General features: G+C 62.4%; 46 protein-coding genes and 1 riboswitch. Of the genes, 18 read left to right on the forward strand and 28 right to left on the reverse strand.

Annotation, left to right across the window (positions count from 1 at the left end; translation table 11 throughout):
* Positions 1-282 precede the first annotated feature (282 nt).
* Both DRF71_RS19125 and DRF71_RS19130 read right to left on the reverse strand, forming a co-directional pair.
* On the reverse strand, positions 283-3,363 hold the full coding sequence (locus DRF71_RS19125; protein WP_112312177.1) for an AAA family ATPase: 3,081 nt from the start codon (positions 3,361-3,363) through the stop codon (positions 283-285).
* Positions 3,360-4,493, reverse strand: a complete 1,134-nt coding sequence (locus tag DRF71_RS19130; RefSeq protein WP_112312178.1) for an exonuclease SbcCD subunit D — start codon at positions 4,491-4,493, stop codon at positions 3,360-3,362. Before DRF71_RS19130 ends, DRF71_RS19125 begins: the two co-directional genes overlap by 4 nt.
* A 71-nt stretch (positions 4,494-4,564) precedes the next feature.
* Between DRF71_RS19130 and DRF71_RS19135 the strand changes: the two genes are divergently transcribed.
* A complete protein-coding gene (locus DRF71_RS19135; protein ID WP_112312179.1) occupies positions 4,565-5,356 on the forward strand; it encodes a WYL domain-containing protein in 792 nt (263 codons plus the stop codon).
* Between the two features lie 151 nt (positions 5,357-5,507).
* Here DRF71_RS19135 and DRF71_RS19140 read toward each other — a convergent pair whose 3' ends face one another.
* From DRF71_RS19140 to DRF71_RS19150, 4 genes are all read right to left on the reverse strand, one after another.
* Positions 5,508-6,647 carry a UvrD-helicase domain-containing protein gene (locus DRF71_RS19140; RefSeq protein WP_112312180.1) on the reverse strand — a complete coding sequence of 380 codons (1,140 nt, stop codon included), beginning with the start codon at positions 6,645-6,647 and terminating at the stop codon, positions 5,508-5,510.
* Positions 6,647-8,275, reverse strand: coding sequence for an ATP-dependent nuclease (locus tag DRF71_RS19145; protein WP_112312181.1), 1,629 nt, complete (start codon positions 8,273-8,275; stop codon positions 6,647-6,649). The genes DRF71_RS19140 and DRF71_RS19145 overlap by 1 nt, the downstream gene beginning before the upstream one ends.
* A 423-nt stretch (positions 8,276-8,698) precedes the next feature.
* Positions 8,699-9,355 carry a hypothetical protein gene (locus DRF71_RS27550; protein WP_157971172.1) on the reverse strand — a complete coding sequence of 219 codons (657 nt, stop codon included), beginning with the start codon at positions 9,353-9,355 and terminating at the stop codon, positions 8,699-8,701.
* A 595-nt stretch (positions 9,356-9,950) separates the two neighbouring features.
* Positions 9,951-10,883, reverse strand: a complete 933-nt coding sequence (locus tag DRF71_RS19150) for a LysR family transcriptional regulator (RefSeq protein WP_112312182.1) — start codon at positions 10,881-10,883, stop codon at positions 9,951-9,953.
* 80 nt (positions 10,884-10,963) lie between these two features.
* On the opposite strand from DRF71_RS19150, the gene DRF71_RS19155 reads away from it, so the two are divergent.
* Entirely contained in the window at positions 10,964-11,941 is a 978-nt protein-coding gene (locus tag DRF71_RS19155) for an alpha/beta hydrolase (protein ID WP_112312183.1), read from the forward strand.
* A gap of 528 nt (positions 11,942-12,469) precedes the next feature.
* Here DRF71_RS19155 and DRF71_RS19160 read toward each other — a convergent pair.
* Entirely contained in the window at positions 12,470-12,685 is a 216-nt protein-coding gene (locus DRF71_RS19160) for a hypothetical protein (RefSeq protein ID WP_232831591.1), read from the reverse strand.
* A 116-nt stretch (positions 12,686-12,801) separates the two neighbouring features.
* Between DRF71_RS19160 and DRF71_RS19165 the strand changes: the two genes are divergently transcribed.
* Positions 12,802-13,092, forward strand: a complete 291-nt coding sequence (locus DRF71_RS19165; protein ID WP_112312185.1) for a hypothetical protein — start codon at positions 12,802-12,804, stop codon at positions 13,090-13,092.
* A gap of 28 nt (positions 13,093-13,120) precedes the next feature.
* Here DRF71_RS19165 and DRF71_RS19170 read toward each other — a convergent pair whose 3' ends face one another.
* From DRF71_RS19170 to DRF71_RS19185, 4 genes are all read right to left on the reverse strand, one after another.
* The gene (locus tag DRF71_RS19170) at positions 13,121-13,756 is read right to left on the reverse strand and encodes a class I SAM-dependent methyltransferase (protein WP_112312186.1); all 636 of its coding nucleotides are present in this window, start codon (positions 13,754-13,756) and stop codon (positions 13,121-13,123) included.
* Positions 13,757-13,796: 40 nt separating this feature from the next.
* Complete coding sequence (locus tag DRF71_RS19175; protein ID WP_112312187.1) at positions 13,797-14,684, reverse strand: NAD(P)/FAD-dependent oxidoreductase; 888 nt, start codon at positions 14,682-14,684, stop codon at positions 13,797-13,799.
* A gap of 5 nt (positions 14,685-14,689) precedes the next feature.
* Positions 14,690-15,145 (reverse strand): RrF2 family transcriptional regulator, encoded by a 456-nt coding sequence (locus DRF71_RS19180; RefSeq protein ID WP_456300090.1) that lies wholly within the window; start codon positions 15,143-15,145, stop codon positions 14,690-14,692.
* 123 nt (positions 15,146-15,268) lie between these two features.
* Complete coding sequence (locus DRF71_RS19185) at positions 15,269-16,189, reverse strand: NmrA/HSCARG family protein (protein WP_112312189.1); 921 nt, start codon at positions 16,187-16,189, stop codon at positions 15,269-15,271.
* A gap of 98 nt (positions 16,190-16,287) precedes the next feature.
* Between DRF71_RS19185 and DRF71_RS19190 the strand changes: the two genes are divergently transcribed.
* A complete protein-coding gene (locus DRF71_RS19190) occupies positions 16,288-16,692 on the forward strand; it encodes a winged helix-turn-helix transcriptional regulator (RefSeq protein ID WP_232831592.1) in 405 nt (134 codons plus the stop codon).
* A gap of 135 nt (positions 16,693-16,827) precedes the next feature.
* On the opposite strand, the gene DRF71_RS19195 is transcribed toward DRF71_RS19190, so the two are convergent.
* Positions 16,828-17,754 (reverse strand): helix-turn-helix transcriptional regulator, encoded by a 927-nt coding sequence (locus DRF71_RS19195; protein ID WP_112312191.1) that lies wholly within the window; start codon positions 17,752-17,754, stop codon positions 16,828-16,830.
* 105 nt (positions 17,755-17,859) lie between these two features.
* Here DRF71_RS19195 and DRF71_RS19200 point away from each other — a divergent pair, with 105 nt between their 5' ends.
* Entirely contained in the window at positions 17,860-18,612 is a 753-nt protein-coding gene (locus DRF71_RS19200; protein ID WP_112312192.1) for an SDR family oxidoreductase, read from the forward strand.
* 24 nt (positions 18,613-18,636) lie between these two features.
* Here the strand turns inward: DRF71_RS19200 and DRF71_RS19205 are convergent, their stop codons facing one another.
* Both DRF71_RS19205 and DRF71_RS19210 read right to left on the reverse strand, forming a co-directional pair.
* A complete protein-coding gene (locus DRF71_RS19205) occupies positions 18,637-19,017 on the reverse strand; it encodes a hypothetical protein (RefSeq protein WP_232831593.1) in 381 nt (126 codons plus the stop codon).
* Positions 19,018-19,234: 217 nt separating this feature from the next.
* Positions 19,235-19,780, reverse strand: coding sequence for an organic hydroperoxide resistance protein (locus DRF71_RS19210; RefSeq protein WP_456300091.1), 546 nt, complete (start codon positions 19,778-19,780; stop codon positions 19,235-19,237).
* Here DRF71_RS19210 and DRF71_RS19215 point away from each other — a divergent pair.
* The 4 genes from DRF71_RS19215 (at position 19,779) to DRF71_RS19235 (ending at position 26,185) form a co-directional block, all read left to right on the forward strand.
* Positions 19,779-20,222 (forward strand): MarR family winged helix-turn-helix transcriptional regulator, encoded by a 444-nt coding sequence (locus DRF71_RS19215; protein WP_112312195.1) that lies wholly within the window; start codon positions 19,779-19,781, stop codon positions 20,220-20,222. The genes DRF71_RS19210 and DRF71_RS19215 overlap by 2 nt on opposite strands.
* A 668-nt stretch (positions 20,223-20,890) precedes the next feature.
* Positions 20,891-21,670 (forward strand): hypothetical protein, encoded by a 780-nt coding sequence (locus tag DRF71_RS19225; RefSeq protein ID WP_112312197.1) that lies wholly within the window; start codon positions 20,891-20,893, stop codon positions 21,668-21,670.
* Positions 21,671-21,961: 291 nt separating this feature from the next.
* Positions 21,962-23,074 carry an efflux RND transporter periplasmic adaptor subunit gene (locus DRF71_RS19230; protein ID WP_157971173.1) on the forward strand — a complete coding sequence of 371 codons (1,113 nt, stop codon included), beginning with the start codon at positions 21,962-21,964 and terminating at the stop codon, positions 23,072-23,074.
* A 3-nt stretch (positions 23,075-23,077) separates the two neighbouring features.
* On the forward strand, positions 23,078-26,185 hold the full coding sequence (locus DRF71_RS19235) for an efflux RND transporter permease subunit (protein WP_112312199.1): 3,108 nt from the start codon (positions 23,078-23,080) through the stop codon (positions 26,183-26,185).
* A 265-nt stretch (positions 26,186-26,450) separates the two neighbouring features.
* Here DRF71_RS19235 and DRF71_RS29505 read toward each other — a convergent pair whose 3' ends face one another.
* Positions 26,451-26,723, reverse strand: a complete 273-nt coding sequence (locus tag DRF71_RS29505; protein ID WP_269814388.1) for a transposase — start codon at positions 26,721-26,723, stop codon at positions 26,451-26,453.
* Between the two features lie 86 nt (positions 26,724-26,809).
* On the opposite strand from DRF71_RS29505, the gene DRF71_RS19245 reads away from it, so the two are divergent.
* Positions 26,810-27,433 carry an ATP-binding protein gene (locus DRF71_RS19245; RefSeq protein WP_269814389.1) on the forward strand — a complete coding sequence of 208 codons (624 nt, stop codon included), beginning with the start codon at positions 26,810-26,812 and terminating at the stop codon, positions 27,431-27,433.
* Positions 27,434-27,896: 463 nt separating this feature from the next.
* On the opposite strand, the gene rpmG is transcribed toward DRF71_RS19245, so the two are convergent.
* The 7 genes from rpmG to DRF71_RS19280 form a co-directional block, all read right to left on the reverse strand.
* The gene (gene rpmG / locus DRF71_RS19250) at positions 27,897-28,064 is read right to left on the reverse strand and encodes a 50S ribosomal protein L33 (protein WP_023666545.1); all 168 of its coding nucleotides are present in this window, start codon (positions 28,062-28,064) and stop codon (positions 27,897-27,899) included.
* Between the two features lie 246 nt (positions 28,065-28,310).
* Positions 28,311-29,000: an adenosylcobinamide amidohydrolase gene (locus DRF71_RS19255; protein ID WP_112312200.1), complete on the reverse strand. Its 690-nt coding sequence runs from the start codon at positions 28,998-29,000 to the stop codon at positions 28,311-28,313.
* On the reverse strand, positions 28,997-29,740 hold the full coding sequence (locus DRF71_RS19260) for an ABC transporter ATP-binding protein (protein WP_112312201.1): 744 nt from the start codon (positions 29,738-29,740) through the stop codon (positions 28,997-28,999). Before DRF71_RS19260 ends, DRF71_RS19255 begins: the two co-directional genes overlap by 4 nt.
* The gene (locus tag DRF71_RS19265) at positions 29,737-30,720 is read right to left on the reverse strand and encodes a FecCD family ABC transporter permease (protein ID WP_112312202.1); all 984 of its coding nucleotides are present in this window, start codon (positions 30,718-30,720) and stop codon (positions 29,737-29,739) included. The genes DRF71_RS19260 and DRF71_RS19265 overlap by 4 nt, the downstream gene beginning before the upstream one ends.
* Positions 30,717-31,598 (reverse strand): ABC transporter substrate-binding protein, encoded by an 882-nt coding sequence (locus DRF71_RS19270; protein ID WP_112312203.1) that lies wholly within the window; start codon positions 31,596-31,598, stop codon positions 30,717-30,719. The genes DRF71_RS19265 and DRF71_RS19270 overlap by 4 nt, the downstream gene beginning before the upstream one ends.
* The gene (locus tag DRF71_RS19275; RefSeq protein WP_232831633.1) at positions 31,598-32,899 is read right to left on the reverse strand and encodes a TonB-dependent receptor plug domain-containing protein; all 1,302 of its coding nucleotides are present in this window, start codon (positions 32,897-32,899) and stop codon (positions 31,598-31,600) included. The genes DRF71_RS19270 and DRF71_RS19275 overlap by 1 nt, the downstream gene beginning before the upstream one ends.
* The gene (locus tag DRF71_RS19280) at positions 32,817-33,485 is read right to left on the reverse strand and encodes a TonB-dependent receptor (RefSeq protein WP_112312205.1); all 669 of its coding nucleotides are present in this window, start codon (positions 33,483-33,485) and stop codon (positions 32,817-32,819) included. The genes DRF71_RS19275 and DRF71_RS19280 overlap by 83 nt, the downstream gene beginning before the upstream one ends.
* A 143-nt stretch (positions 33,486-33,628) precedes the next feature.
* Positions 33,629-33,858: riboswitch (cobalamin riboswitch) on the reverse strand.
* A 169-nt stretch (positions 33,859-34,027) separates the two neighbouring features.
* On the opposite strand from DRF71_RS19280, the gene DRF71_RS19285 reads away from it, so the two are divergent.
* From DRF71_RS19285 to DRF71_RS19300, 4 genes are all read left to right on the forward strand, one after another.
* Positions 34,028-35,473, forward strand: a complete 1,446-nt coding sequence (locus DRF71_RS19285) for an amidase (protein ID WP_112312687.1) — start codon at positions 34,028-34,030, stop codon at positions 35,471-35,473.
* 140 nt (positions 35,474-35,613) lie between these two features.
* Positions 35,614-36,555 (forward strand): Gfo/Idh/MocA family protein, encoded by a 942-nt coding sequence (locus tag DRF71_RS19290; protein WP_112312206.1) that lies wholly within the window; start codon positions 35,614-35,616, stop codon positions 36,553-36,555.
* The gene (locus DRF71_RS19295; RefSeq protein WP_112312207.1) at positions 36,552-37,262 is read left to right on the forward strand and encodes an acylneuraminate cytidylyltransferase family protein; all 711 of its coding nucleotides are present in this window, start codon (positions 36,552-36,554) and stop codon (positions 37,260-37,262) included. The genes DRF71_RS19290 and DRF71_RS19295 overlap by 4 nt, the downstream gene beginning before the upstream one ends.
* Positions 37,255-38,046, forward strand: coding sequence for an SDR family NAD(P)-dependent oxidoreductase (locus DRF71_RS19300; RefSeq protein WP_112312208.1), 792 nt, complete (start codon positions 37,255-37,257; stop codon positions 38,044-38,046). The genes DRF71_RS19295 and DRF71_RS19300 overlap by 8 nt, the downstream gene beginning before the upstream one ends.
* A 7-nt stretch (positions 38,047-38,053) precedes the next feature.
* On the opposite strand, the gene neuC is transcribed toward DRF71_RS19300, so the two are convergent.
* The 3 genes from neuC to thpR all read right to left on the reverse strand — a co-directional run bounded on the left by neuC (position 38,054) and on the right by thpR (position 40,879).
* Positions 38,054-39,178: a UDP-N-acetylglucosamine 2-epimerase gene (gene neuC / locus DRF71_RS19305; protein WP_232831595.1), complete on the reverse strand. Its 1,125-nt coding sequence runs from the start codon at positions 39,176-39,178 to the stop codon at positions 38,054-38,056.
* Positions 39,175-40,227: an N-acetylneuraminate synthase family protein gene (locus DRF71_RS19310; protein WP_198672285.1), complete on the reverse strand. Its 1,053-nt coding sequence runs from the start codon at positions 40,225-40,227 to the stop codon at positions 39,175-39,177. The genes neuC and DRF71_RS19310 overlap by 4 nt, the downstream gene beginning before the upstream one ends.
* Positions 40,228-40,300: 73 nt before the next feature.
* Positions 40,301-40,879 (reverse strand): RNA 2',3'-cyclic phosphodiesterase, encoded by a 579-nt coding sequence (thpR, locus tag DRF71_RS19315; protein ID WP_232831596.1) that lies wholly within the window; start codon positions 40,877-40,879, stop codon positions 40,301-40,303.
* Positions 40,880-41,137: 258 nt separating this feature from the next.
* On the opposite strand from thpR, the gene DRF71_RS19320 reads away from it, so the two are divergent.
* Both DRF71_RS19320 and DRF71_RS19325 read left to right on the forward strand, forming a co-directional pair.
* Positions 41,138-41,590, forward strand: a complete 453-nt coding sequence (locus DRF71_RS19320; protein ID WP_232831597.1) for an NUDIX hydrolase — start codon at positions 41,138-41,140, stop codon at positions 41,588-41,590.
* Positions 41,591-41,734: 144 nt separating this feature from the next.
* Positions 41,735-42,226: a DUF1178 family protein gene (locus tag DRF71_RS19325; protein ID WP_112312212.1), complete on the forward strand. Its 492-nt coding sequence runs from the start codon at positions 41,735-41,737 to the stop codon at positions 42,224-42,226.
* 1,733 nt (positions 42,227-43,959) lie between these two features.
* Here DRF71_RS19325 and DRF71_RS19330 read toward each other — a convergent pair.
* The 3 genes from DRF71_RS19330 to DRF71_RS19340 all read right to left on the reverse strand — a co-directional run bounded on the left by DRF71_RS19330 (position 43,960) and on the right by DRF71_RS19340 (position 45,276).
* On the reverse strand, positions 43,960-44,457 hold the full coding sequence (locus tag DRF71_RS19330) for a MarR family winged helix-turn-helix transcriptional regulator (RefSeq protein ID WP_112312213.1): 498 nt from the start codon (positions 44,455-44,457) through the stop codon (positions 43,960-43,962).
* A gap of 87 nt (positions 44,458-44,544) precedes the next feature.
* Entirely contained in the window at positions 44,545-44,850 is a 306-nt protein-coding gene (locus tag DRF71_RS19335; protein ID WP_232831598.1) for an FAD assembly factor SdhE, read from the reverse strand.
* 3 nt (positions 44,851-44,853) lie between these two features.
* Positions 44,854-45,276: a helix-turn-helix domain-containing protein gene (locus tag DRF71_RS19340; RefSeq protein ID WP_112312214.1), complete on the reverse strand. Its 423-nt coding sequence runs from the start codon at positions 45,274-45,276 to the stop codon at positions 44,854-44,856.
* Positions 45,277-45,372: 96 nt separating this feature from the next.
* Here DRF71_RS19340 and DRF71_RS19345 point away from each other — a divergent pair, with 96 nt between their 5' ends.
* Complete coding sequence (locus DRF71_RS19345; protein WP_112312215.1) at positions 45,373-46,575, forward strand: pyridoxal phosphate-dependent aminotransferase; 1,203 nt, start codon at positions 45,373-45,375, stop codon at positions 46,573-46,575.
* Positions 46,576-46,595: 20 nt separating this feature from the next.
* A complete protein-coding gene (locus DRF71_RS19350) occupies positions 46,596-46,961 on the forward strand; it encodes a bleomycin resistance protein (RefSeq protein WP_112312690.1) in 366 nt (121 codons plus the stop codon).
* The last annotated feature ends 511 nt before the right edge of the window (positions 46,962-47,472 follow it).

Raw genomic sequence — 47,472 nt, forward strand, 5'->3', positions numbered from 1 at the left:
GGGCTGGTGTGGTCTCATCTCGCCGACCACTAAGACCTTCGCCGACATGCAGGCATGGGTGCTTAATTCGTGTGAGACCTTTGACCCCCTCAAAGTGAACCCAGCCTCCTCTCGGCATCCCAACGCTTACGATCGGCGCGCCGCAAATTGGGCAGGCCCGCCTAAAGAAGGAGTTCTTGCTGCGTGCCTGATCGCCTCGAACAGCCCAACTGCCACGCACAGAGATCGTCAGTCCCGTCCGCAATCGGCGGGCGTGAGCTTTCCGATAATACCACCGATCTGTCATCCAAGCCCCCTTCGTTCCTCCACCCGACTGCCACTCGGCGTCGAACGCACGTAGAATCCCTGAGGAATCGCCTCTTGCACCAAACCGACGTGGGAGATCAGACCCACCGACCGGCTGCCTACGGTCAGTTCTGCAAGAACCTGAAGCACCTGATCGAGTGTCCCGGCGCCATTCTCGGTATCGAGACTGCCGAATCCTTCATCGATGAAAATAGTGTCCATCCGCACCTTGCCCGACAGGCTTTCGACCACATCGGCAAGCCCGAGCGCCAGAGCCAGCGCCGAGATGAAGGTCTCGCCCCCCGACAGGGTGGCCGTTGGGCGCGCCTTGCCGGTATTGATATCGAACACATCGATCCCAAGCCCGCGCTTGCCCCGCCCGCCCGCGCCTTCGGCCGCGCGCTCCAGCCGATAGCGGCCGCGCGTCATCGGATCGAGCCGCATATTCGCCGCCTCCAGCACCTGATCGAACATGGCCGCAATGGCAAAGGTCTCCAGCGTCATGTTGAAATCATTCTTGCCATTGGCCAGATCGGCCAATCCCCGCAGCGGGCCGGTCCCTGCCTCCAGCGCCTCGGTTGCGGCAAGCGCATCGGCCAGCGAGCCCTTGAAATCCGTCAAGCCCTCGACCGCCGTCTCCGCCTCGGCCAATGCGGTCATCGCCGCCCTTACCCGCTCCGCCGCCGCCGCTTGCACCTGCATCAACTGCCCAAGATCGGGGCGGTCACAGCCCTCGCAATCGGCCTTGGCATTCTGCAGGGTCGTGCGCGCCGCGATCAGCCCCTCCTCATGGTCACGCACCGCCTTGCGGTCATCGCCAAGCGTCGGGAAATGCAGCTTGCAGGCAGCATAGCCCGCCTCATACAGCCCAACATCATGCAGGCGGGCGGTGAAATCAGCCTGCGCCCGCGCCGCCCGCCCGGTTTGGGCCTCTTGCATCCGCTGTGCCGCCGCAAGCTGCTCCTGCGCCCGGGTCAGCGCCTCGGCAGCGGCGCGATCCCGCTCTGCCGCCCGAACCAGAGCCTCGGCAAGCCGGGTTTCTTCCCCCTGCAAAGCCGCCCGCCGGCCTGCCACGGCCTCGGGCGTGCGCAGCCCCTCGGGCAGTGCATCCACCACCGTATCGCGCCGCGCCGCCGCCCCGGCCAAGGCCTGCGCCGCCGTGTTGGCGCCGGTCCGGGCCGTGGTCGTGGCCGTCTCGGCCTGCGTAAGCTTTTGTTTCAGATCGGCAAGCCGCGCCGCCATCGCCCCAAGATCGAGCGCCGCGCCGATCGCCGTCAGCGCCGCGTCCAGCCGCGCCTTGTCAGCCTCAAGCTCTGCCAAGGGCCGCGCCGGCCGGTCCAACTCGGCCAGCGCCTGCCGCTTTTCCTCACAAGAGCGCCGGCAATTCGCCAGCTCGGTCTCGGCGCGCACCTTGGCTTCGGCGGCTGATCGAGCCGCCGTCTGCGCCTTGCGAAAGGCCTCGGTCAGACCGGATTGTTCCGGGCTGCCCTGCGCCGGTGCGGGGTGATCCGTGCCGCCACAGACTGGACAGGGTGCGCCCTCGGCCAGCTTTTCGGCCAGAATGATCGCCTGCGTGCGCGCCAGCCGCGCCTCGGCCTCGGTCAGGGCAGTCTCAGCCGCGTCAGTATCGGCAATCCGCGCCGCCAGATCGCCCGCCGCCGCATCGATCCGGCCTTCGGCCTCGGCCACCGCAGCCGTGGCCTTGGACAGCGCAGCGGCCCGTGCCAATTCATGGCCCAATCCCGCCAGCTCCGCCGTCAGCTGACCGCGGCTGGCCTCGGCCCGGCGCGCCTGCTCCAGCGCCAGATCGGCGGCGTCGCGCTGCGCCAGCAGGGATTCACGCCCGGCCTCGGCCATGGTCAGCGCCTGTGTCGCCTTGGCCGCATCCTCGCTGGCCCGCTCAAACGCCGCCTGAAAATCGGCCGCCTGCCCGACCTTTACCCCAACCTCTTGCAAAAGCGTCAGATCGGCCTGCACCGCGCGCAGCCTCTCCTCGCCGGCCCGCGCCTCCTCCAGCCGCTGCCCCGCAACATCCCGCGCCTGCCTGGCGGTTTCCAGATCCGCCGCCGCCATGGTGACCGATGCCACCGCATCGCGGCTGGCCGCTGCCGCATCATGCCATGCAGTTTCCAGATCCCGCGCCTGCAGCGCATTGCTGACGGTCTCGACCCGCTTTTCCAGCTGGCCGATCACCGCCGCCTTCGCCTCCAGATCCTCCAGCGCCTTGCGCGCCCCATCCGCCGCGACAAAGGCCTTTTCAAGCCTTTCACCCTCGGCCAGAGCCGCCCGCGCCGACAGCTGCGCCGCATCCTCGGCCTGTTGCCGGTCCCGCGCCTCCTCGACCCGGGCCGTGGCTGTGGTGATGCCGATCTCCAGCGCCTCGGCGCTTTCAAAGCCGCGCTCGATCAGCCGCGCCAGATAGAGCGCGCGTTGCTCCCGCAGCGCCCGTTCCGCCTGCGCAGCCTCATCCTTCAGCCGCGCGGCAAGGTCGCGATAGATCTTCACATCGAAAAGCTCGCGCAGGATCTCAACCCGGGCATCGGTTTTCGCCGCCAGAAAGGTCTCGAACCGGCCCTGCGGCAACAGCACGATCTGGCGAAACTGATCCGGCCCATAGCCCAACAGCTCGCGCAACTGCTTGTCGACGACCGAGACCTTTTTCTCGGCCAGAACCCGGCCCGATTGCCCCTGCCCGATCAGATCAGGCGCGATCCCCGTCACATCGAACAGCGCCGCCTCGGCCGCATCGGCGGTCATCCCGGCGCCGCGCGCCTTGGGTCGCTCCTGCGCCGGGCGGCGGCGGATCAGATAGCTTTTGGCACCCAGTTCGAACAGGAATTCCACCTCGGTGGGCAGATCCGCCGCCGCATGGTCCGACCGCAGCGAGCGCGGCTCCTGATCGGCCTTGGTCGGCGCGCCGAACAGGGCAAAGACCATCGCCGAAAACAGCGTCGATTTGCCCGCCCCGGTCTGGCCATAGATCCCGAACAGCCCGGTTTCGAGCGCGGATCGGAAATCGACGATTTCGGTGGTCGCAAAGGGGCCAAAGGCTTGCAGCGTCAGGCGGATCGGTCTCATGGCTGGTCCTCGGCCTCGGCGGCGTGTAACCTGTCGGCGGCAAGCGCCAGTTCGGCGGCATCGGGCGCCCTGCCCCGCATCGCCGCCAGAAAATCGCCAACCATATCAATGGGCGGGATCGCCGCCCGCCCTGCCCTCAAAGCCCGGGTTTCCGGCGCGCGCGCCTGCCGCGCATAGGCAAGATGGCAGGCATTGGGATAGACCGCGCGCAGCCGCTTCATCGGATCGATCAGCGGCGTCTCATCGCTCAGGATCGCCTGAATCAAATCCTCAGACGGGGTGCCGGCCAAAAGTTCGGCAAAGCTCCCGGTCAATGAGCGCACCTGCCGCTGCGGGCGAAACGGCACGGTGCGGATATCGCACCCTTGGGCATGCAGATCGACGATGGTCATGGATTTCTCCTGCCCCGCCTCATCAAAGCCAAAGGCCAGCGGCGCCCCGGAATAGCGGATATGGCGCGCACCCACCTCTTGTGGCTTGTGCAAATGGCCGAGCGCGACGTAATCGGCGCCCGCAAACACCTCGGCCGGCACGGTTTCAATACCGCCAACCCGGGTCAGGGCGCGTTCGGCCTCACCAACCGCCCCGCCGGCGACAAAGGCATGCGCAACCACCACCCAGCGCGCGCCCTCCGGCACCTGCGCCCGGGCGGCAGCGATCTGGGCCGCGATCACATCTGCGGGCGTGCTGATGCTTTCATCGCCGAACAGTTCGCGTGCGGCATATTCATAGGAAAACGCCAATGCCGAAAAGGCGACCTTGCCCTGCGCATCCTCCAGCACCAGGGGCGCCTCCACCCGCTCGGCAATCCCGCGCACCAGCACCCGCGCGGCGGTCGAAAAGACCGACATCGCCTCGATCCGGTCGCCGGAATCGTGATTTCCTGAGATCATCACCACGGCGGCGTCTGTCTTTTCTGCGACCCGTTTGAGAAACCGGTTGAACTGGCGGATAGCCGTATTGGGGGGAGAAGCCCGGTCAAACACATCGCCTGCGATCACCAGCACGTCGACCGCTTCAGCCACCAACGTCTCGACGACCTGGCTCAGGACGGCCTCATGGTCCTCATCAAGGCTAAGCCCCATGAACTGCCTGCCCAGATGAAGATCTGCCGTGTGAAGTACTCGCATCGGTATATCCAGTTTCTATACGTGTTGTTACTGTATGGACGTGGCGCGACGAGTCAAGTAGTCTTAGCTGTATGGACCTTGAATCTCTCAATCACGCGCAGCGCGAACGGATCCTGTTTCTGGATCAATGCCTTACGTGGAAAGGTCAGGCTAACCGCCGGGACTTGATGGATCGCTTTGACATTTCCACAGCGCAGGCGGCCGTCGACTTTCGAACCTATCTGTCGCTGACCCAGACACCTCCAGTCTATGATTCGACTGCGAAGGCCTATTTCTCGAACGACGAACACAGTCCGTTGTCTGATGTCAGCACCGAGCAGGTCTTTGACCTGCTCAAGGAAAAGAGCTCCCATCTCGAAGCAAGCATCCCGCTGCCCAATCGCGTCATGGACTCCGCCGTCGTCGCCCAGCTCTACCGCGCGATGGCACGCGAGAGAGATATCCAGATCACTTACACCTCAATGAACAGTGGGCTCTCCGAACCGCAATGGATCAGTCCGACACGGTTTCACTTCGACGGAGAATCCATTCATCTCAGAGCTTGGAGCCATAAGCATGGGGAATACCGTGATTATCTCCCGATCAGAATATTGAAAAAAGATAATATTGTAACGCGAGACAGGTCTTCACCGCTACCGTTTGACACGGAGTGGAACCAATTTGTGCGCTTGCGGATAGGCCCGCGTTCGGGACTCTCTGACGCGCAGGCTCGGGTCGTCCGGCTGGAGTACGGATTTCCGGAGAAGACACACATCACAATTGAAACACGAAAGGCCCTAGTGTTCTACGTTAGAAGGCGGTGGCGCCTCGATGACGATAGGGCTCGACTCCAGCTGGCGCGCATCGAAGAAGTAGATGTGTGAGAGTGCATATTTTTGCCCAGCCGGAAAACGAAAATGGCCGCGCAAGTTCTACGGATGCACCTCTTTAAAACAAGAAAATACGCACATGATCAGGCAGTAAGGAGTGCCGTTAGCATAGAGGTAGCTCCGGAAACATGTTCCGGCGATTTCCCTATTCGAATACAGTAAATCCTGCTAGAACTTCGCCATCTGTGGGGTCATAGACCACTGCCACCGCATGCCTGGCGCGGGTGAGGCCAACATAAAGTTTTGCGCGAGTTTCAGCCTTCAATGCCGATTTGTCATTCTTCAGCCAGTTCATCATTTCTTTAGTGGGATAGATAATTACGCGATCGAAGCCGAGGCCCTTGGACCGTCCAAACGTTAGGGTCGGCAGATTGGCAGATTCAATCTTTACGGTTGAACTCCATCGGAGTTGTACCGGGCGCCTCGACTCGAGATAGCGGGGCAGATCCTTTGGCCGAACGATAACAAGGCCCGCATCTACAGGGACCGGTCGTCTACAGTCGGGACATTTGCAGGCGGTCGCAGCAGCCAATTTTGGATAGAGCTTCGACGATAGTTCGCAGATGGCAGCGCTATTGCGGTGCGATGTCACGAGGCTGGTCACATCGACTTCGCAAGCGATTTTTCGGGGGAGTTCCTCCCGAATGAAGTCAGTAATACCGCCGTCCCTGTACTTTTTGAAACGGGCCTCCAGATGAGTGACATAGGTGACCTGTCGGGGATCACCTACCATGACGACGGTAGCAGCACTTCTGAAAAGTTCCATCAAAATGTCGAGGTCGTGACCCGCCAGATCCTGCACCTCATCCACGAAAATAAACGGATAAATACGGGAAAGCCGCTCGATAACAGCGCCGTCCGATACCTCGTTACACCGTATCGTCAGTCTTGACAGTTTGTCGGAATAGACGCGATTTCGACGATCGAAGTAGCAGTGCCTGAAATCTTTTTCACCCCAATACATGGGGCGGCCTTGCCGATCCCTCCCGCGGAAACCGGATCTCTGTGAAACCAGAACCATGCCGCCGACATCCCAATCGAACAACCCACCTTGAAAGGGCTTGATGCCGTGCTCGATCAGTAGACTGAACCAAGTCTGGATATGCACATTGCCCGGCACTGAGCCGTGGATCTCGAAAAATTTGCGCCGAATCTCTTCTTCGTTCGATTCTGTGTAGGTGGTGATGAGGACACGCTTTTGTCCAACCGCAAGCGCCTGCCTAACGAGGTAGGTAGTTTTCCCGGAGCCTGCAGCAGCTATGACGAGCTTATTGGTACCGATCATTAAGCGATCGCATCCAGAATATACTTTGGGTAAGTTATTGTCGTCTCCGTCGAAAAAATCTTCAGTGCGCACTCGGTCTTGTTGTTCTTCATATAACGATGAAGATTATCGATATTGTGCTTGGTACCGAACAGCGTATTGAGGATCTCTAAGCTATTAGACTTGACCAGCTTAGGCTCGAGGGTGTTATAGTTGAAGGGCTTGCCGTTGAGGATGAGGTCGCCCTTATCCTCAATAGGATCGTAGCAGATCTTAATATGATCGATATCCTTATATTTGGAGTATTTCTTTTCAAGCGCAGCAACATCCCCGTCATTGTCGGTCGCGACCACGACGGGGATCTTCAATGCCGTCGCCAGTTCGAGAAAACGCAGGAATGTAAGTCCGACCGAGATGACGTCGATCTCGTCGTCAATCGGCAGTCTTCCCCCGTTGGCATCCATATAGGCACGTTGAACGACCAGCTCGTCCGCATCGCCCTCGACAAGGATCGATTTCTTAGACAGCACGAGACGCAAAGTGTCGTAACCTGGGAGCTTGTGAAAGAAATCGCTCGCCTCTAGATCCTTGATCCGTGCGACCTTCGATTCCCGCAGCAATATCAGATGGTCCAGTCCGAGTTTATTCGCAACGAAACTGCTATGTGTGGTGATGATAATCTGCTTGCCGCTATTGTCGGTATTGATATCGCTGATGAGCTGGTTGAGCTTTGAGTGCGACAGGTGGTTTTCCGGCTCTTCGATCAGCAGTACTATCGCTTCACGGTTCTTCTTGCTGCTCAGCGCAAGGCGCGTCTTGACGATGCACTGCTCGCCCTTTCCGATATAGTGGAAAGGGACATCCTCGATAAACGTCATGAGGCTGTTTTCCCAGGCATTATGGGACGACATGTCGACCGCAATGCTAACCCTTTTCCGGCTGATCTTCGCTGCCTCTGCCAGTCTCTCATTGATAGCGCCCACATTGCCATCGGCCTTAAATGCATCTTTCAGCTTGCGATGAGCTTGGGATATCGCAACACGTTCCTTGTCGTCCAGAAACTCTTTGACGATGCGTGAGATGTACATATCCGAACCGCTCTGCACACGTGTGCTCGTTGAATCGATGAGGGCCGACTTGATAGGAATGGTGCGGGCCATCGCCGGTTGACGGGAGAATTCAGACCATTGTACCTGATAGAATTCCAAGGGTATCGAGCTAATCTCCTGGCTCTTCATCATTTCGGAATATGCATCATCATACTTATTATCGAACTCAATTGAGAAGAGTAGGCCGCGAGCCTTGTCGTTCTTCTCGGAGTTTCCGTTTCCACGTAAATCTTCCAACACATCGTTATCCCCGCCAAGATACAGTTCGATCTGGATCTCTGGCGGATCGAGAGGTTTCTTTGCAGCAACGCTGTCCAGATAGGCGCGCTCGGTCCTCCTGTTAAATAGGTATGGAGATAGTTCGTTTCGAATATACTTTCCATTCAGCATACCCGTCAGACATAGATGAATCGCTTCCAGCAGCGTTGATTTTCCGGCCTCATTGTTGCCCACAATGATGTTGACGCCCTGATTAAAATCAACTTCGAACCAACCTTCAAAGCATTTGAAATTCCTGATCTTGACCTTATCGATGTACATTGTTCATCCCACTTCCCACGAGATAACCATAGCTTACTCCAAACAAATAGGTGATCCAGAATGATTAATTATTCTGCACTGATAGTGCGGCGGAGATCTAGCCGCCCTTTTCCCTCGTTTTTCAGTCACGAGCAAAGCGCGCTCTCGGCCTCGCCGGAATGCATTTCCTTCTTGCCGTTCATTACCCATGCTGACAAAGCGACACTCTTCCTCGGTGGTCGCTCATCATAGATGAAAGCTTTAAGGAAATACGCTTGCCCTGCACGTTCTGGTCACCCACACAGCAGCTCCCCTCGTTGCTCCTGAGATTAGATCTGAAGCATCGAACCACCGTAAAGTTCCCAAACATTAGTTGATTAGTCCGACCCCAACACAACACCAGACTAGAAGGATCTTAACGCAAGGATAGTAAACATTAGCCAATCAGCTCCTAGAACCGACCGGCCTGAGGCATAAATCTCTCAACTCCGACATTACAGAGATCACATCATAATCAGGCAAGTCCATCATGGCGAAGAACTTAGAACCAAAGCCGCCAAAAGATGTTCCTATCACCCTACCTTCCGTACCATCCTTAATAATAAATCTATCGTGCAGTTTATCTGAGCTAAAGTGTCTAATATTTCTTCCACCCTTCAACTTTCCCATAACGCATTTGCGAACAGGCGACGAATAGCTATTGCTGAATATGTCAATGTGTCTCGCGCTTGCGGGAAGGATCTCCGCCAGTCCATCGGCATACTCTTCTATTGTTTTGAAAAGCTGAGATGGTTTGAAATGAAGAAAGTATGGGTCGCAGATTGTTATCTTATTCGCACCTTTGAGCCAGTCCTTGAGATCTAAAATGCCATTTCTTGCAGAACTCACGTCTCCCCGAATGATAAGGTGCATAAAGGGGGATTCTTTTTCATCACCGTCTTTGCAACCTTCAAGTGCCCCTTCCAGACTTTCCGAAAGACTCAAGAGCGCAGACTTATACTCCGCATTATTGATAAATGAATTTGAAACCTCGCCACTCTCTAAAAGCCCTCTCCATATAGAGACCTGGACTAAACAGCTTTGAACTAGCGCCCTATCCATACCGCTCCCACTCCCATCTTCGGAGGCTTCCTTGCTGTAGCATTTAATTTCGAAACATAATCTTCAAATAGTATGAAGCCTTTTCCCTTCAAGGAGCCGAAACTCTATGGCTGTGCCGCACTTTATCAGAGATGATCACTTGATCAAGCAGCCCTCAGCGCCATTGGGAGGGGCAATGGAAGGCTCACGCCCACCCTTCGGGTCAGTGGTTGTCTTGTTGGGCGATGACAGCGAACGGCAGCTACGTCCCGTATCTCTACCATCCTGACCGGGTCTTTGCTGCAGCGCATGACGAATGGCCGCTTCCGGGAATGCGGCCATGCAGCATATGTCGTGGCTGACCGGCGGCTAAGGGCCGCGCTCGCCTGTCGTGGTGAGCGAAACGGCTGACGGTGCCGAACCTGACAGTTGCTGTGGCGCAGCATGTTGCTCGGAGGCTATACCGGACCTTTACACTGTGCCTGTGCGCAGCTCGCAAAGCTCCGCGCCAGACCCCGTTGCCCACCTGCCCAAATCGGCCCAACTCAAATTCAGTGTCTCGCTCACGCTGGAAAAAAGTTGGGGTCAATGGCACGTTTGCACGAGGATACTGTCACTAAGGGGAAAGATTTTCACACGCCCTGCCGTTTGTTTTGATCGTTTCAATCAGTGCCCGCAGTCCGGACGAGACGTGTCGGCGGCCCGGATAATAGAGGCACAGGCCGGGAAATTCCGGGCACCATTCGTCCAGAACCTGCTCAAGTTTACGTTCCTGTAGGGCGTCTTCGACGAGGAAGTCCGGAACAAAAGCGATTCCGATACCGTCGATGGCGGCTTCAACCATCAGGACCTGGTCCGTCAACGTAAGCGGCCCAGCGACGTTGATCGTCTCCGCGATGCCATGGCGCTCGAACTCCCAGCGATAAATCGCACCGCTCTCGAAGCGAAAGCGGATGCAATCGTGCTGATAGAGGTCTTGGGGAACGATTGGCCGACGACGGGTGCGGAGATATTCGGGTGATCCTACTGCTGCAAACCGTACGGTATCAATGATGCGGACGGCGATCATGTCCTGCGGTACCGCTTCGGCAAGCCGGATGCCGGCATCGAAGCCTTCGGCGACGATGTCCCCTAGCCGCCCATCCGTTACAATATCGAGATGAACCTCGGGATACGCCTTGTGAAACCGGGTGAGCAGTGGGCGCAGAACCATCCGGATCGCCACATCGCTGGCGTTGATCCGGACGGTGCCGCTCGGCGTACCGCGAAAATCATCAACTTCCTGCAACGCTTCCGTGATCGAAGATATGGCCGGACGAAGCTTTCCCGCGAGCCGCTCTCCTGCCTCGGTCAACGAGACGCTACGCGTCGTTCGATTGAACAAGCGCACTCCGAGGCGCTGCTCAAGGCTCTTTACCGAGTGGCTGACCGCCGATCTGGTGACATTGAGTTCGACGGATGCCGCACGAAAGCTGCGATGGTTCGCAACGGCAAGGAACGCGCTCAGTGTGAACAGGTCGCCGGATTTAGACTGGTGAATTGTTTTCATCTCGCCATCAAGAATTGGCGAGATAGTTACGACAGTCAAGCTGGCCTAGATATGAACGACAGGAAAAGGAGAAATGCACGATGGCCAATCATGGCAACTACAATCCCGAGAAAGTTACGTTCCCCTCACATGGCGAAGACCTCGTCGGCGTCATCTATCGTCCCAAGGGAGACGGCCCGTTTCCCGCCGTCGTTCTGCTGGGACCCTATTCCTTCGAGAAGGAACAGGCCCCGACGCATTATGCAACGCGGATGGCCGACGAGGGCTTTCTGGCGCTAGTCTTCGATCCGCGCACGGTCGGCGAGAGCGGCGGGACGCCGCGACGGCTGGAAAATCCCAAGATGAAGAACGAGGACGCCGTATCGGCGCTTGACTATCTGCTTACCCGGCCGGATGTCGATTCCGGACGCATCTTCGGCCTAGGCATCTGCCAGGGCGGTCCCGAGATGCTCGACATCGCTTCATACGACGATCGCATCAAGGCGGTCGCCTCTGTAACAGGCTACTATCGCGACCGCGAGACCGACCTGTTCATGATTGCGGCCGGCGTTACGGAAAACCCGTTCGACAAGGCGAACGCCCCCACAACCGAAGAACTGGAGGCTCTGCTTGCAGCGCGTCTCGAACGCGCACGCGATGCGAAGGCTCGCTACGAGGCAACGGGCGAAGTTGTTTATCGCCCGCTGGTCGCTCCGGAGCTCGGCGATCGCGAGACGGGTTCGGAGGCGGGATTGCCGGGACCACTGGTCTGGAGCTGGTACGGACCTTGGACGCTGAAGGGTTGGGAGAACCGTTACGCTGTCATGAGCGATCTCGACCATTTCGACTATACGACCGTGCCCGGTGTGGCGAAGCTCGACAAGCCCGCCCTCATCGTTCACTCGGACATGTGCATGAACCCGGCGGCGGCGCGTCGTCATTTCGAATCGATTCCAACGAAGAACAAGAGGCTGATCTGGGAGAACGACACCAACCACTTCCAATATTACGAGCAGCCCGACGTCGTCGATCGCACGGCCGGGCATGCCGCCGACTGGTTCCGCGAACACATGGCTTGAGGGCGCAAGTGGTAATAGGGCGCGGCGCGGGCAACCCGCCGCGTCAGGATAAATTTATGGGGACAGCCCATCCTGGAGTGATGGCTGAATCCGCTATCACCACCATACTTGCCCGAATCTTGCTGCGGCAGCCGGCGAAGGGCGGCTTAGGAGGCGGCGACCGGGCAGAAGCTAAAGTAGCTGAGCGGCCGTTCAGGGCCGACCTCGCCAAGCTCCGGCCGCCCCCTGCCCCCAGCGATCCCTAGCGATCGCTGCGGCGCAGTTGTTACTCCGAGCCTTAGCTTGCGGTCGTACGTTTGTGTGACGTGTTGATCCAGGACATCCGTTCCATGAGCCGGAACTTCAGCACTTTCTTCAGCCCGCTATCGTCGAAAAAGTTAGGGGCGCTCAACGCCCTTCAGCAGCTCATCCAGTATTTCCTTGGAGATCGTCCACCATGCTTATTTTCGATGAAGCATGGACCGGATCAGCCATACACAAAAGACTGAACACTCTCACTGAATACGTTGAGCCGCGCCCTAAAAGCAGTCAGATACTCTCGAACATGCGTCCGAGGACGATAACACTAATCAGCAGCCCGACAGACAATAAAGCGCAACAGAAACCAAAGCGGTTCAGCCTCTCTTCCGCCGATGCGGCCCCACCGAGCTTCCTGAGCTTTTTGCTACGGAGAATGGCCAGGGCGGCGGCGGCCATTCCCATAAAGCTGACTGCCGAAGCGAGGAGAGTTGCCAGTAGTGCCATAGCTTCTCCTCTATATTTCAGGTCAACCGGCACGGTGAGCAAAATGCGGCATCCGGTCAAGGCCATGCGCAGATTACCCCCTTCACGACCAGCTTAGCCCGATCGGATAGGCTATCTTGAAGCTCAATGACCGCATCGCTGCGATCGAGGCCGACAGTTTACTGCGAAGCAAGATGGAAGGCAGCTTCCGAGTTTACATCAAGCAACATAGACAGAGGCCCGCTGGCAGCAAAGTGCCATATGCGGCGATCGACCGCGCCTGCACCAACGCATTGCAACGCCTAGGTTTGTTCGCCGCGCTTTGGTTTTCATACGCGGCGGCCGAGGCCGTCTTCGTCTTGCACACATCCCCGATGCCTGTGGAGGTGCAGCTTCTGGCAACAGCGCCTCAGCGGACCTCATCCTGAAAGCCCACGTCCCGTCGCAGCCTTTTCGTCAGGCGGCGCATCTCTCCAGCCAGACCAGATTGTCCCAAAGCTCAGCCGATGCGCCATCAGGGCCTTTTCCCTGACGCGAGACCTTCTCGGCCCTCAGAATGATCCAATCCTCTGGCGCATCCGCGATTACCTCCAGTTCTTCGTCCACCGTTGGGAACGGATCTGCTTTCGCCAGCATCTCCGCGCTCGCCCAGGGCGGCGGTGCCGCATGCGAGACGATCAAAAGATGGCCACCTGGCGCGACGCGTCCGGCTGCCTCCCGCAGAACCCGGGAGCGCGGCAGATCAACATGGCTCTGAAAGTAGAGCGCAGTGATCAGATCGAAAGGTCCGTCCGGCACGCCCTGCCCCAGATCCCGCGCCTCAAACCGGGCGCGGTTCTGCAGGTCGAGCGACGCGGCGCGCGCCGTGGCGCGGTCGCAGGCGACGCCCGAGATGTCGACTCCGAGGGCGTGCCAGCCCTGCGTCGCAAGCCAGATGACATCGTCGCCATTCGACGAGCCGAGATCGAGAGATCGCCCCGGGGTCAGGCCTTCCGCGATCTGCACCAGCAGCTTGCTTGGCTGCCCCGACGAAGTGCTGCGCTTCGTGCGGTAGATCTCGTCCCAATGCGTACGGGGAGCGGTGTCGGTCATGGTAGCCTCCTTGAATTTCGAACCGGCGGACTCGCAGCTATCAGCCTTGGGGCCAGACCAGCGAGCGGTGGAGCTGTGCGCCCGCCCAGGCGCCATCACCCACCGCGAGCGACACCGAATGCGGCACCCCGGCCGCATCGCCGCAGGCGAAGACGCCGGGCAGATCGGTCTCCTTCGTCTCTCCGGTCGCAATTTGCAGGCCCATCGGTGTCTCCATCAGCCTGCAACCCATTTTCGCCGCCAGATCACTGGCTGGCGTGCAGCGTGGCGCGGCGAACAGACCCGCGAAGTTCAGCCGGCGCCCGTCGGTCAGCACCACCTTGGCCTCCGCTTCGATCGCTGCGATCGGCTGCCGCTCCACTGTGACCCCGCGACGGCCGAGATCCGCTTCCGCCTCGGCATCAAGGGGCGTGACGCCGTTGGTGAACAGGGTCGTCTCACCCCATTCCGGCAGCAGTTGCGCCTGGTGGACCGACATCGGTCCCGTGCCGATAACACCGATGCGACCCTGGTTCAGCTCGTAGCCATGGCAATAGGGACAATGAAACACCGACCGCCCCCAGCGATCCGCCAGCCCCGGGACCATTGGCAACTCGTCCCTCACCCCGGTTGCGAACAGCAAGCGGCGCCCGCGATGCTGGATCCCCCCGGCCGTCTCCACCACGAAATCGTCCTTCTGCCCCGAGGCGGCGATCACCCGGTCTTCGATCCATTCGAGCGTCGGATAGGCGGTCAGCTGATCGCGGGCACTCGTATGGATGACCGCCGGATCGACCCCATCCTGCCCCAGAAACCCATGCGAGTGGCTGGCAAACCGGTTCCGCCGCTCTCCGGCGTCGATGATCAGCACTTTGCGCCGGGCACGCAGAAGCTGCAGGGCGGCTGCCATTCCGGCGTAGCTGCCCCCGATCACGATCACATCCTGCATCTGGTCTAATCCCTGGTTGCGCGCCTTTCCGCATGCCGCCGCGCGAAATCGGCGGCCAGATCGGCGAGGGTTACATCGGCGAAGCGGTCGAGCAGCAGCGCCTCCGCCTCGAGGAATGCTTTGTCGAGCGCGGCATTCACCGCCTGCTCCACAAGGCATTCCGGAGTTTCATTGCGATTGCCGATCGCGAAGATCGCGGGCTCGCCCAGTGCCGCATGCAACTGGCGCAGGCTGACGGTCTTCAGATCGGCGCTGATGCGCCAGCCTCCCGAATGCCCCCGCTCGGCAGAGACCAGCCCCGCCTCGCGCAAGAGCCCCATCGTGCGGCGCACGACGACGGGATTGGCCCCGAGGCATTGCCCCAGGGTCTCAGAAGTCATCGGCCCGTCATGCTCTGCCATATGCAGCAAAGCATGGAGGACGGAGGAGAGACGGCTGTCACGCTTCATGTAACTATACATGTTACGATTCAGAGCGAAGGTCAAGCCTGATGCCGAAATCTTATTGTGCCAACCTCCGGCGCTGACTTGCCACAAAGGCTCTATATCCAGCAGATCTTGGCCGGGCAGTGAAGCCGCTCTCGCTCACGTCGCCCTGTGTCGCCCGGCACTTGCTACCGTCAGCCCGTTGTCCCCGAGGGCCTCCTCGAGCGCCTGACGCCCACTGCCCGCGAGCCAGGAACGCAGGCTGAGCAGCTCCGGATTGATCTCGCGCATGGCATCAAGATCGACCACCTCCGAAAGCGGGCCATCTTCCAGGCTTTTGGCCATGTGCGCGAGATCCGCGTTTGCGGCGAGTACCTTATCTGGGAAGCGTTCATAGGTGATCTGACGGCCCGCAATCTCAGAGAACGCCACCTCAAGCTCGCGCCCGGTCACCCGGTCGCTGGCAATCTTCATTGTCTTGCCGCCGAAACGGGCCCCGTCGGCAAATACGGCCGCGGCAAATTTGCCGATATCTTCCACCGCGGTCAGGTGAATCGCATGATCCCGCCGGATCAGCGACACTAGGCGCCCCTGATCCAGGCCGAAGCCGGGCCGCACCAGCATCTCCATGAAGATCATCGGCCGGATGATGGTGGTCGTGATGGGAAGGTCTCGGAAATGCGCCTCGATACGGGGCTTGGCGTCGAAGCGCGGCACGCCTGTCAGCACATCCCCCGCGCTGGCGCCCGAAGAATATATGAAATGCCCGATGTCGGCACCGGCAGCGATATCCGCAATCGCCACCCCATGGCGGACTTCGTCTTCAGCGGTCAGGTTCCCCGGCAATACGCTGAAGACGCCATAAGCGCCTTTCATGGCCGAGCGGATAACATCCCTGTCCTCGAAAGAGCCCTGCACTAGTTCAACACCCTCATCCCGCAGCTTCAGGGATGCGGTCCCCGTGGCGTCCAATACAAACGCACGAACCGGCCGCCCTGCCCTCAGCAAGGCCTTGACGACAGATCCTCCCTGTCGCCCGGTGGCGCCGAAAACCAGAATGGGTCTTTTGTCATCGATCATGGGATACCCTCGCATGGAACAAGGGCTATCCATATATACCAACATAAACTTGCCGGAAGACGGCACATTTTCCTGCATCAGGCACAAGGATGATACCCTTGGACGAACAGATACATGCCGACACACCACAAGGGTTCGAGAACAGTCGAGTGTTCCGCCCCGTTCCATCAAACGGCGTCTGTGCGCTCATGAGTGACAAGTGGACTGTCCCGGTCCTTTGGCGGCTTTCGCTCGCAGAGGGACATCGGCTCCGCTTCTCAACGCTCAAGAAGGAGGTCGATGGCGTGACGCAGCGCATGCTGACACTTACGCTCCGCAACCTTGAGCGCGATGGGCTGGTTGCCCGCTATTACTTCCCGGAAGTACCGCCGCGCGTCGAATACGAGCTCACCGATATGGGGATCGGCGCCTTGCGCGCCCTTGAGAGGTTCAATTTCTGGATCCGCGACAACCTACAGACCATCAGGGAACACCGCCGCGCTTACGACGAAGTTGGTTCGTAAGCCTTTATCATTCAAACCCTTCACGAGAAACATACGCCCCCTCGCCGCGTTTGACCAAACGCCCGGCTCAAAGCACGACGCTATGCGACATCAATCGCTCTCGAGCTCTCGATGTCGAACAAGACGCACCCTTCCTCAGACCGGCACGTCCTCGGGCACCAACCGAGCAACCGACATCGCATATTGCCCCGGCGGTTGGCCGACCTCGCGGGCAAAAGCCGTGTTGAATGCGCTGGCCGAGCCATAACCCAGGGCAGCGCCGATCTCGGCCAGACTGCCGTCCCCTCGCCGCAGCCGGTCCCTGGCGAGGCTCATCCGCCAGCCGGTCAGATAGGCCATCGGCGCAAGCCCGAATTCGCGCTCGAACCGGGTAAAGAAGGCAGAGCGTGACAGGCCCGCAGAACGGGCCAGTTCCGCCACCGTCCAGGATCGCGCCGGATCGGAGTGCATGGCGCGTAAGGCGATGGAAAGGTGCGGATCACCAAGCCCCCGCAGCAGGCCCGGCGGGGCGGTGATGCCGCTGGATGCGCGGAAAGCCTCGATCAGCAGAACCTCCAGCAGCCGTTCCAGCACCACCTCGCGCCCGGGCCGTGTTGCCCGCGCCTCATCGGCGACGAGGCGGATCAGCATCGCAAGCCGCGCCTCGCCACGGATGACAACCAGATCGGGGAGCAGTGTCAGCAGCAGCGTGGCATCCCGCGCGCCAAAGGTGCAATGGCCGACAAGCTGCTGCGTCGTGACAGGCAGATCAGGATCGCCGATACGCACCTGCCCGGGCGCGAGCAACACAGGCTCGGAGAACTGCCCCTTTGGCAGGACGGGATCAGGGCTTGAGATCGTGAAGCGCCGGGCGGCCGGGATCAGCGCGAAGTCACCCTCCTCCAGCAGGATAGGCGGGCGCCCGTCCACTTCAAGCAGCGCCTGCCCTGCAAGCGTCAGGTTGTAGAAGACGATGCTGTCCTCATCCCGGCGCACCCGCCAGGCACCAGAAGCGCTGGCGATCTTGGCATAGGGCGCGCCGGGGCGAAGCAAGGTCACGATCTCGGTCAGCGGATCGGTCATGGCCAGCTCAGTTTGGACTTTCGATAAATCATCTCGGACTTCGGATTATAGGTCGTCGACTACGGGATGGCTAGATCGGGAGGGCAACTGAGAGAGGACTTCCCCATGCCCACCATTCTGATCACCGGCTGCTCCTCGGGCTTCGGCCTGGAGACCGCCCGGCATTTCCTGGCCGAAGGCTGGAACGTCATCGCGACGATGCGGACCCCGAAAGCTGATATTCTTCCTGCCTCCGAGCGGTTGACGATCCTGCCACTGGACGTCACCGACGCCGCAAGCATCGCCTCGGCGGTGGCAGCCGCAGGCGAGATCGACGTGCTGTTGAACAATGCAGGTATCGGCTGGCTGAACGCGGTTGAAGGCACGCCGATCAACGTCGTGCGCGACATCTTCGAGACCAATACCTTCGGCACCATCGCCATGATCCAGGCTGTGCTGCCGCAGTTCCGCACACGCCGCGCGGGGGTGATCATCAACGTGACCTCCAGCGTGACGCTGAAGAATTACGACCTGCTGTCGGTCTATACCGCCAGCAAGGCTGCCGTGAATGCGCTGACCGAGGTGATGGCGCTGGAACTCGCCCCGTTCGGGATCCGCGCCCATGTCGTACTGCCGGGCCAGGCGCCGGGCACCGCCTTTGGTGCCAATGCCCGCGAACGCCTGACGCAGGCCGGCGGCTTCCCGGTACCCTATGCAGAGATGGTTCAGGCGGTCTTCGCGCGGCTAGCCAGCGGGTCAGAAGACGAACTGACCAGGGCAGAAGATGTGGCCGCGGCGATCTGGCGCGTCGTGACTGACCCGACCGCGCCCATGCGTGTACCTGCGGGCGCCGATGCCGTGGCGTTGTTCAAGGGCTGAGGCTGGACAGCGACGCGCTGAAGCTCAGCGCGGCACGGCGCTGAAGTTGTTCCCCGAGCGGCGCAGATGTAGAATCTGCGCCGTCAGGCCGACCACAAGCAAGACGATCAGTGTGCCGAGCGCGCCGAGCAGGATCGGCGAGTCCGGTCCCTTCGCGATGGGATTGCCATTTGGCACCCGGGTCAGGGTCTCGTTGACCGTAGGCACCAGCAACAGAAAGACCGTCAAACTCAGAAAGATGGTCTCAAGGTAACGGGCGGCGCGGCCAAGTGCCGATACGCGCCCGACCGTATAGCCTGCGACAAGCAGCACCAGGGTCACGACGGCGATCCCGATACTGACCGGCTGTTTTGCGATCAAAAAGACCGTCAGCCCGCCGATCGCCATGAAGATGAACCAGGCCACACCCGCACCGGATCGGGGCAGGATCCTCCCGTGGCGGGCAAGCATCCAAAGCGCAAGTGGAATGGCGGGCAAGCTGCCAAGCGTATGCAGCCAGCCCAGGGGAGAGATCCCGAACATGGTATTTTCCTGAGATGATATTGGTTGGAGGGATGCCGCCGATGTCTGGCGGGAGTGGCGACAGCCGGGCTGCGGCTGTCGCGGATACCGGGGCTTAGGCTCAGAGCAGAGTCAGACCAACTGCGACGTTGTTACGGGTGGCGTTGGAATAGGGACAGGTCTGGTGCGCGGCCTCGACCAGCTTTTCCGCTTCTTCGCGCGCAATTCCCGGGAGGCTGATCTCCAGATCCGCCGTGATGCCGAAGCCGCCCTCGCTGCGCGGCCCGATCCCCACGGTTGCTGTGATTGCGGCGTCCGCGGGAAGCTTCACCTTGTGTTGCCCCGCCACGACTTTCAGTGCGCCGAGGAAGCAGGCGGCATAGCCTGCTGCGAAGAGTTGTTCGGGATTGGTGCCCGGGCCGCCGGCACCGCCGAGTTCCTTCGGCGTCGACAGCACAACCTCGAGTCTGCCGTCTTCACTGCGGGCCTGCCCCTCACGGCCGCCGGTTGCGGTGGCTTTGGTGCGATAGAGAACCTGGACTGACATGGTCGTCTTCCTTTCTATTTCTCGATAATACTTATTGCGATAATATTCTTTAGGTCGCCCGCCCGACCCTGTCCAGCTTTTTATTGTCGCGATAACGAGTTTCGTGATAAGCAGCCTCATGGCCCATGATCTGACCCTCGAAGACCAGCTCTGTTTCTCGCTTTATGCGACCTCCATGGCGATCAACCGCCTCTACAAGCCACTGCTCGACCAGTTGGGGATAACCTATCCGCAATATCTGGTGCTGAGCGTGCTTTGGGAGGAGGACGGCCGCGGCGTCGGCGCTATAGCGACGCGACTGGATCTGGAGCCGAGCACGATCACGCCGCTGGTCAAGCGGCTGGAGGCAGCCGGTATGGTCACCCGCACCCGCCGCCCGGATGACGAGCGCAGTGTCTCGGTCGCGCTGACCCCGCGCGGGGCAGCGCTGAAGAGCGAGAGCCGTTGCCTTGGTGAAGCCCTGTTTACAAAGGCGGGCATGGCCGCAGAAGAGATGATCGCGCTCAACCGCAAGGTTCGGGATTTGCACGACGCCCTGACGGGCAGAACAAGCAAAATATAAGCTCTCCGAGGGCGACCGATCCCTCCGCGCTGACACGTGTGCCCGCAGACGCTGAGGCTATAGCCCTGTTCAAAGGTTGTGGTCGGCCTCAGGGCGCAGAAGACATCGTCGTCCTACGCCCCCCCATCCTTCTCTTTCCTTGCGGGCACCCGCTCTCATGCTCCTATCGACGCACGTCGCGGACGAAGACTCGTCATCCTTTAGTCAGATTCCAAACTAACTCAGGGTCGAAAACTACGCTGCACCCCGCCAGACCACGAAATTCTGCGATCAAAGCATGAACATGAATTGCACACGACAGAGAGCAACACACTGATTTAAAAAAGAAAAACACCCAATCCATCATCGGGGCGACAGATAGCCTACAACTGCCGAAAGTATATTGTTTTTGTTCAATTTTATGCGATACGGCGGTCATGCAATTCATCTCATTTTTGGCCGATTCAGGCCTATTTACGTCCATTTCTGAATTTAGCATGACGCGAGTCATACGGATTCGGATGGAGTCATATATGGCGTCGATTGTTGGACGGACCAGAAAGGACGGCTCGACCGTCTACTTAGCACAAATCGTACGCAGGGGCCACGGGTTCCAAGAATCGCGGTCCTTTAACAAGGAGAAAACCGCAAAAAATTGAGCTAAGAAGCGCGAGGCCGAGATTGACGCCATGATCGCGGATGGCCTCAAGCCCAAGACGACGAAAACGCAGAAAAAGACGCTTGGTGACACCATCGACAAGTACACCGAAGCGTCCATGAAGGCCATCGGCAAGACCAAGACGCAGGTCCTGCGGACGATCCGCAAGGAATACGATATTGCCGAAAAGCGTTGCGATCAGATCGACTCCACAGGGATCGTCAAATTCGCGCAGGAACTACACCTGCACCCCGGATTGGACTCACCCGCCACCGTCTTGAACTACCTGTCGCACCTGTCAGCGGTCTTCACTCATGCGCCCGCCCTGTGGGGCTTCGACCTCGATCCCCACGAAATGAAAAAGGCGATGGGGGCAGTCAAGCACATAGGAGTTGCCGCCCGACCTAATGAAAGGGACCGACGCCCGACGCTACAAGAACTCGACAGGCTGATGGCATACTTCGCCACTGCTTCGGCGCACGACTCCCGAGCTATTCGGGTGCACCGGATCGTCGCATTCGCCATCTTCTCGACACGGCGGCAGGCCGAAATCTGCCGCATCACATGGAAGGACTACAAGGCCGAAGATGGCCGGGTGATGGTCCGCAAAATGAAGAGCGCCGGCGACAAGGGCGGACTGGATACTTGGGTGGAACTGCCGGCCCCCTGCGGCGCGATCATCGCCGGGATGCCTAGCGCCAAGGCGGCGATCTTCCCGTTCAATGGTGACAGCCCCGGGTGCCAGCCGAAAGAACCTCCACTGTCGTCTCCCTGGAGAAAATCCATGCCAGTAATCCCCATGGTCCGGTGAAGCGATCACGAGGAAAGCCCGCAGGGGCCTGTATCCGCCAAAGCGGCGGTCCCTGGTGATACCGTTTGCTACCGGCCCCCTTTGTGCGGGTTTCCGCCGGGCGCGCGGCTCTGACTGATCTGTTGCGCAGGCAAGGCGTGGTTTTTGCGCTAACAGCGCAGAACGGTATCGGAAATTTCTGACGGGATACGGTTTTTCGATCCCTGTAACCGGATGAGGGACGGGCGAAAAATGGCGTTGAATGATGCGACGGGAGCAGAAACTGCGGCCAGGCCGCGCAGACGTGGCAGGGTGTTCCTCTGGCTGGGCGTTGGTGCGATTTTGATCGGGGCTGCCGTGGTATTCCTGCGGCCTGCGGCTGACGGCACGACCGGCGACGCGGCCCCGGAAGAGACGCCTGCCCCTGTTGTGATGCAGCTTCTGCCCTCCGAGCTTTACGCGGTCCGGACCGGCACGCTCAGCGATACGGTGCAGATCACCGGCACGCTGGTGCCTGCGCGCTCGCTTTCCATCCCGGCTGAGGTTTCCGGACGGATCGACTCGGTGAAATTCCGCGTTGGCGATCAGGTGCCCGAAGGGGCAGAGCTGGCCACGATTGATGTCGAGACCCTGCGCAACCGGCTCGAGCAAAGCCGCGCCACCGCCGAAGCGACCCGTGCCCAGCTGGTGCTGGCCGAGGCGCAGCTGCAACGCACCACCGATCTGGTGCGGCGCGGCGTCTCTTCCACCTCGGCGCTGGAGACGGAGGCCGCCAATCTCAGCCAGATCGAGGCGAATTACACCGCGCTGCAGCGCCAGGTCGAGACGGCCGAGGATGATCTTTCCAAGGCGCGCATCACCGCGCCTTTCGCAGGCGTGATCTCGGCCCGTTCGGTCGATCCCGGCACCTATGTCACGCTCGGGACCGAGCTTCTGGGCCTTGTCGATATGACCGCGCTGGATCTGGAGGGCGGCGTGCCGGCGGTGCATGCGACCCGGCTGAAACCAGGGCAGCGGGTCGATCTGGTGGTCGATGGCCTTGCCGATCACCGGTTCGAGGGTGTGATCGACCGGATCGCCCCTGTCGCCGTGTCGGGCACCCGTGTGCTGCCGGTGTTTGCGCGGATCGAAAATACAGACGGGCTGCTCAAGGGCGGCATGTTCGCCTCGGGCACGCTGGTGCTTGAGGAATCCACAGACGGGATCGGCATTCCCGCCGATGCGCTGCGCGAGGATGACGAGGGCAGCTATGTGCTGAAAATCACCGGCGACCAGGCCATCCGCCAGCCGGTCGGGGTGGTGCGCAGCTGGAACCGGGGCCGCGTGGTCGAGATTTCTTCGGGCCTTGAGCCCGGCGACACCATCGTGGCGCTGAAGATGGAGCGCCTGCAGTCTGGCGCCACGGTCTCGCTGGTGGGGCGCTGAGCGATGTTCCTGACCCGCATCGCCGTCCGCCAGCCGGTCTTTGCCACCATGATCATGGTGGCAATCTGTGTGATCGGTATTTTCTCTTACAGCCGCCTGCCGATTGACGAGCTGCCCGAGGTCGATTTCCCGGTCGTGGCCGTGGTGACATCATACCCCGGCGCGACGCCCGAGGCGGTCGAGAAGGATATTATCGAGCCCATCGAGGACTCTGTCTCGACGCTTTCCGGGATCGACACCATCACCTCGACCGCACAGACCGGCTCGGCGATGGTGCTGATCATGTTCGACCTTGAGGTCGACAGCGCCACCGCAGCCCAGGATGTCCGTGACCGTGTTTCGCAAATCGCAGGCAGCCTCCCCGATACCGCGACCGATCCTCGTATCCTGCGCTTCGATCCGTCCGAGATGCCGATCCTGTCAATCGGCCTTACCTCTGCCACGCTGAGCGCGGGCACGCTGACCACGATTGCGGAAGATGAAATTTCGACCCGCATCTCGAATATCAAGGGGGTGGGCCAGGCGACCGTGGTGGGCGGGCTGCCGAATGAGGTGCAGATCCGGCTGGATCCCTTGCGCCAGACCGCGCTGGCGGTGGGTGCAGTGCAGGTGACCTCGGTTTTGCGCGACGCCAATGTCGATTTGCCGGCGGGCTCGGTGACGGATGCCTCGACCAGTCAGTCGGTGCAGGTCGAGGGGCGCATCCCCGATCTGGCAGGGTTCGAGGATCTGATCATCGGCCAGCGCGGCGGTTTCCCGATCCGGCTGGGCGATCTGGCGATGGTCGGCACCGATCTGGCCGAGGCGGAAAGCCTTGCGATGATCGACGGGCGCCGCGCGATCACCATCGACGTGTTGAAGACGCAAGGCTCGAACACCGTGGCCGTGGCCGAGGCGGTGCGCAAAGACATCGCCCTGATGCAGGCCGATCCGGCCTATGAAGGGATCGAGATTGCGCTGATCCGCGACAATGCGGTGCCGGTCGAACAGAGTTTTGCCGCCGTGCAGAGCATGCTGATCGAGGGCGCGATCCTGGCCACCGTGATTGTGTTTCTGTTCCTGAATTCCTGGCGCTCGACCGTGATCACCGGGCTGACGCTGCCGATCTCGATCATCGGCACCATGGCGGCGGTCTGGTTCATGGGCTTCACGCTCAATATGATGACGATGATGGCGCTGTCTTTGTCCATCGGCATCCTGATCGACGATGCCATCGTCGTGCGCGAAAACATCATGCGCCATCTGCATATGGGCAAAAGCCATGAACAGGCCGCGCTGGATGGCACCAGTGAGATCGGCCTTGCGGTGCTGGCGACCACGCTTTCCATCGTCGCGGTCTTCCTGCCGGTGGCGTTTATGGAGGGCATCCTTGGCCGCTTCTTCCTGCAATTCGGGGTGACGGTCTCGGTCGCGGTGATGATTTCGATGTTCGTCTCCTTCACGCTTGATCCCATGATGTCGGCAGTCTGGTATGACCCGGCTTCGGAACCCGGTGCGCAGCGCGGGCCCATCGGCCGCGCGGTGGCGCGGTTCGACACCTGGTTCGAAGGGCTGATCACGCGCTATCGCAGCGTGCTGGCCTGGGCGCTCAACTGGCGCAAGACCACGCTCTCCATCGCGGGGCTGACCTTTATCGGCGGGCTGATGCTGTTCCCGTTCATCGGCGCGGAATTCTCGCCTGCCTCGGACAATTCCGAAGTCCAGGTCGAGATGGAACTGCCCATCGGCACGCCGCTTTTGCGCACCGAGGCCAAAATCGCCCAGGTCGATGCGGTTCTGCGCCAGTTCCCCGAGGTGATCGGCACCTATGCGACCGTTGGCTCCAGCGGGGCAGCCGGCCAGAACCAGGCGACGATCACCGCGCGCCTCTCGGAACCCACCGCGCGCGAGCGGGATCCTGTGGCGCTGGCGCCGCCGATCCGCGATGCGCTGGAGCAGATTCCCGGTGCGCGCTTTCGCGTTGGCGCAGGCGGCGGCATGGGCGGCGGCGTGACGGCGCCGGTCGAGGTGAAGCTCTTCGGCCCCGATCTCGATGTGCTCAAACGCCTCGCCGATGAACTGTCCGAAAAGTTCGAAGAGGTGCCGGGTCTGGTCGATATCCGCACCTCGCTGGACGAGCCCCAGCCGACACTCGGCATCCAGGTCCATCGCGAGGCAGCCTCGGATCTCGGCGTGACGCTGTCGCAGGTCGGCCAGGCGCTCTCACCGATGATCGCGGGCGAGACCGTCTCGGAATGGACCGCGCCGAATGGCGACAGCTATGACGTGGTGGTGCGGCTGCCCTCGGAATATCGCGAGGACATCACCAGCCTCAGCAGCCTGCCGATCACTGCGACCGCAGATGGCAGCGGCATCGTAAGGCTCGACCAGATCGCAACGGTCGAGCCTTCGCAAAGCGCGGGCGAGATCACGCGCGAGGATGGTCAACGCTCGGTCAGCGTCACGGCGGGGCTTGACGGGATCGACATCCTGACAGCATCAACCGGCATTCAGGCCGCCCAGGATGCGCTGGATCTGCCGCCCGGTTACCGGATAGGCACCGGCGGCGATGCCGAGAGCATCATGGAATCGGCGATCTCGGCGCTGGTGGCGCTTGGCCTCGCAATCATCTTCATCTACCTCGTGCTGGCCTCGCAATTCGGCAGTTTCCTGCAGCCGATCGCCATCATGTCATCATTGCCGCTGGCATTGGTGGGTGTGATGCTGGGGCTTCTGATCGGCGGCAGCACTTTGAACATCTTCTCGGTGATCGGGTTCATCATGCTGATGGGGCTGGTGGTGAAGAACGCGATCCTGCTGGTTGACAATGCCAACCAGCACCGGCGCGAGGGGATGGAGGTCCGTGAGGCGCTGATCGAGGCAGGCGCCACCCGTTTCCGCCCCATCGTGATGACCACGCTCGCGATGATCTTCGGGATGATCCCGCTGGCGGTGAACCTGCATGGCGGCACCTCGCAAAATGCCCCCATGGCCCATGCGGTGATCGGGGGACTGATCTCGTCTTCGATCCTGACGCTGGTGGTGGTGCCGGTTCTGCTGACCTATATCGACGGTTTCCAGCGCCTGATCCGCCCCTGGATGCCGCGTGCGCCCGACAGTCACGCGACCTGAACGCGGCCTCTGGTCCGTATAAAATGCCCGGACCTGCGAAGGGTTGCAGAGGCTGGCCGGACAACCTGCTGCCGGAGGCCATCCTTTGGCGCGTGGTGCAGGCTTCCAGTGCGTTCCGGGTGAGCCGCTTCCGGATCGCGGCCTGCTCTTTGGCCTCTCGCGGCCTCCGGTCTGATTGATGCGGGCTTTCAATCTCGCCTCGTCGTAAGCATGGCGGCGTTCGCTGATGCTGTGCGGCTTGTCGTGGCGCCAGGAGTCAGCCCCCTCATTGGCGCAGATCGTGCTCGAGAACCTCGACAGCGCGATTGTCGAAATCGCCCGCCCGGTCCGGCGCTGGCAGCACCAGCCGCCCTTTCCGCGCCAGTATGCGCCAGGCAAAAACGTGGTTCGCCGGAACACCATGACGCCGCGCCACGGCATGCACCGTGATACCCGGCGTCAGCGTCGCCGCCACGATCCGGGCCTTCACCTCATCAGGCCACTTCCGGTTCCGACGGCCACGACCGCCAACCGGGAGAACCTCCAATGTAGTCTCCATGGAGAAAATCCATTCCAACAAGCACCAGGGTCCAAAGAACCCATCACGATGAGAGCCGGAAGCTGGGAGCCAGGAAACGATTACGAATGGCTGGGTCTCATGCCCGATCGGGAGGCCGCGTGGCGTGGCGACACGCGCTTCGCCAACCGGCTCAGGCATGCGAAGATGCGCTTTCCGACCGCCGGCTGATCATGTCGCTGGCCCAGGGCGGCTGGCGCAAAGCCCGCGAACAGATCATACTGACCGGCCAGACCGACACCGGAAAGACCTGGCACGCCTGTGCCTTCGCCCATCAGGCCGCGCGGATCGACAAATCCGTCGCCTATGCCCGGATGCCGCGCCTCTTCGACGAAATGGCCACCGCACGCCTCGTTGGCCGGCTCCCGAGACTGATCGACAAGCGCGTCCGCGTACAGCTGCTGGTCCTTGACGATTGGGGCACTCACTGTCTGACAGGCCAGCAGCGCCTGGACCTGCCCGAACTCTTCGAGGAACGCTATCAGCGCCGGTCCACCCTTCTCACCGCCCAGCTCCCGGTCCCAGGCTGGCATCAGAAGATCGGCGAGCCCACCATCGCAGACGCTGTCCTCGGCCGCATCATACACAACGCCCATCGCATCGAACTCAAGGGAGACAGCATGCGCCGAAAAAGCGCCAGGCCCGGATTGACCAGGACCGAAAACCCCGAAATCCTCATCCAGGTCGAATGACAGCAACCCAACGACCAGCCGCCGTTCAACTCTCCGCGACTTACTGAAAACGCTGTCCGGTTCTGCCGAAATCCGCAATTGTTGCATGAGGCTGGTACTGCCTCCACTCGCCCGATCCAACGCTGATCAGAGTCAGTCAGTCTTGCGTCAATTGAAAATGCCGGGACGTCATTAATGAGGCTTGTGAGAAGGGCGAGTGGTTATTCCGGGGAGGTCGTGCTCATGGCGCTGAGGTTCCGGCCCGGCCCGCTCCGGGTCAATCCGCCGCACCCCGCATAAGCCGCTTTGTAAGTATACCCGTTCCCAATGATCACTTGCGAACGAAAAAGGGCGCTGCATGCCTGCAACACCCTGCCAATGCGACGACTGCCTGGACAACCGCCTGCACAGATTTTTCAGCCGCTTTCCGCCTCACCCCAACCTTATGAAATCAAGGGTAAACCAGCCTGGCGACACAAGATCATCACTTGATCTTGCCTTCCTTATACTCGACATGCTCCCGCTTGACGGGGTCGTATTTCTTCACAACCATCTTCTCGGTCATGGTACGGGCATTCTTTTTGGTCACATAGAAGTGCCCGGTGCCCGCCGTCGAGTTCAGACGGATCTTGATCGTCGTCGGCTTCGCCATAGTCGTCTCTCCTGGATCGGGAAAGCTGACTTCCCCGCGAAATCTTTGAACCCGCCTTTTAAGGGCATTGGGGCCAGAGTCAACAGTCAAAAACACCCGGAAATGCGAGTCTCCGTCACGGTCCGGGGCAGGCCCGCAAGCGCACCGCCTCAGGCTTCCGGCGGAGCCTCCGGCGGGGATATTTAAGGACAGATGAAGCAAGTTTCTTTCATTCATCTGTCCTTAAATATCCCGGGGGGAGGGCCGTCAGGCCCTGGGGGGCAGCGCCCCCCTTTCCTGCCGTTTCTGTTCGCGCCATGTCATCCAGCCTGCGCCAGCGCGCGTCACCGCCGCGCGCACCGCAGCCCCGACTGCCTCACCGGTGGCTGTGTGAAGCCCGGCATAGAGCCCCTGCCCCGCCTCACAGGCCAGTGCGAGGCAATCTGTTCCGGTGCCGGTGGCCCGCCCGGTTGGCAGATCCAGCCCGAGATCCATAATCGCAGCCGTGCGGGCCTGAACCGCGATGGTCAGCGCCTCGATCTGCGCGGTTTCCGTCAGCGCCGCATCTGTGGCGACGAGGATATTCACCGTGCCATAGCCCGCCCCATCGGCGCTGTGCCAGGGCAGGCGCCGGCCCACCGCTTCGGCATTGGAAAGCCCAAGAGTCACCAGCGCCGCCGCGCGAACCCCCTCACATTGCGCCTCGGCCAGCACGCGCGAAGACACGTCGCGCGAGGTCATCATGCCCACCGTCGCCGCCATGGGCGCGCGGGACATCTCGGCGCGAAACCAGTCCTCTACAGGGAAATCCGGGCTCAGATCGCTGTTCTTCACCTCCCGCCAGGCGATGCTGTCGCCCCTAACGAACCCTGATCCGAAGGGCGCATGGGAAAGGATGCGCATCGGCCCGGGCAGCCGGGCGATCAGCCAGGGCCGGGCGAGGTGATCCACGATCACCGGATCACCCCGAGCGGCTGGAAGATCAGCCCGTCCTCGTTTTCGAACAGATGGGCGCGGATATGGAACACGCCGGCCAGCCTGGCCTCTGACAGCACCTCGCGCGGCGGGCCATCCGCGACCAGCCGACCGCGCTCCAGCAGGATCAGCCTTGTGCAATGGCGGGCGGCAAGGCCCAGATCATGGACCGAGGCCAGCACCGCGCGCCCGTCTTGCGCCAGACCGGCAAAGATCGTCATCATGCGGATCTGCGCCTCGGGATCGAGCCCTGCCCCGGGTTCATCCGCGATCAGAAGCGGTGTCTCCTGCGCCAGCGCCCGCGCGATCAGTGCCCGCGCCTGCTCGCCCCCGGAGAGGCTGGTGGCCGCACGGGAGGCGAAGCCCTCCAGATCCAGCCGCGCCAGCGCGCGCCGCACCGCCGGGTCGGCGGGATCGGCATTGCCCCAGGGCGCGCGGCCAAGCGCCACCAGATCGGCGACCGAAACCGGCCAGGCGATCTCGCGCCCCTGGGGCAGAAAGGCCACCGCGCGCGCGCGCCGCGCGGCGGACATCTGCGCGAGATTTGAGCGGCCCTCATGCGGCAAAAGCCCAAGCGCCGCCCGCATCAGCGAGGTCTTGCCGGCGCCGTTCGGACCGATCAGCCCGACAAACTCGCCTGCGCTGACCGTCAGGCTGACGCCATCGACCACCGATAAGGTGCCGCGCCGCACGGTGATGTTTTCCAGGCTGAGCAGACTCATGCCTCGACCCTCCGCATCTTCCAGATCAGATGCAGGAAAAACGGCGCCCCGACCAGCGCCGTCAGGACGCCGAGTTTCAGGTCACGGTCGGGCGCAATCAGCCGCGTCGCGATATCGGCCGCGAGCAGCACCGCCGCGCCTCCAAGTGCCGAAGCCGGCAAGAGCCGCGAGGGCCGTGCGCCCACCAGCGGGCGCAGCACATGCGGCACCACAAGGCCCACGAAACCAATCGCGCCCGCCACCGCGACCGAAGCCCCCACCGCCGCCGCAGTGCCACAGATCAACACGAAGCGCAGCCTTGCCGGCCTGATCCCGAGGCTCTCGGCGGCATCCTCGCCCAAAGTCATCGCATCAAGCCCCCGCCCCAGCGTCATCAGCGCCGCCATCCCCGCAAGGATGAAAGGCGCTGCCAGCCAGACATGGGTGAACGAGCGGTCGGCCAGCGAGCCCATCATCCAATAGACGATCTCGGCCGCCGCAAAAGGATTGGGCGAGAGGTTCAGCACCAGCGAGGTCGCCGCCCCCGCCAGGGCGGAAATCGCAATCCCGGCAAGGATCAGCGCCAGCGCGCCGCCACGCGGGCCGGCCAGGGCGAGGATCAGAAGCGAGGCAAGCCCCGCCCCCGCCAGCGCGGCCAGCGGCAAGGCCAGCGAGAACGCCGCCGCGAGGCCGGTCTGCAGCGTCAGCACCGCGCCAAGCGCCGCCGAGGCAGAAACCCCGATCAGCCCCGGCTCGGCCAGCGGGTTGCGCAGATAGCCCTGCATCGCGGCGCCCGACAGCCCCAGAGCGGCGCCGACCAGCAGGCCCAGCAGCGCGCGCGGCAACCGGATCTCCTGCATCACCAGCACGACCGGCCCGCCCTCGCCGGTGAAAAGCGCGCGCAGGCTCTCGCCCAGCCCCATGGCCGCCGGACCGATCAGCAGCGAGGCGCAGAACAGCAGCGCCACCAGCACCGCCAGCAGCGGAAGCAGATATTTCATTCGCCCGCGCCCTCCGGCTGTGCTGTAGCCACGCCCCCCGCCGACAGGCGCGCCGCGCGCATCGCCGCCACCGCCCGCAGGATATGCGGCGTGCCACAGATCCAGTCGGCATCGCTGAAGGCCACCACGCCGACCCGGCCTTTCAGTTGTGTCAGCGCCGGGTGGCTGAGGATTTCCTCGGATCGCGACGCGCCCGGATAGGGTTTCGAGGTCACCACCAGCGCAGGCTCCGCCATCACCAGCAGCTCCATCGGCAATATCCCCCCGCCGGTCACCCCCGCGCTGGCACCGATATTTGAAAAGCCGGTATGGGCGAGGACATCATCCGAGAGCGTCCCCTTCCCCGTCGTATAGCCGTTCGGGTAATACAGCGCCGCCGGCACCAGCGCCTGGTCGGGCGGCTCTCCGGGCGGCAGATCGCTGGCGAGGGCCGCAAGCGCGGCCTCGAATTCGGCAACCAGCGCCTCGCCTTCGGCCTCGCGACCCATTGCAGCGGCGACCTGGCGGATCTGGATGCTGACACCCGCCAGCGAGGTGACCGGCTCCACCTGCTCCACCCTGACCCCGAGCCGGCGCAAAAGATCGACGCTGGCCCGCGCGGTATAGGTGCCGGCCAGAACCAGATCGGGTTTCAGCAGAAAGACCTGCTCTGCCCCGCCCCGGTTCTGCACATATCCGGCCGCCTCTTCCGGCATCGAAGAGGCCAGCGGGTCCGAGGCCAGCTCGCTGACCGAGATCAGCTGATCCGGGCCCGCCAGCATCATCGCAAGCTGATCGGTGCAGAGATTGATAGAGACCACCCGCGCCGGCACCGCAGAGGTTTCCGCCGCCGCCGGCAGTGCGAGGCACGCGACCAGACAGGCGGCGGCGCGCAGCATCAGAACTTTGTCCGCAGGCCGAGGAAGATCTGGCGCCCGGGCTGGCCGTAATTGCGCGCGGTCTGGTATTCCTCATCGAACAGGTTCTCGACGCGGAGCCAGGCCTCGGTCTTCTCGTTCAGCTCATAGGCCAGGGTGATATTGGCAAGGGTGTAATCCGGCAGCTCCTCCTGCACGAGGACCATCGCGCCCCAGTCCCAGTATTCATCCCGCACCCCGGCCATGCGGGTGACCGACAGTGCCGCGCTGAAGCGATCGGTGATCTGGCCCTCGGCGCCGATGGTCAGGTTGTGACGCGGGGCGCGCGGGGCGCCACGCTCCTGTCCGGCCTCGTCGATCACCACATCGGCATAGGTGTAATTGCCGAAAAGCTGCCAGCCCGAGGCGATTTCGACCCGGCCGGTCAGCTCGACACCGCGACTGGTCGAGGTGCCGTCGATCTGGCGATAGATGAAGGGCACATTGTCAAAGATGATCTGGTCGCTGATCCTGGTATCGAACAGCGTCACCTGGACCGAACCATTGGCAAACAGCTTTTCCGCGCCCAGCTCGAAGCTGCGGCTGTTTTCCTGGGTAAAGGCGGGATTGCCATAGCCGGAATGCAGCTCGTAAAGCGAGGGCGCCCGGTAGCCTTTGGCCGCGACGGCGCGAAGGATCCAGCTTTCATCGGGCCGCCAGGCCAGCGCTGCACGGGCCGAATTCTGGCCACCGAACCGGCTGTGATCATCATGGCGCAACGCGAGCGACAGGTCGAGATCGGGGGTCGCCGCCCAGAGGAGCTCGGCCGAGGCCGAGCTGGTGCGCGCGGTGCCGGCCTCGGAACCATAGGGCGACAGGGTGGTGAAATTCTCTTCCTTATGCTCAAGCCCCCAGTTCAGCGACAGGCTGTCGCTGACGCTCCAGCCGCCATGCCAGGCGATCACGTCCCGCTCGCTGTCGAACAGGAACTGGTCCAGCTGCGAGGTCCAGCTGTTCCATTCATAGGTCTCGCGGTCGGTCTTCATCTTCGTGACCGACAGCTCATGCCAGGTCGCGCCGAGATCCGCGCGCAGGAAGACACGGCCGCCGGTCAGATCCGCATTGCCATGGTTCGGCGCATCGCCGGTGCCGGTGTCGAAGTCGTTATACGAGGATTTCCGGAAGCCGTTAAAGCCCAGCGTCACGCTGTCGGTCAGGTCATAAGCGCCGTAAACCGTGAGCGAGCTGGCGCGGAAAGCGTCATCCTCGATGCCCTTCGCATAAGAGGAAATGCCGTCTGATGGTGCGGTTGGCAGAGATCGCGAATGCGCTGCGGGCGTCACGAAAGCCAAGGGACAGCGTGCCGGCCCAGGTCTGATCGGTGCCGCCTTCCAGCGCGGCCTCGCCTGAGACGCCATCTGCCTCGGGGCGCCAGCTGGTGATGTCGATCACGCCCGCGACCGCCTCGGAGCCGTAAAGCGCCGATTGCGAGCCGCGCAGCACCTCGATCCGCGAGACGCCTGCGGTGGTCGTGCCACCGAAATCAAAGAAATGCTGGGTATTTGACGGGTCGGAGACGTCGATCCCGTCGATCCGGCTGCCGATATAATAGCCCGGCAATCCGCGCAGGCGCAGTGTCGTGGTGGCCCCCATGCCGCCATTCGAGGCCAGCGCCACCGAAGGCAGTTGCCGCAACAGCCCCGCCAGCGACAGCGTGCCGCGTTTTTCGATCTCTGCCGCCGTCAGCACCGTCACCGTCGCGCCTGTGCGGCTCAGCGCCACCGGCTCGCCGCTTGCGGTCAGCGTGATGGTGCCCAGATCGACCGGCTCGTCCGCCGCTTGCGCCAGAGCGCCGCCGGAGCCGAGGCCCGTCGTCAGGCCCGTCGTCAGGGCGGTGATCAGCGCAAGATGGGAAACCCTGTGAAGCATGTCTCGTCTCTCGTGTTTCGGAGCCGGCAGATCCGCCTGCCGCCCGGATGCGTTTTCGCCACAAGTGGGGAACAGCCCGCCTGCGACGCATGAACGTCACCTCTGGCGGAACTCCGCCCTCCGCCGCACGCCCCGTGCGAGGGAAAGGGTGATCGGCAGCGGCAGGTCTCCTGGCTTCGCGGGTCTGGGCAGACGGCTGGCCTTCCCGGAGACGCCCTTTCGAAGGCCTCCAGTGGCATGTTCAACCGCCGCTCGCCGCTTACAGTTGCGGGGGCAGCTGTGGCGGGGGCCGGAACGGCCCGTCCACATTCCCTATTCTCCCTTCCTTCTTTCTTGCGAAAGCGACCTGGGAACCGATGCTGTCTCCTCCATGAAACCCGCCCCGGCGGCTGTCAAGCCACTGGCGCGGGCGGATGTCGCGGACGGTGCCGCTTTCGTCGCGGCTGCCACATGGTTGCGATAACGGCGATGTCTGGCGGCTCTGGACCTTTCTACGATGCCGCGTCCAGACTGGCGCCGGAATGGCAAGCGGGGAATCGCGGATGATCGGGGATCTGGGTGCGCGGGATGCGACCGAACTGGCGGGGCTGGTGGCAAAGGGCGAGGTAAGCCCGGATGAGCTGCTTGATGCGGCACTGGCTGCGGTAGAGGCGCGCAATCCCGCGATCAATGCGGTGGTGCTGGTGCAGGAAGAGGTTGCGCGGGCGGAAATCCGCGCCGGCCTGCCGCGCGGGCCGTTTCGCGGTGTGCCCTTCCTGATCAAGGATCTGGGGCTGGAGGCAAAGGGTCTGCCCTCGCATAACGGCTCGCGCCTTGATCCGGGCAAGACCTATGCCGCCGATTGCAATCTGATGGCGCGGATGCGGGCGACCGGCGTGGTGACGTTCGGGCGCACCACCAGCCCCGAAGGCGGCATCGGCATCGCGACCGAGGCCGCCGTCTATGGCGGCCCGACCCGCAACCCGTGGAACCCCGGCCATACCGCCGGCGGCTCTTCGGGTGGCGCGGCGGCGGCGGTGGCGGCGGGGATCGTGGCATTTGCACATGGCTCGGATGGCGGCGGCTCGGTCCGGGTGCCGGCGGCAAGCTGTGGGCTGTTCGGGTTCAAACCGACCCGGGCGCGGCTGCCCGATGGCCCCTGGTCCGGCGAGGGCTGGGGCGGCATGGCGATTGACGGGTTCCTGACGCGCTCGGTGCGCGACACCGCCGTGATGCTTGATGCCTGCGAGGGGGCTGACGCTGGCGCGCCCTACTATGCGCCATCGCTGGCGAAAGGCTATGCCCAGGCGATTTCCGCGCCACCCCGTCGGCTCAGGGTGGCTTTGTGTGACACCACCTTCACCGGAGGTGCGATTGACCCCGAGGTCGCGGCGGCGGTGCAGGAGGCCGGGCGGCTGCTGGAAGGCCTTGGCCATCATGTCGAGCCCGCGCGGCCAAAGGCCGATATCGCCACCATGATGCGGGCCTGGACCGATATCGTCGCGGTCGGCACCGCGCTGTCGATCCGGCAAAAGCTGAAGGGCCGCGCGCTGACCTCCGATCTGGTCGAGGGCATCGGGCGCGGCGCGGTGAAGCATGCCGAGGCGCTTGGGCCGCTGCGCTATCTGGAGGCGGTCGAGGATATCCATGATTTCGGCCGCGAAATGGCGTCTTTCTTCCGCCCCGAAACAGGGCCTGGCTATGACATCCTGCTTTCCGCCACCCTGGCCGAACCGCCGGCGCGGGTTGGCCGCTTCAGCCATGATACCGAGGATTATGTCGATTACCGCCTCGGACCGGGGCGCTGTTTCGATTATTCGCCCTTTGCGGCGGTGTTCAATGCAAGCGGCCAGCCGGCGGCGTCTTTGCCTCTGGGCTGGTCGGGATCCGGCCTGCCCATCGGCGTGCATCTGGCGGCGCCTTTCGGGGCGGATGAAGAGTTGATCGCACTTTGCGCCGAGGTGGAGGCAGCGGTTTACTGGAACCGGCGCGCCGCATTGGCCGGGTAAGAGTGACAGCCGTGGAACGGGGGGCTGTCTGCCCCCCGTGCGCGGGGTCCGCGCTCCCCCCGAGGATATTTCCGGACAGATGAAGGGGGGTGTTCGGCGCGGCAGGATCATGCGAGGGCTCTGGAAAGCGGAGGTGGGTCATGGGGCTGAAGGTTCTGGTGGTGGGGGCAGGCTCGATCGGGCGGCGCCATTATGACAATCTGCAGGCGCTTGGTGCGGAGGCGACATTGCGCGGCTGGCGCGATTACGGCGCCGCAGGCTTTGCGGCAGAGATTGCCGGGTTTGACGCGGCGGTGATCGCGACCGCAACCGATGTGCGGCTGGAGCTGATCGCCCTGGCGGCAGCGGCGGAAAAGCCGCTTTACATCGAAAAGCCGCTGGCCTTTTCAAGACGCGAGCTGGAAGAGATCGAGGCGGTGATTGCGCCTGTCGCTCAGCGTTCGGTGCTTGGGTATATGATGCGCTACCACCCGGCCTTGCGCGCACTGGCGGCGCGCGATCTGTCGGGGGTGTTTCAGGCCTCGTTCTCGATTGGCCATGATGTGACGCAATGGCGGCAGAACTGGACGTTTTCCGGGAGTTATTCGGCGCGGGCAGCGGGGGGCGGCGTGCTGCTTGATCTCTGCCATGAGCTCGACATGGCGCACTGCCTGTTTCCCGGCCTTGCCGTTCAGACGGTCGAGGCTCAGGGCCATGCCGCTTACCCGGGGGTCGATATGGCGAGCCGTATCACCCTTTCGGGGGGCGGTGTGGCAGCGGAGGTCGCGATGGATTACCTGACGCCGAAGCTGCATCGCCGCACGATTCTGCGCGGGCTGCGGGAGGTCTGCGATTTCGATTTCGCGGCGCAGCGCTACCTGGTGACCGATATGAATGGCGAGACGTCCCTGGATAAACCGCTGGACAGAAACGAGATGTTTCTGTCGTTGATGCGCGACTTTCTGGCGCTGGTCTCTGGCCGCGAGACCTCGGGCAACAAGCTGCTGCCGCGGCTTGATCTGGCTCTGCCCTCGGCAAGGCTGGTGGCCGATGCCTGGGAAGCGCGGCGGTTTATCGGCATGATTGAAAAGGAAATCCCATGATCCTGGGTCATATCGGGGCGCGTAAGGGCTCTAAAGGCGTGCCACGCAAGAATTTCAGGCTGATCTGCGGCAAGCCTCTGATCGACTGGTCGCTGGATCAGCTGTTCGCGCACCGGCAGGTCGATGCGGTGGTGGTCTCGACCGATGATGAAGAGATCTACGATCATGCGGTGGCGAAGGGCGCGCTGAAGATCGGGCTGCGCCCGGCGCATCTGGCGACCGATCAGGCGGGCAAATGGGGGGTCTGGCAGCACGCGCTTGAGGCCTCACAGGGGCTGCTGCCCCGCGCGGTGACGGGGTTTCTTGACCTCGACTGCACCTCGCCTTTACGGCTGCCCGAGGATATCACCGGCGCGCTGGATCTTTTCGCGCAAGAGGCGCCCGATATGGTCATGTCCTGCTGCGAGGCGCGAAAGAACCCCTATTTCAACCTTGTCGAGCGCGATGCGAGTGGCGCGCTGCATGTGTCGAAACCGCTGCCCGGTGGCGTCGTCGCCCGCCAGCAGGCGCCGGTGGTTTATGAACATGCGGCCAGCACCTATGTCGTCGCGCCCGCATACCTGCACCGCTCGAAAGGGCTTTGGGAAGGGCGCGTGATCCCCTTCCTCATGCCGCCCGAGCGCTGCGTCGATATCGACAGCCCGTTCGATTTCCGGCTGGTCGAGTTTTTGCTGAAAGAAGCTCAGGAAGGGGCGCATCATGGCTGATCAGCTGAAAGGCCGCACGGTTTTCATCACGGGTTCTGGCGGGGTTCTGGGGTCGACCTATGTGCGGCGGATGCTGGCCGAAGGCGCCCGGGTCGTCAGTTCCGACCTGCCCGGCAACCGCGCCGAGGCACTGCAGGAGGCGCATCGGGGCAATGAGAATTTCCGCTTCTACGAGCTTGATGTCTCGGATGAGGATCAGGTCGTAACCATCTTCAAACGCATCGAAAAAGATGGGTGGGAGCCGAATGTCGTCCTCAACAATGCCGCCATCACCGGCGAGCTTTTGATGGGCGCCGGCAAAGGCTTTCCCGATTTCTGTGACCTGGAGGTCAGGGATTGGGAAAAGACCATGCGCACCAATCTGACCGCGCCTTTCATGGTGGCGCGGCAGATGGACCGCGATATCGTCGGCAAGCGCCCCTGCACCCTGGTCAATGTCGCGTCGATGTATGCGCTGAACGGGGCGCATCACAAGATTTATGAGGGGATGCCCTTCAAGAATTTCTCGGCCTATGGCGTGTCGAAAGCCGGGGTGCATGGGCTGACGGTCTGGCTGGCCGGCTACTGGGCGGGGCGCGGCGCGACCGTCAACACCATTGCGCCGGGGGCGGTGTTCAACGGCCATTCCGAGGAATTCCAGAAACGCGTCGGCGAGCTGATCATGCTGGACCGCATGGCGAAACCCGATGAGATCGCCGATGCGATGCTGTTTCTGGCGAGCCCGCAGGCCGGCTATATCACCGGCCAGCTGATCAATGTGGATGGCGGTTTCTCGGGCTGGTAACCGCCCCTCAGTCGCGAAACGCCTTTTGCAAGGGCCGGTCCCAGAAGGCGGGATCGGCCAGCACTTCGACGAAACGATCCGCCGCAGCCCCCTCGCCGAAGCCGGCATCGCGGGGCGCTTTCTGGCCCCAGGCATTGGTGAGAAAGCCCAGGATCGCCCCGCGGTCAAAAGCCGACACGGCGGTGACAGAAGCCGCGTCCGAGCGGTTGGTCTGCCGTGTGCCGACATCCAGCGAGGGCACGCCGAGGAATGGCGCCTCGCGCACGCCCGCCGAGGAATTGCCGACGATACAGGCGGCATTGCGCATCAGCTCGGAAAAATGCGCGAAGCGCATCGAAGGCAGCACCCGGAACCGCGCTTTCGGCAAAGCGTCGAGCACCCGGAAAATCGCCTCTGATCCCGGATCGTTATTCGGTGCGATCACCACGAAATTGCGCTGGCTGTCCGCGAGCGCCGCGAACAAAGCCTCGGCCTGAGGGCCCATCGTCGCCTGTTCCGAGGTCACCGGATGGAAGGTCGCGATGCCGTAATCCGTAAACGGGATCGCATAGCGCGCCCGCACCTCATCAAGGCTGACGCCCGAAGGGCGCGCGTGGAAATCGAGTTCCGGCGAGCCGATCACATGGATCACGTCCTCGGGTTCCCCCAGTGCCATCACCCGCCGTTTCGCGGTCTCGGACGAGACAAAATGATGGGTGCAGAGCTTGGTATTGCAGTGGCGGAACACCTCGTCGATGGTGCCCGAGACCTCGCCCCCCTCGATATGGGCCGAGCGGATGTAATTCGTGGCCGAGACCAGCGCGCCCGCCATCGCCTCGATCCGGTCGCCATGGATGACGATCAGGTCGGGGCGGCTTTCGGTGATGAAATCCGAAAAGCCGGTTACGGTTTTCGCCAGCACGATATCCTGCGGATCGCCGGGACGCTGGTTGAGGAATTCATGCGTCGCGATGCCGGGCTGGCGCCGCACCTCATGCGCGGTCAGCCCGTAGCGGGTCATCATATGCATGCCGGTCACGAAGAACGTGACCTCATGGCCGGCATCGCGCGCCGCCGCCGCCAGCGGCTCCAGCTTGCCGAAATCGGCGCGGGTGCCGGTGAGGAAAAGGATCCTGCGCGCCCCGGACGTCACGCCAGATCGCTCCATTTCAGCTGGGTGTTGCGGGTCACAGCACGGGTCAGGCGCTTGCCGATCAGCTTGTCGAAATCATAGGCCGGGATCTCACCGGAACCCGGACGCCGCGCCCAGATGTCGGTCTCATGGATCACATGGCCCAGGGGCAGATCGCGATCCGCCACCACCGAGCCGCGCGCGAAACGGTAGACATCCTCTTCCGGCGCCGAGCGTTGTTTCGGGTTGTTCGCGGCGATCCAGATCTCTTTCGAGCGGTCGATCAGGAACCTCAGCTCCGCAGGGTCCATCGAATTGATGATGTCCGGCCCTTTGCGGTAGCGACTGTCGGTATAATGGCGCTCAAGGATCGTGGCGCCAAGGGCCACCGAAGCCAGCGCCATTTCCGGCCCGATGGAGTGATCCGAGAAGCCGACAACCGCATTCGGAAAGGCGTCTTTCAGTTCGGTCACGCCGCGCAAGCTGACGATTTCCGCCGGGCTCGGATAGAGATTGGTGCATTCCAGCAGCGCATAGGGCACGCCCGAGGCATCCAGAATATCGACGCTGGCGCGGATCGTCTCGATGGTCTGCATGCCGGTCGACATGATCACCGGCCTGCCCTTCTTCGCGATATGGCGAATGAGCGGCAGGTTGTCGGCCTCGCCCGAGCCGATCTTATAGGCCGGCACGTCCAGCGTTTCGAGGAAATCCGCCGCCGCGCGCGAAAACGGCGTCGAGATCCAGATCATCCCGAGGCTTTCGGTATAGCGCTTCAGCTCGGCCTCGGCATCTTGCGACAGGGCGCAGCGCGCCATCACATCCCAGATCGAGACATCGGCATTCGGAGGGAATATCTGCTTCGCCTCCTCGGTCATCTCGTCTTCGATGATATGGGTCTGATGCTTGACCATCTCGCAGCCGGCCCCGGCGGCAAGGCGCACCATCTCTTTCGCGACATCCAGATCACCGCCATGATTGATGCCGATTTCGGCAATGACCAGCGGCGGATGGGCCGGGCCGATCTCGCGGCCGGCAATGGTGATGGAACGGGTGGTCGGGCGGGTCATGGGGCTGGCCTGCTTTCTGTCCTGGGCGTAACGGATCAAACTTTGCCCGTGCTGCACCCCTGCTTTGCGCTTGTCAAGGAAGCGTACCCGAGCCCGGCGGCGGGCGGCGGGCTTCGGTGAAAGGATAGCGGGCCAGTTCGCTGTAGCGGGGGCCGCCTTCGGTGAGCTCGCTGTGCCACAGCACCATCTCATCGACCCGCCAGGGCCCGGCGGCAAAGCCCGCCCCGGCGGCGATGCCGCGTTCAAGCCGCATCAGAGTGGCCGGATCGGGGCGCGCGAACCGGCCCAGCGTCACATGCGGCACAAAGCGGCGATGCGGCAGGTCAAGCCCGGCGCGCCGCCCCGCCGCCTCGACCGCGGCCTGCAGCGCGACAAGCCCGTCCGATTGCGCCACCCCGGCCCAGGCGCTGTGCGGCCTGTTGCCACCGAAAAGCCCCAGCCCGGCAAGCGTGAGGTCAAAGCCCGGCAGATGCAGCGAAGACAGCGCATCATGCAGCGCCCCGGCCGCGTCATCACGCAGCTTTTCGCAAAAAACCAGCGTGATATGCAGATCCTCGGCCGGAACCCGGCGCTGCAAGGGCAAAAGGAATTGCTGCATGACCAGCGCCTCGCGCAGAGGTCCCGGCAGATCCAGTCCGATAAATACGCGCATCATCCGTTTTCACCCCCGCCCTGACGGGGTCATTGCCACATCTGCCATCATAATATTGTGTATATTAGTCTCATAAACAGAAAATCTTGCGGAAAAGCCATATAATCATATGCCGACAGGCTCGTATCATGCACATTAATTCATATGTATAACAGACGCCCGGGCTGGCAGTTTTTTTCTGCATGCGCCAAGGGATGCGTTGCGTAGCTGGTAAGTGTTATGAACAGGCAGGTCAGGTCACTCTATCGGGATTCCGGTTTGGAAAGCAGGTTGCAGCTTGCCGCTTTGTGCTGGAATGAGGGCAAAGACGGGACAAAGATCCTGCTTATCACCAGCCGCGATACCGGCCGCTGGGTGTTGCCCAAGGGCTGGCCGATGGCGGATCGCAGCCATGCCGATGCCGCGCTGACCGAGGCCTGGGAAGAGGCAGGGGTCACCGGCACCGTCGACGGGCCGCCGCTGGGACGCTACAGCTATGACAAGGTGCTCAGCCGCGAGGCCGATCTGTCGCTGCGCTGCGATGTCGAGGTCTATCCGCTGCGGGTAGCCAAACTTGCGCGCAAATATCCCGAGCATCGCCAGCGGCAGCGCAAATGGTTCAGCCCGGAAAAAGCCGCCCGCAAGGTGGATGAGCCGGAACTGCAGCAGCTGATCCTCGCCTTCGCGGCCAGGGAGACGGGCGGGGCCTCCGGCACCGACGGTCAGTCCTGAGGGACCCGGGCCGAGGCACCGAAGATGCGACCGGCAGGGTTGTATTGACGCCTTGACCCTGGCCCGGGAAGCACTAGCTTCTTCATATCACGGTCGCGCAATGCTGCGGATATACGCCGCCGGGCCGGCAGAAGGGTGAGCAGAATGATCCGCTACGCGCTGCAATGCGAGACAGGGCACAGGTTTGAAAGCTGGTTCGCGGATGGTCAGACCTTCGACGGGCTGGCCTCGTCCGGCCATCTCTCCTGCCCGGTCTGCGGCAATGCGCATGTCAGCAAGGCGCTGATGGCCCCCTCGCTGAGCCCTGGCCGCAAGGCGGGCGGCCACGGGGCTGAGCCAGCCGGGGCGGGATCAGCGCCTGCATCTGCCGGACTGCCTGCCGGCGAAACACCCTCCCCGCCCGCGCCGGGCCGCGAAGAAATGGAAAAGGCGCTTGCCGCTTTACGCCGCGAGGTTGAAAAGAATTCGGAATATGTCGGCATGAATTTCGCAGTCGAGGCGCGCCGCATCCATGAGGGCGACGCGCCCGAACGCTCGATCTATGGCGAGGCAAAGCCCGAAGAGGCCCGTCAGTTGCTGGAAGATGGCGTGCGCGTCGCCCCGCTCCCCTTCCTGCCCCGGCGCAAGACGAACTGAGCATCCTGGCTGCGCCGGAAACGGCAATCCTCCCCATGGTTGCGGGGATGCGCAAGCAAGGCTTTCCCATGCGCCGTGAACATGGGACACTCGATTGCGAAAGAGCCGTTTTTCGGCGCCTCAGAGGACGCCCCTGCTCCGTCAGGCCTGGAGCGGAGTGGCGGTGCCGAAGCTTTGCCGCCAGCACGGCGAGGCTCGCAAAATGGCGCTCCCGGTGTGGCGGTATGGATGAGCCGGATGAAGATGCCTGTGGCTCACGGGCGTGTTGTACTCAATGGTCCCGCATTGCGCCCGATCGGGCAACAATGGCTGGTAAACGGCGGGTATTTCCGGGATTTTCCGGCATAAGCCAGGATCCGCCGGTTGAGAAATGCGTCGCGGGACCGCCAAAGCGCCGCAGAAACTGAACTTGCAGGTCCGGCCCGAGGCATTCGACACAGGGCGCGCCCTGTGTGGAGGCTTTTGGCATCGGACCGGCGAATAAGGACATGGAAACCTCCGGCGTAGGCAGGCGCATTCGTCCCGGATCAGATCGTCAAATGTGAGAGATCGACCATCTGGGGCGCTGCGGAACTCAATTCGGCGCCGTTTCGCGATTCACTATAAGAGCTGCCGGGTGCGAGCCGGTGGCCATCTTCGCCTCACCACCGTCAGAGTTTTCAACCCCGGCCGGGCACCCGGCGCTCCGGCATGATGCAGTGATCTGGTCTCTTGCCCGGATCATGGAGTGGTATGCCGCCACGCGCAATTGTGCCTGCTATGACATCCTCCAGGACATGCGGGTCAGTCCTGATGACCACCTCGCCTGTTTTCAGGACTGGGGGCATCCCACCGATTAAAACGCGCACCGCGTGATAGCGACCCCCTGGACCCGGTGGATACAGGATGGCACCCCTCGCACCATCAGCACAGACAAGATGCTGACGCGCGGGGCCGGGGTGACCTGGTGGACCAGGCGCGGCGGGCCCGGCCCTCGCTGAACCCGAATGGGGTGCCGGCAGGGCACAGGCTCTGATCCGGATTGGCGAGAGGCGCATCCCCGGACCAGATCGCCGCTGTGATCGGGGATTATATCGAGGCCGTGCTGATGGAGCCGGGGGGGGTGCGCACCGAAAGCACATGATCTGACCGCTGCCAGCACCGGCTGGCGTCAGGGTCTGGCGCGCAGTTGCAGACCTCTGACAGATCCTGACAGATGCATTTTCATCCGGATGCCAGGCCATCACAGTCCGGAAATTGGCGCGCGGCGACACTCACGGTTCCGGATCCGGAGACAGAACCCAACCGGCGCCCCCATCGAGCGGAAGCGGGCGGAACGGGCCATGGCCGATGCATGATTGCCCCGCCAGGGCTTTCTGAACACGAAAGCTGCCGTGATTTGCGGACCTGCCCGCACGGATATGCTTCGGTCCGGGGGGGCAGCCCGGCCCGGGCAGAAGCCCCGCCTCTGTAGCGGATCCCGGCAGAGGCCGGGTGGCGCCACCCGAATGTCCTCCGGGAGCACAGCAGGAGCCGGCGGCGCTGCGCTTCAGCAGCTGGGCGGTATCAGGGGCAATCCTCCCATGGCACCCATACACCAGCGCTGGCGCTGGCAATGGGCAGCGCCTGATCGCCGCCCACCGCGCAGGGCGCGGAACGCGCCGGTATCCGTACTCCCTGCGTTCCGGTCTCGGCTATGAAGGCGGTGATCGCAGGAAGCCTCTCGCTGGCGCAGTCAGCAAATCCGGCGCGGGTCAGTAAATGTAGCGGATCTGTTCGGTCCAGAACCGTTCCATCCGGCGCAGCGAGGTGTTGATCTCATCCATACCGCTCACGTCGATCACGCCGCGCTTCTCCAGCCCTTCGGCATGGCGGCGGAACAGATCCGAGACCTGGTTGCGCAGCGTGCGGCCCTTTTCGGTCAGCCGCACGCGGACGGATCTGCGGTCAATCTCGGAGCGCTGATGGTGCATATAGCCCAGATCGACCAGCTTCTTGAGATTGTAGCTGACATTCGAGCCCTGATAATAGCCGCGGCTTTTCAGCTCGCCCGCGGTCACCTCATTTTCGCCGATATTGAAGAGCAGCAAGGCCTGGACGGGATTCACCTCCAGCACGCGAAGACGCTCGAACTCATCCTTGATGACATCCAGCAGCAATCTGTGCAGGCGTTCTACCAGGCCCAGATTGTCGAGATAGCAGGAGAGGAACGCTTTCTGCGATCCATCGAGAACGGATTGATGGAGGGACATTTATACTTTTCTCCGTACTGAACAGACGGATACAGAATCAGCACAAAGCACAAACAATCCGTAAACTCGCGGAGATTTTTCCGAGATTTATCGCAAATCCTGACGCGCCAGCCGCGCAGCGGAAAAGGCGGCGATCCGGGGCAGCAGGGGCGCGGTCCAGCCGGGTGCGGGCACGGTGCCCAGAACCCAGGTCAGCAGGTCCTGATCATTTTCCGACAAAAGGCGGTCGTAAAGATCAAGCTCCGCCCCGGTCAGATCCGCCAGCCCGCTATCGGCAAAGGGGCCGAAAACCAGATCCATCTCCTTGATGCCACGCCGCCAGCTGCGCATCCGCATCCGCTTCAGCCGCGCCTCATGGCTTTCGCCCGGCACCGCCCCCTCTTTCGCCACCATCGCTCACTCCTGCCGCAAAGCCTGTCTGAGCCGCTTCTCCACCGTTGCGATCTCCTGCACAAGTCCCGCTGCCTGCACCCGAAGCCGGTTCAGATCGGCCAGCGCATCGCGCAGCGGCGCCGAAAGCGGTGGGGCGTCTCCGATCGTCACGCCCTCGCCCTCGGCTGTGATGAGCCAGGTGATCGAGACATTCAAAAGCCCGGCCAGCGTCGAGAGGCGATTGCCCCTCGGCTCGGCCATGTCATCTTCCCAGGCATGAACCGTGGTCAGACGCACGCCAAGACGCTGCGCCAGATCCTCCTGCGTCAGGCCCGCCGCCTCGCGCGCACCTGCGATCCGGTCGCCAAGGGTCGCCACATCCGCCGAGAACCAGTCCTCGGGGGAAAAATCGGTGCCCGGCTCACGTTCTGTGCTGCTTTCCGCCATCACGCCTCTCCTTTGCTGATATCGCTTGTATGAACGGGGGGGCAAGCCTAAGACCCGTGACCGGAAAATGCAAACAACCCCACCGGAGACCCGGAAATGGCCTTTCTGTCCGATACGCTTGCCCGTGTGAAACCATCGGCCACCATCGCGGTCACCAATAAAGCGCGCGAGCTGGCGGCGGCCGGCAAGGACGTGATCGGCCTTGGCGCCGGTGAGCCGGATTTCGACACGCCCGAGCATATCCGCGATGCCGCGAAACGGGCGATTGATGCCGGGAAAACCCGCTACACGGCGGTGGATGGCATCCCCGAGCTGAAAGCCGCGATCTGCGCGAAATTCCTGCGCGAGAACGGGCTGACCTATACGCCCCAGCAGGTAACCGTCGGCACCGGCGGCAAGCAGATCCTCTTCAACGCGCTGATCGCCACGCTGAACAAGGGCGATGAGGTGATCATCCCGGCGCCTTACTGGGTGAGCTATCCGGATATGGTGCAGCTGGCGGGCGGCACCCCGGTCGAAGTGGTGGCGGGGCTGGAGAACAATTTCCGCATCACGCCCGAACAACTTGAGGCCGCGATCACGCCGAAGACCAAGTGGTTCATCTTCAACTCGCCCTCGAACCCGACCGGCGCCGGCTATTCGCGGGCAGAGCTGAAGGCGCTGACCGATGTGCTGATGCGCCACCCCCATGTCTGGGTGATGTCGGATGATATGTATGAACATCTGGTTTTCGACGATTTCGAATTCACCACACCGGCGCAAATCGAGCCGGGGCTTTATGACCGCACCCTGACCTGCAATGGCGTCTCGAAAGCCTATGCGATGACCGGCTGGCGGATCGGCTATGCGGCGGGTCCGGTGGCGCTGATCAAGGCCATGGCGAATATCCAGTCGAATTCGACCTCTAACACCTGCTCGGTCAGCCAATGGGCCGCGCTTGAGGCGCTGAGCGGGAAGCAGGATTTCCTCGCCGACTGGCGCCGGGTGTTCCAGGGCCGGCGCGATCTGGTGGTGTCGATGCTGAACAAGGCGACAGGCATCACCTGCCCGAAGCCCGAAGGCGCCTTTTACGTCTATCCGGATATTTCCGGCTGTATCGGCAAGGCGACACCGGCCGGCGTGGTGATCACCAATGATGAGGTCTTTGCAACCGCGCTGCTGGAAGAGGCCGGCGTAGCGGTGGTCTTTGGCGCGGCATTCGGGCTCAGCCCGAATTTCCGGGTGAGCTATGCGACCTCGGATGAGGTGCTGCGCGAGGCCTGCGCCCGCATTCAGCGCTTCTGCGCAAGCCTGGTCTGAGCGGGACGGTCGGGGCAATGATGGGTGACCGGATCACCGCCAATCTGCCGGCGCGCGACATGCGGGCGACGGCAGATTTCTACGGCCGCCTCGGCTTTGAAACGCGTTATTTCAGCGAAGGCTGGATGATCATCGGGCGCGGGGCGCTGGAGCTGGAGTTTTTCGGCTGGCCCGATCTTGACCCCAAAAGCAGCAACTTCTCGGCCTGTATCCGCCTGGATGACCCGGATGCAGTGCTGGCGGAATGGCAAAAGCTGGGCCTGCCTTCGGGAAGCGAGGGAATTCCGCGCCTGACCGGCTTCTTCCGCCCGGATGGGGCGCCGAGGATGTTCGCGCTGATCGACCCCGATGGCTCGCTTTTGCGGGTGATCGACAACCGCGACTGACGGGAGAGACCCGGTATGGGCCCGTTTGAAATCAGAAAATTTACGCGCGCTTGGGGCAGAATTTGCGCATAGCGCGGGCAGGCTTTGTCCTGAGAGTATGACCAGGAGACCCGAACGCCCCCCGTGACGGTGACCAGCCTGCGAGGCGCACCCGGACCTGGCGACGGAAGATGTGTCCTGCATTCCGCTGCCTGACCATGACGCTCAGCGCGAAGACGGGTTAAGGGCGGAAAGGCGAGAGCCGATAAGCGCCCGCCCGGGGATTGATCCGCCCCATGCGAGTGCTCCGGGTTGAAACTGAGTGCGTGGCCGGCCTTTGGTTCATCGCGACGCTGGTTGTCCAATCCGCTGGCCTCGAAGACCTTGTCGCGCTGGAGGAAGCGGTCAAACCAGCACCGAAAAGGCACGCTCCTTACAAACCCCTCAAAACGACATTTCAGACTGCCCCAATAGCAGAGACCCGCAGGGGCTGGTTTTTGCTGGGTCTTGCGCTTAAATCAGCGGGATTGAG

It is taken from the genome of Pseudogemmobacter bohemicus (assembly GCF_003290025.1).
Classification (GTDB): Bacteria; Pseudomonadota; Alphaproteobacteria; order Rhodobacterales; family Rhodobacteraceae; genus Pseudogemmobacter; species Pseudogemmobacter bohemicus.

What these genes read in the sequence shown, in the direction of transcription:
- DRF71_RS19170 (WP_112312186.1), bottom strand. Translation starts at nt 13,756, where the DNA reads ATGACCGACACCGCTCCCCGTACGCATTGGGACGAGATCTACCGCACG.
- DRF71_RS19260 (WP_112312201.1), bottom strand. Translation starts at nt 29,740, where the DNA reads ATGAGTCTGCTCAGCCTGGAAAACATCACCGTGCGGCGCGGCACCTTA.
- DRF71_RS19185 (WP_112312189.1), bottom strand. Translation starts at nt 16,189, where the DNA reads ATGATCGATGACAAAAGACCCATTCTGGTTTTCGGCGCCACCGGGCGA.
- DRF71_RS19280 (WP_112312205.1), bottom strand. Translation starts at nt 33,485, where the DNA reads ATGCTTCACAGGGTTTCCCATCTTGCGCTGATCACCGCCCTGACGACG.
- DRF71_RS19160 (WP_232831591.1), bottom strand. Translation starts at nt 12,685, where the DNA reads ATGGCACTACTGGCAACTCTCCTCGCTTCGGCAGTCAGCTTTATGGGA.
- DRF71_RS19130 (WP_112312178.1), bottom strand. Translation starts at nt 4,493, where the DNA reads ATGCGAGTACTTCACACGGCAGATCTTCATCTGGGCAGGCAGTTCATG.
- DRF71_RS19290 (WP_112312206.1), top strand. Translation starts at nt 35,614, where the DNA reads ATGGGGCTGAAGGTTCTGGTGGTGGGGGCAGGCTCGATCGGGCGGCGC.
- DRF71_RS19270 (WP_112312203.1), bottom strand. Translation starts at nt 31,598, where the DNA reads ATGCTGCGCGCCGCCGCCTGTCTGGTCGCGTGCCTCGCACTGCCGGCG.
- DRF71_RS29505 (WP_269814388.1), bottom strand. Translation starts at nt 26,723, where the DNA reads ATGGAGACTACATTGGAGGTTCTCCCGGTTGGCGGTCGTGGCCGTCGG.
- DRF71_RS19340 (WP_112312214.1), bottom strand. Translation starts at nt 45,276, where the DNA reads ATGGCGGAAAGCAGCACAGAACGTGAGCCGGGCACCGATTTTTCCCCC.
- thpR (WP_232831596.1), bottom strand. Translation starts at nt 40,879, where the DNA reads ATGCGCGTATTTATCGGACTGGATCTGCCGGGACCTCTGCGCGAGGCG.
- DRF71_RS19215 (WP_112312195.1), top strand. Translation starts at nt 19,779, where the DNA reads ATGGCCCATGATCTGACCCTCGAAGACCAGCTCTGTTTCTCGCTTTAT.
- DRF71_RS19175 (WP_112312187.1), bottom strand. Translation starts at nt 14,684, where the DNA reads ATGCAGGATGTGATCGTGATCGGGGGCAGCTACGCCGGAATGGCAGCC.
- DRF71_RS19145 (WP_112312181.1), bottom strand. Translation starts at nt 8,275, where the DNA reads ATGTACATCGATAAGGTCAAGATCAGGAATTTCAAATGCTTTGAAGGT.
- DRF71_RS19180 (WP_456300090.1), bottom strand. Translation starts at nt 15,145, where the DNA reads ATGTATAGTTACATGAAGCGTGACAGCCGTCTCTCCTCCGTCCTCCAT.
- rpmG (WP_023666545.1), bottom strand. Translation starts at nt 28,064, where the DNA reads ATGGCGAAGCCGACGACGATCAAGATCCGTCTGAACTCGACGGCGGGC.
- DRF71_RS19300 (WP_112312208.1), top strand. Translation starts at nt 37,255, where the DNA reads ATGGCTGATCAGCTGAAAGGCCGCACGGTTTTCATCACGGGTTCTGGC.
- DRF71_RS19155 (WP_112312183.1), top strand. Translation starts at nt 10,964, where the DNA reads ATGGCCAATCATGGCAACTACAATCCCGAGAAAGTTACGTTCCCCTCA.
- DRF71_RS19125 (WP_112312177.1), bottom strand. Translation starts at nt 3,363, where the DNA reads ATGAGACCGATCCGCCTGACGCTGCAAGCCTTTGGCCCCTTTGCGACC.
- DRF71_RS19345 (WP_112312215.1), top strand. Translation starts at nt 45,373, where the DNA reads ATGGCCTTTCTGTCCGATACGCTTGCCCGTGTGAAACCATCGGCCACC.
- DRF71_RS19285 (WP_112312687.1), top strand. Translation starts at nt 34,028, where the DNA reads ATGATCGGGGATCTGGGTGCGCGGGATGCGACCGAACTGGCGGGGCTG.
- DRF71_RS19265 (WP_112312202.1), bottom strand. Translation starts at nt 30,720, where the DNA reads ATGAAATATCTGCTTCCGCTGCTGGCGGTGCTGGTGGCGCTGCTGTTC.
- DRF71_RS19210 (WP_456300091.1), bottom strand. Translation starts at nt 19,780, where the DNA reads ATGAGGCTGCTTATCACGAAACTCGTTATCGCGACAATAAAAAGCTGG.
- DRF71_RS19335 (WP_232831598.1), bottom strand. Translation starts at nt 44,850, where the DNA reads ATGGTGGCGAAAGAGGGGGCGGTGCCGGGCGAAAGCCATGAGGCGCGG.
- DRF71_RS19310 (WP_198672285.1), bottom strand. Translation starts at nt 40,227, where the DNA reads ATGACCCGCCCGACCACCCGTTCCATCACCATTGCCGGCCGCGAGATC.
- DRF71_RS19245 (WP_269814389.1), top strand. Translation starts at nt 26,810, where the DNA reads ATGGCTGGGTCTCATGCCCGATCGGGAGGCCGCGTGGCGTGGCGACAC.
- DRF71_RS19150 (WP_112312182.1), bottom strand. Translation starts at nt 10,883, where the DNA reads ATGAAAACAATTCACCAGTCTAAATCCGGCGACCTGTTCACACTGAGC.
- DRF71_RS19200 (WP_112312192.1), top strand. Translation starts at nt 17,860, where the DNA reads ATGCCCACCATTCTGATCACCGGCTGCTCCTCGGGCTTCGGCCTGGAG.
- DRF71_RS19135 (WP_112312179.1), top strand. Translation starts at nt 4,565, where the DNA reads ATGGACCTTGAATCTCTCAATCACGCGCAGCGCGAACGGATCCTGTTT.
- DRF71_RS19350 (WP_112312690.1), top strand. Translation starts at nt 46,596, where the DNA reads ATGGGTGACCGGATCACCGCCAATCTGCCGGCGCGCGACATGCGGGCG.
- DRF71_RS19330 (WP_112312213.1), bottom strand. Translation starts at nt 44,457, where the DNA reads ATGTCCCTCCATCAATCCGTTCTCGATGGATCGCAGAAAGCGTTCCTC.
- DRF71_RS19325 (WP_112312212.1), top strand. Translation starts at nt 41,735, where the DNA reads ATGATCCGCTACGCGCTGCAATGCGAGACAGGGCACAGGTTTGAAAGC.
- DRF71_RS19295 (WP_112312207.1), top strand. Translation starts at nt 36,552, where the DNA reads ATGATCCTGGGTCATATCGGGGCGCGTAAGGGCTCTAAAGGCGTGCCA.
- DRF71_RS19235 (WP_112312199.1), top strand. Translation starts at nt 23,078, where the DNA reads ATGTTCCTGACCCGCATCGCCGTCCGCCAGCCGGTCTTTGCCACCATG.
- DRF71_RS19140 (WP_112312180.1), bottom strand. Translation starts at nt 6,647, where the DNA reads ATGATCGGTACCAATAAGCTCGTCATAGCTGCTGCAGGCTCCGGGAAA.
- DRF71_RS19225 (WP_112312197.1), top strand. Translation starts at nt 20,891, where the DNA reads ATGATCGCGGATGGCCTCAAGCCCAAGACGACGAAAACGCAGAAAAAG.
- DRF71_RS27550 (WP_157971172.1), bottom strand. Translation starts at nt 9,355, where the DNA reads ATGGATAGGGCGCTAGTTCAAAGCTGTTTAGTCCAGGTCTCTATATGG.
- DRF71_RS19195 (WP_112312191.1), bottom strand. Translation starts at nt 17,754, where the DNA reads ATGACCGATCCGCTGACCGAGATCGTGACCTTGCTTCGCCCCGGCGCG.